The organism is Streptomyces sp. NPDC090994, from assembly GCF_044768905.1.
Taxonomy (GTDB): domain Bacteria; phylum Actinomycetota; class Actinomycetes; order Streptomycetales; family Streptomycetaceae; genus Streptomyces.
In genome coordinates, this window is record NZ_JBIVWS010000014.1 from 115,344 (window position 1) to 170,847 (window position 55,504).

Sequence of the window (55,504 nt, forward strand, 5' to 3'; positions counted from 1 at the left end):
CAGCGGGAGCTGGGTCAGCGGGGTGATCGCGAGCGCGGTCAGCATCATCGGCCCCGGCCCGCACCGGCGGGCCAACGCAGGTGCAGTGAGCGCTCCGGAGGCCGCGCCCAGCGCGCCGAGGCCCAGCACCACACCGAACGCGGTCGCGCTCATCGCCAGAGACCTCAACAGGTACAGCGCCCAGAGGGTGTTGAGCAACCCGAGGGCGAATGAGGTCGTGGCGTTGACCAGGGTCAGGGTCCACAGCCGGTCATCGCCGCGCACGTACCGCAGGCCCTCGCCAATCTCACCGCGCAGTCGGCGGGTCTCCGGGCGGGTGCGGGCGGGTTCGGCGGCCTGGATGCGGGCGGTGCACACGGCGCTGATCAGGTAGGAGGCGACGTCGCCGAGCAGGGCCCGAGCGGGCCCGAGCAGTGCGGTCAGCGCGGCGCCGAGGTTGCTTCCGGCGGTCGCGGCGACCGCGAACAGCGCGCCGACCCGGCTGTTGCTCCGCTGGATCAAGGACCGGTCCACGAGGCTGGGCAGCAGGCTGATGGCCGCCGCGTCGTGGAGCACGCTCGCCGCCCCCTGTACCACGGCGACGATCATGAGCTGCGTGAGGGTGAGGGTGCCCAGCGCGGCCGAGACCGGCACGGTGACGAGCACCGTCGCGCTGACCAGGTCACCGGTGATCATCTGTCGGCGCTTGGAGTGCCGGTCGGCGAGCGCGCCGGCGTGCAGGGCGAACAGGGCGGGAGGCAGCTGTCCGAGGAACATCAGCCAGGCGACCTGGGCGGTGCTCGCGTCCAGGTGGAGCACGGCCAGCACCGGCAGCGCCATCTGCGTGATCGAGCTGCCGGCCACGCTCGCGGCCTGGCCAGTCAAGTACCGGCGGAAGTCCCGGTGCCGCCACAGGGAAGTGCCGGCGGAGGAGAGGGGCTCAGTGCAAGGCGGCACGGGACCCCTCCCTCGGCTCCGCCAGGAGCCCTCGAAGTACGTACCTGAACTCGGTCTTGGCCCGCTGGCCGGGGCCGCCACCGGCGGGTGTGCTCACCCTGCTCACCAGCCCAGCTCGGAGTAGGGGCGGCCTTCGGCGATCGCGGTGATGGCCGTGCGGGTGTAGGAGACGATCGGGTCCGGCAGCTCGTCCCGCGGCCACCACTGCCAGGACAGGCACTTGTCGGACTCGCGCACCTTGGGGGTGCCGTCCCACCGGCGAGCTCGGAAGACGAGCTGCATCAGGGGCAGGCTGCCCGGGGTGTCGACGACGTGGACGACGTGCACGAGCTCCACGTCGGCGGGGTCGATGACCAGCCCTGCTTCCTCCCACGCCTCGCGGACCAGGCACGCGAGGGCGGGCTCCTGCTCGCACCTCCCGGCGAGGTAGTGCCATGTGTTTCCCGCGTACTTCGAGTCGGGGTGACGCAGGCCGAGCAGCACCCGGCCTTCGCCGTCTTCGAGGTGGAGGTGGACCCCGACGCCGTTCAGTACGGTCCGGCTGCCCCCGTCCCACACGGCCGGGGCCGCGGCCGGCTGGTTGTCCGGGGGGTTCTCTGCCGCGTGCCGGCGAATCAGGTCCCGGGTGGCGGGGCTCAGGCGCAACCGGTCCAGTTCCTCGGGCGTGAACCAGCGCAGCAGCACACCCTCATGCAACGCGAGCCGGTCGGGGTTGCCGTGCCACCGGCCAGCGAACACCTGCACCGGGACGCTGAGGCCGTCGATGCTGGTGGCAGTCTCCACGGCGAAGGGCTTCGCGTCCTCAAGGCGTAGGTCGGGAACCTCCTCGGACAGCTCCCGCACCAGGGTGCCCTCAAGGCTCTGGTCGTCGTGCGTGCGACCGCCGCCGAGAAGGGCGAATGCCCCCGACTCCCAGACGACGCCAGGCCTGTGGTCACGCAGATGAAGCAGGTACCGGCCAGACCCGTCGTGGATCAAGGCGGAAGCGTTCACCGGCTCCGGCACGCCGTCCAGGCCCGCCGCGAGGAGCTTCGCGCGCAGTGTCGGCGAGGTGACCTCCGGCTGCGGGAGCCACTGGGCGCCGGAGACCTCCTCGTCCTGCAGCGCGACCTCGGGCGGCTCCTCACCGGCGAGGTAGAAGACGTAGCGAACGTCGTAGTGGCGGTGAGCCGGCTCGTCCTTGGACGGGCCGGCGTCGATGTCGTGGACGTCGATGTCGATCGGAGAGCCGAGCAGCTGCCGGGTCAGGCACAGGGCGCTCGGCGCGATCCCGGCCTCCTCCGACACCTCCCGCAGCGCCGCGGCGAGCAGCGTGCGGTCCTCGGGCTCGATGTGGCCACCCGGGGCGAGCATGAGGCCGCCGGTGGCCCGATGCCGGATGTGCAGGACCCGGCTCTGCCGGTCGATGACAACGGCGCTGCACGTGATGTGCCCGGGCTGCGTCGTCCGGGCGGTCGCGTCGACGGGCCGGTCCAGCGCGGTGAGGAGCTCGGCCAGGGCGTCACGCTCGCCGGGGTGCCGACCGAGGTACGCCTCGACGGTCCTGCGGACCGCGGTGGAGCTGGGTGACATGGGCGTCGTCTCGCCTTCGAAGTCGTGAGAACGGGGTGGCGGGCAGGCTGAGGGGGAAAGGGGCGCTCGGGTGGATCAGCTCGCCGTCTCGTGGCCGGACGGCTGGGCGCCGCGGGGGCCGGGGACGCCGTCGGATGCCGCCGCGATCCCGTACTGCGCGGCTTGGGCGATGAACATCCCCCGGTACAGACCCCCCGTGCGGGACATCAGGTCCTCGTGGGTGCCGTCCTCGACGACGCTGCCCTGATCGAGGACGTAGATGTGGTCGGCGTGCATGGTCGCGGCGAGCCGGTGGGTGACGAGCACGACCGCGTGCCCTTCCTCGGCCAGGGACCACAGCCCCTCGAACGCGGCAATCTCCGCATGAGGGTCGAGGGCGCTGGTCGGCTCGTCGACCAGCAGGAACGGCGCCTGCCGGTACCTTGTTCGAGCGGACCCCAGCTTCTGCCACTGCCCGCCAGAGAGCTGGACACCGCGCTCGTACCCCTTGAACACGATCGAGTCCCAGCCGTGCGGCAGGCCCTCGACCAGCTCGAGCACGCCCGCGTCGTCGGCGGCCTTGCGAACGCGGTCCATGTCTCGGGGGCGGTCTCCGGCACCGATGGCCACGTTCGCGGCCGCCGTCATCTCCCATCGCGGGAAGTCCTGTGCCAGCACGCCGACTTCAGCGAAGATCTGGGCGCGGTCGGCCTCACGCAGCTCGACCCGCTCGCCCGACTCGCCCACCCACCACACGTCCCCCTCGGCAGGCAGCAGCAGTCCGGCCAGCACCTTCGTGAGGGTGGTCTTACCCGAGCCGTTCGCCCCCACCAGGGCCGTCACCTTCCCCCGCGGCACGCGCACGCTCACGCCCTTCAGGGAGGGGCCGTCGGCGCCCGGATAGGTGAACGAGACCGCCTCCGTCCTCACCTCCCGCACTGGTGCGGGCAGCGGGGCACCGTTGAGCGGGATCGCGTTCTCGCATGCCGCCTTGATGGCGTCCTCGGTGTCGGTGAGGAACAGCAGCTCCTCGTATAGCCGGTTGACCTGCTGCACCAGCGACGTGAGGCGCGCCGTCGACGTGCGGATGGCGATCACCGCGGTCCCGCCGACGGCGAGCGGCAGACCACCGGTCGACAGCAGCCACCACAGCAGCCCGTAGCAGGTCAGGGACGCCACACCGGCGAACCCGCCCGCGACCAGGTCCGTTGACGCCTGCGCCCGGGCCAGGCGCCGCTGCTCGGCCTCCGTCTGCTGCGACATCTCCTCGTAACTGGACAGCAGCTTCGCGCCAGCGGCGTGCACGCGGAGCTCACCGGCGGCGTGCGGGCGGGTCAGGTAGGCCAGCAGGGACGCGATCGCCCGCCGGTGGTCGACCCAGTTCATCCGAGAGAGGTAGTCACGGCGCGCGGAGCGGACCGCGCCCCACCCCTTGGGCAGCGCGATCGCCAGCAGCATCGGCAACAGCGCCCAGTGCAGCGCCGCGAGCACGACCGCGGCCGCCGCCATGCCGATCACCACGTTGCCGACCCCGACCGACAGCCGAAGCATGCTGCGGGCCGAGTCCGTGCCGAACTTCCCCGCCTCCAGGACCCGCTGGACCTCCGGCCGCTCGGTCGCCTCCACCTCCACACCCGTGACGGCCCTGTAGTAGCGGGCGGAGACCGCCCGCTCCACCTGCGGCTCCAGCCGCCCCGACATCGCCGTCGACCACGCCGACAGCACGGCGCCGGCCACCGCCGCGACCGCCAGCACCACCAGGGACGGCAGCGCGTCACGGAGCTTGTCGACAGTCGGACCGTCGGCGAACAGCTGCGCGAGGACGCCGTTGACCGCCACCAGGCCCCACGCGGCCGTCACGCCCTGCCCGAGCTCGGCCGCCACGACCCCCATCAGCGCGCGCCGGTCCGCCTCCCAGCCGGTGCGCAGCACCATGCCCACCATGTGCGGCAGCGCGGCTGCCATGTGCCCGAACTTCAGCCGCGTCAACGGGCCTTCGTGTCGGACGTAGGACTGGTCGTAGCGCAGCCGGCCCCCGTACAGCTCCCGCTCGGCGTCCGAGATGTTGTCCGTGACTCCGGCCTTCGGGCCGCTCGCGCTCTTGTCGCTGTCTGGTTCGACTGACGTCAATGTGTTCCCCCTCGTGGACGTAGTGGTGGCGTCGCGGTGTTCAACGACGCCGCATGATTTCGAGCACCTGTTCCTTTCGGACGCGTTGTGCGCCCTGTGATTCAGCGGTTTTCCGAGGGTGCGCAGTGCACCGACCCTTGCCGCGCAAGGGCCCACGGCTCGGGGGTGATTGGCCGAAACGCCGACGTTCGGTCGCTGCGGCGGTCGGCTGTCAGTCGGCGCCCGTCGCTGGGGCTTCGCGGTGTTCGCCCGGGGTGGACGGCAGGCCCAGGCGCAGCGTCATGACCGCGTGGTCGGTCAGCCCCGCTTCGCGGGCTTGCTGGTGGTAGTTGCAGGCCAGGACGCGGTCGGCGTGGGGTGTGGAGACGAAGAGGTGGTCGAAGCGGAAGCCGTTGCCCGTGAGTCCGAACCAGGAGTGGGTGACCTCGTCGGGGTGGAGACGGCGGAAGGCGTCGGTGAGGCCGGCGGCCTGGAACGAGTCATAGAAGGCGTACTCCCACTCGCCGAACACCTTGTGCGGGGGCTGATGCCCGCGCTCGACGACGTTGAGGTCCCCGGCCACGATGACGGGCATGTCCGGGAAGGCGGCGAGCAGCCTCGGCAGGCTCTCGGTGACCGCCTCCTGGAAGGCACGCTTGGCAACGTTGCGCTGTGCCTTCGGGCCACGGGAGGGCACATACAGGCCCAGCACTCCGATGTCGTGGCCGCCGACGGTGGCGCGGGCCGCCGGGGCGCGATGGGGTGTGACGGTGACCGGGCTGGGGACCGGCCGGACACCGCCGGTACGGCAGGCGATGACCGTGCGGTAGTCGGGCGTGGACGGCTGGGGAGCGATCACGGTGGCATACCCGCGCTCGGTGAGCGCGGTGACGAGGGCGTCGCCGCCCTGAGTGGAGGACACCTCGGTGAGGACGGCGATGTCGGCGTCCTCCTGGCTGGCGATCCATTCGGCCTGGCGGCGCGAGCGCTCCGGAGAGGCGTGCTGGGCGTTGAACAGCAGCAGCCGCACGGCGTCGGTGGCCGGCTGGTGGGCGCTTTCGTCGGTGGCGAGCAGGGACAACTGCTCTGCGGCGGGGGTCATCGGTCGGCTTCCTTCTCGTCGAGGAAGACCTCGCTGTACGCGTCCAGGGTCTTCTGGAGGCGGCCGAGGGTGGCGCGGACGAAGGCGAGTTCGTCGTCGGTCAGCGGGGTGCCGACGGCGGTCAGGTTCGCTTCGACCTGCTCGGGGCGGGTGAAGCCGACGAGGACGGCGGCGTTCTCGGCTCGCTGCAGGCACACCTGGAGGGCGACGCGGGTCAGCGCGGCCGGGCTGTCGCCGAAGCGCTCGCGGAGCGGCCGTATGCCGTCGGAGATGATCCGCAGTGCCTCGGGGGTGAACCAGGCCTTGCGCAGCCGGTGGTCGCCGGGGGCGAAGACGGGCGGGTGGTCGGGGTCGTACTTGCCGGTGAGCAGGCCTTGGGCCAACGGTTTGTTGATCAGCACGCTGGCGCCGAGGGAGGCGGCGAGGGCGAAGATGTCCGGCCGGCCGGCGGCGGGCGGCGGGGTCAGGGCGTTGAAGCGGGCCGCGAGGTAGTCGGGGCGGATCTGCTCGGCGAGGTGGGCGAACCGGGCGTACTTGTCGCCGCGCTGGTCCTTGGCGACGGTGACCCGCTCGGTGGCGTGGCGGTGGGGGCCGCGCATCCCCACGGCCGTGACCAGTCCCTGGCGCTGGAAGTCGAGCATCTGGGCGATGGCCGCCTCCAGGTAGCGGTCGTCGGGCCCGAAGTCGGCGTTGTGGAAGAAGTAGATGTCCAGACGGTCGGTGCGCAGGTTCTCCAGGCTCGTCTCGAGCTGGCGGCGCATGGCCGAGGGCAGGTAGGCGTGCCGGGCGGTGCCGCGGTGGTAGCCGACCTTGGAGGACAGCACCACGGTGTCGCGGGGGACGGTGGCGGTGAAGTCGCCGATGATCCGCTCGGAGTGCCCGTGCCCGTACACGTCGGCGGTGTCGATGAGGTTCGCGCCGAGCTCGTAGGCCCTCTCCAGGCCGCGGCGGGAGGCGGCGTCGTCGGCCGTGCCCCAGCCCATCGGCAGCCCGAGGTTGTTGTCGGCGCCGCCCACGGCCCAGGCGCCGATCCCGATCGGATGAACGGACAAGCCGCGGGCGAGTGTGCGGCGCGCGGGGGAAGTCGGAGCACTCACAGGAAGTACCTCTTACCTCTCAATTAGTAGCAAACACTGATGAATCGTGTGCGGGAGTGAGTATGGTGCCTCGCGTGACGACACAACCTCCCTTCACCGAACTTGACTTGAACGCGATCACTGAGCGGCGCTGGGTCGACCGCGGCGACTTCACCGACGCCGAGTTCGAGCGCGCCCGCGCCTTCTACGAGGAGATGCGCGTCCACGACGACCGCCTGGAGCGGGTGCGCGCCGATGCGGCCGCGCTGATCAGCGAGTGGACCGGGCACAAGCCGCGCGACGTCGGCTCCTTCGGCACCCGGCTGAACCTGGAGAGCTCCGACCTGGACCTGGGCATCGGCTACCCGGTCGAGGACCGCGACCGCCTGCGGGAGGTCCTGGCGCCCCACACCACGTTCCTGGGCGAGCGCAAGACCCGCTTCTCCACCTCGCGGCTGGTGTTCTCCTTCACCCTGAACGGCATCGAGATCGATCTGAGCGCGCTGACGGTCGAGGACTACGCCGTCGCCTGCCGGATGCTCGACCAGATCGACACCACCATGACCCAGGAGGAGCGCATCGCGCACACCTGGGTCAAGCACCTGCTGCGCAGCTCGGGCCGCACCGACGAGTACGCGGCCTGGAAGCTGACGACGTACGCCCGCTTCTGTCCGGAGTTCAACTGGGTGCCGATCCCGGAGAAGACCGGCGCCTGAGCACGGGGCGCCGGGCGCCCCGACCGCAACGCGGTGACGGGACGCCCGGGCCCTGGCCGGACGCTCACGCACAGGACTCGCCCGCGTTGATCAGCTCCCAGCTCGTCGCCGCCGCCCACCGGCCGTGCTCCCGGGCGAGGGTGGCCGCGTGCTCACCGGACAGGTGCCGGCCGACCTCCGCCGCGGTGACGGCCATCCGGTCCCGCAGCATCCCGGCCCGCGCCCCAAGCGCCGCCTCGATGTGTACGGACAGGGCCGCCTCCTGCTCGGGCCGCTCGAGGTCGTACTGCTCGATGGCACCGATCACGTCACCGAGGACCTCGTAGGCGGCGTCCTTCAGCACCACACGCGCCTGCCGGACGGCGTGCCTGGGCGGGCCGTCGAGGACCTTCTCCAGGCTCTTGAAGGTGTAGTCGAGGGCGAAGTGCCGGTCCACCCACCGCTGCGCCCACCCGCTGGCGACGCCAATGCGCCAGTCCCAGTAGCGGCAGGCGACGCGGCCCATAAGCGGCTCCGGCTGCCCGGTAAGCCCTTCGGCACTCGCCTGCCGGGTGTAGGCGGCGCCGATCAGGCACTCCATGCTGACGAGCATGTAGCTGATCCCGGTGTGCAGCGGCCGGCCGGTAGTGTGTGCGGCCACCCACTCCTCGTCGCGTACGCCGCGGACGATCTCGCGCGCCCCCAGGCCGGGCTCGTGGCGCAGCAACAGATCGGTGCGCCCCTGGAAGGCGTGGGTGGCCTTCAGCTCGCCCAGGCTCATGAGCGGGTCGAAGGTGATGTACGTGTACCGGGTGGGGACGCCGAGCGCGGACAGGGTCCGGATCGCCAGGGCGTTCTGCTCGGCGGTCGTCTCCTTGTTGAAGCGGGTCAGGATCGAGTCGACACCCGACTCCACGCCGAACAGCATCCGCCGAAGGCCCAGGTCGACCAGGGTGCACCACATGCGGGCCCGCTCGACGTGCCACGCCTCGTCCTGCTCGACGCGTACCGTCTGGTCGATGCGGCAGCTGGACTCCCAGGCGAACCCGGCCTCGTGCAGGGTGCGCGCGAGGTCCAGAACCCGGCTGACGGCGTCGTCGCCCGCGCCGATGATCTCCTCGTCGACCAGGTAGAGGGTGCGGGAGATGCCGGGGTGGCGGTCGAAGACCTGGCCCAGTTCGTCCAGGATCCACGGCAGCTGCCCGGGAGCGGCGCCCGCCCACAGGCCCTTGTGGCCGCGCGGACAGAAGGAGCAGGTGTTGGTGCAGCCGCGACTGGTCTCGAGCTGGGCCACACCGTGGTGGGCGAAGGTGGCCGGCAGCAGGTCGAGCTCGGGCAGGATGTCGCTGGCGGTGTCGCGGGCGACGGGCTTGGCGGTGCGGCGCCGGCCGATGGTCAGGCCGCCGCGGGCGGCACCGGTGTATCCGATGCCGGGTATCTCCTGGCGCGGGATGTCGCCGTGCCAGTGGGCCAGGACACCCTCGATGGTGGCCTCGCCGCCGCCTCGGGCGACGAGCAGGTCGGGGTAGCGCTCCAGCAGCAGCCGTTCGTTGCGGGCGGTGAGGCTTCCGCCGGCCACCACCAGCGGCGGTGCGGGCAGGGCGAAGGCCGCATCCAGGAGCTGGAGCATCAGGTCGTGCTGGCCGAACGTCGCCGAGATGCCGACGATGTCCGGCGCCTGGGTGGAGAGCTGCTTGAGCAGGTCCTCCAGCGTGACGCCTAACTGCATGTCGGACAGGGTGACCGTGCCCATCAGCGTGGAGCGGGCCGCGCGGGCCACGTCGCTGATCCCCAGAGGGAAGCGCGGCAGCGGAAAGAACTCCGGGTGGTACAGGGCCATCAGGTGCACGTCCGGCCGGGTCAGCCGGTACACGGCGGTCTCGGCCAGGTCGGCGTGCGACAGCCAGGAGTCCGGCGTGTCCAGCCGGATGTGCCCCTCGCTCCACCGCGGCCAGTGGCGCGAGGCGTGCTCGGCGCCGGACAGGTCGGCCGCGACCCACCCGCCGTTCGGGCGTTCCAGGAGCAGCAGGCGCCGGTCCAGGGTGCCGCTCACCCTCACCCGCCCCGGCGCGCCCTCCAGGTGCTCCTCCAGGCGGGCCCGCATGTCGTTGGGTGAAGTGAGTAGGGGGGCGAGGGCGGCCCTGTCGGTACCGGTCAGCGGGCGGCTGGCGGGGTGTGCGGTGGTGACGGCGCGAGCCAGCCGGTCCAGTGCCGCAGTGGTGGTGTCGGCCATGTGGAAGGTCCTTTTGGGTAGGGCCTGCCGTCCCCCGGGGTGTGTAGCGGTCCCCGGGGGAGGGCGGGCGGGCGGTGTTCGGGATGCGGTCAGGTGGTGGTGGACGGCTCCGGTGCGGTGGTGGGGCCGGCGGTCTGGGCCCGGCACCAGGTGGCCAGGTCGGCCGGGGTGCCCAGCAGCCGGGCAGGTTCGGCTCGGGTGAGGTCCTCACGGCTCGCATAGCCGTAGGCGACAGCGATCGCGGTCAGACCGGCGGCGTGGGCGTGCCGGACATCGCTGCCGGTGTCGCCGACGTACGCGCTCGCGCCCCACCGGGTGCGCAGATCGCGGAGTTTGTCGGTCTTGCTGCCCGGCTCGTCGCGGGAGAGCAGGATCCGGGGCATCGCCTCCGGGGTGAGGGTGCGGGCGAGCAGGGTGCGGACGGTGGTGTGGTGGCTTCCGGTGACCACCGCGTAGCCGGGCCCGGCGGCCAGGTCGGCCAGCGGTCCGGCCAACTCCGGGATGACGCCGTACGGTTCACCGGCGGCGGCCCGGGCGGTCAGCTCGGCGTGCCTCTTCCAGAACCGCTCGGCTATCTCGAAGTCGATCCAGCGGGTCAGCGAAGCACTCAGCACGCCCTGGTAGATGACCGGCAGATCGCCGGGCCCGGCCAGGTCAGGCAACGCCCACAGCTCCATCTCCTTGCGGGCGTCCTGGTAGCAGCGCCAGGCCCGGGCACGGGAGTCGTGCAGGACACCGTCAAAGTCGAACACCAGCATCAGCTCACCTCGCCCAGCGCCACGACCGGTACACCGCACCAGGCCAACAGTCCGGGGCGGGGCAGCAGCCGGGCGAGGTCCTCCAGCACGGCCTGGTCCCGGGACCACGCCGACGGCGCCTGGAGCGGGGCGAGTAGCAGCACGTCGCCTTCGCGCACGGCCTGAGCGCGGCCCTCGGCCCAGCTGGCGACGGCCTTCAGCGCCATCTGCGTCTCCTCGCCCGTCGGGCCGGGGCCGATCGGGCGGGCGGCGGTGCCGCCGAACGGCAACCGGGGCTGTACCAGAGCCCCGGGTGGCTCCTGCCACCGGTGCACGACGCCAGGCACGGCCGTCTCCGGGCCGCCGACCAGGTCACTCAGGACGCGCTGCAGGGCCTCAGCCGCCTGGGACATGCCGCGCTGAAGCCGGTACGCCTCCACGGCGGTCTCGGCCGCCCGCTGCGGGTTGTAGGTGCGCGGGAGCTGCGCGCCCCGTGCCGTCCCGTAGCACAGCAGCGCGACAGCGAGCGGTGCGTACCAAGTCCTGCTGCCGGGCAGGCGGCGGGCGAGACGGTCGGCGACGGTGTCCAGGCTGCTGCCGAACGCGACGGAGAGCGCGGCCAGATCGAGCAGCGGGGTGAGCAGCTCGTTGTCGCGACGGTAGGCGTGGGCGAGGTGCCCGGTCTTGCGCAGGCGTCCGGCGTCGTCGAGGAACCACTTCTCCGCCTCGCACCGGTTGTCCGGCAGCGCCGGGGCCAGCGCGGACAGCAGCTGCAGCATCCGCGCGGCGGCTGGCGCCGCCACCGCGGTGTCCGTTCCGGTCAGGGCCCGGGCCACCGTCTGCAGGACCGCGGGCATGGGCCCGCCGGGTACTGCGGAGTCCACCGGGAGCTGCCGGGCGCGGGTAAGGACGTAGTCCATTGCCTCCTCCAGCTTCCCGGGCGGCGGCTGGGGGCCGAGGGGAGCGGTGGTGGCGAGGTCCTCGCTGACCACCAGCGCGGGCGCCACGGCGAGCGTGGCCGGGACCACGGGGCTGCGCACCAAGGTGGCCGCGGCCCGGGCGGTGTCGCCGAAGATTCCGGGCGGCACCCATCCGGCGACCGCGTGCCGAATGCCCGCAGAGGTGGTCAGCCGGACGGCGGCCCGGGCCGGGGAGCGACGCCGTACGCCCGGCCACGGGGTCAGGGCTGAGTTCTCCCGCCCGGGCACGAGGCCGTCCACCGCCGGTGCCGGCCCGGCGTCCTGCCAGTCGGCGTGTGCGTTCAGGTAGGCGGACAGGGCGTCCGGCTGAAGGCGGCGGGTGGACTGCCACCGCTCGCGCGGCAGCACGGTGACCGCGATCCCCTCCTGGCGCAGTCCCTGCACGTCGGCGGCGTCGAAGACGGGCACCAGCACCTCGCCGCCGGCCGGACCCGGCACGCTCTGGGCGAGGCCGAGCAGGGTACGACCGGTCAGCGGCGGGTCGTCCACGAGTAGCACCCGCCGGTCCCGGACATCCAGGTCCTCGCCGGGCCGCACGCTCGTCACCCGCACATCCACGCCCGCGGCCTCCAGCCGGGCGGCTACCAACGGCGCCAGATAGGCCCCGCCGGTGCGCACCCCCGCGACGAGAACCGGCCCGGCGTCCCGCCGGACCGCCAGCCACGCTTCGGCAAGGGCGAGGGCGTCCTGCCACTCCACACCTTGGACGGCCAGGGACGCCGGCAGACGCACGAGGGAAGCGTCCCTGGTCAGCCGGTTGGGAATGCGGTCGAACTCGGGCGCGATGAGGGTGTCCTCGCCGGCCGCGACCCGCCGGGCGGCGCGCAACGTCATCTCCCGCAGCACTCGCGCGCCCGGCGTGCCGGTGTCGCAGCAGCTGATCCACAGCGCGGCAAGCGACTCGTAGCAGCGCAGCGCCTCCATCGGCTGCCCCGCCCGGGCCTCAAGGGCCCGGGCGAGGTGGGCGATGGTCAGCGGCCGGATGACCCCGCTGGTCATACGGTGGCCTCACGGCGGGCCACGGCATGCACCAGACGGCCCAGCTCCCGGTACGGGCTGCGGCTGGAGGCGGCCCACTCGGTCCCGAGCGCCGCCTGGTACTCCTCCTCGGCGGGCTTCCAGTCGGTGCGGTGGTCGTGGAAGATCCGCACGCCCTGCCATGGCAGGGGGGTGAGTCCGTTCGCGCGGGCGAGGTCGTCCAGGTGGTCGGGGGTGTCGCCGCGGGTGGTGATGCCGAGGTTGCCGACGCTCGCTGCCTGCCCGCTCTCGATCTGCGCCCGGGCCGACGCGTAGTCGCCGGACAGCGCCTCGCGCACGCCCACGGCGAGCCGGTTCTTCGTCAGGACGCTGAGGATGCCGCCGTCGGCGACGAGCCGGGCGAGGTGGGCGACGGGGGCGACGGAGTCGGCCAGGTACATCACGACGCCGTGGCAGACGACCGCGTCGAACGCGGCGTCGTCGAACGGCAGGGTGTAGATGTCGCCCTCGCTCAGGGTCACTCGCTCGGCGATCTCGGGAACGGCGGCGACCCGCTTGGCGGCGGCCTCGAGCATGCCGGGCGACTTCTCCACGCCGGACACCACGTGTCCGGCGGCCGCGAGGCGCAGCACCATCTCCCCGTCGCCGCATCCGACGTCCAGGACGCGGGCAGGCCGCTCACCGAGCTCGGCCAGCACGCGGCGTGCGGTGATGTCGTGGCGCAGACGGCCACGGCCGCCGCCGGAGTACGCGGCGTAACCGGAACCGACGGTCGCGAAGTCCGGGGCGGTGGAGGAGGAAGCAGCGGTCATGAGGTGAACTCCTTGTTGAGGGTGGGCCAGTGCTCGACGAGAAAGCGGAACGAGGGGTAACGGCCTCCGGCGGACAAGGCCTCTCCGGCCGCTCCGGAAGGGGTGAAGGTGCCGGTGCGGATGGCCTGGCGGATACGGACCAGGCGCGGGATCCGGGCGGCCAACTGCGGCACCCGGGCCTGGGCGTCCAGGGCCGGCAACCATGCGGTCAGCTGGTGCGGGCGCATCTCCTCCCACACCACGACGTCCGCGATCCCGCTGTCCAGGCGTACGGAGAGGAAGTGCGGAACAGCGGTTGTCCCGGGCGACGGCCCGCGGTGGCCAAGGGTGGTGACGGCTCCGGGGTAGCCGGTGCGCAGGGCAGTGAGGTGCTCGGCGAACACGGCACTGAGGTTGCAGGCCAGGCAGCCGCACACCGACCGGGCGCCGGTGAGGTCGTCGACGGTGAAGATCCGTTCAGCCACGTCCGCCTCCGGCGGCCGGGCCGTAGAGGCGGTAGTAGTCATCGACAATGCCCGCCTCGGCGAGGATCAGGTTGGTCGCGGCGACGTTGTGCCCGGGTCGCAGCCGCTCGTCGGCGCGAGCCAGGGCCACCGCGCCGACCGCGAGCCCGGCCAGGACCAGGTCGACGTAACGGTTGGACAGGGACTCGGCGTAGTGGAAGTTGATCGGCATGCCGTGCCCGAGGACGACGATCTCGGGGCCGCCGGCGAGCTGGTAGCCGGTGCCGAGCACGCCCCGGTCCATCACCGCCGTGCTCGCGGCGCGCAGCTCCTCCAGATCGAACTCGAAATTCCGGCTGGTGGTGCTGACCAGGAACGACCGCTCCGGCAGGAGCCGGGCCTCGCGCGCGCCGAAGCTGCGGCTGCCGACGCAGCCGATGACCAGCCTCGGCCGGTGCGTACGCACCAGCTGCTCCAGCGACTTACCGGTGAGGAACCCTTCCTCGTGCGCGGCGACCAGACGGGTGATGTCGGAGTCGAACACCGCGACCCGCATCCGCCGCATCTCCAGGACGCGGGCGACCTCGTGCCCGATGCGGCCGAAGCCGAGTACGAGCGCGGCCTGACCCTCCAGCTTCTCGTCCGGCAGCAGCCGCAGGGTGTTGCGGACGGCCGCGTCGGCGATGCCGTACGACTCGATCATGGACTTCATGTCGCTCTCGGCCACGCTGAACAGCGGCAGCGGCAGGTCGAGCCCTTCCACCTTGCGGATACCGGAGGTGGTCTGCTCCACCAGCCCGACGAAGTGGTCCGCCTGCCCGGGCAGTTCGCGAAGGACGGTGGGCATCACGTAGCCGCCGTCGTCCATGACCACGGTGCGCTTGCCTGCGGCCGCGACCCGGGCGGTGTGGTCCTCGATCCCCGCCCGCAGGTCCCGGTATCGCCACACGGCGATGCCGTGCCGCTGCACCAGGTGCGCGTCCACCCGGTGGGTGTGCGCGTAGGGGTACTCCTTGTCGATCACGGTCATGTGCCCCGGGTCCACGCCGAGGGCGAGCAGACTGTCGACCAGCACGAGGAAGTCGCGCATGTGGTGAATCGTCAGCAGCACACCGACGCCGGACAGCGGCTTGTCGGCCCACCGGTCGGCCAGGTGACTCGTCAGCGGCAGCTCGGACACGGCAGCGGCGACCTCGGTGGCGGTGAACGGCAGATGGCGTACGGCCGTGAAGAACGCCTCAGCCGCGGCCGGGGGGCCCTGTTCGAACGTCGCCACGATCCGGTGGGTGTGCGCGGCGGCCGCGGCCGGGTCCGCCGGGGCGGCCAGCGTCAATCGGCCGCGGCCGCCGTCGGCGAGCGTGCACTGCCACGATGCTGAGGTCTCGTCCCAGTCCATGCTCTGCACGCCGGTGGTGAGAGCGAGGCGGGCGGCGAGTTCACCGGCCAGATGCCGGGCCTCGTCCTGAGTGCCGATGATGTCGACCGCGTGGACGAGCGGCGGTTTCACGGATGTGGGCATGGACGCCCTCCTGTCAGGGGGTAGGGGATGCCCGGGGCTCAACGCTCGCCGGGAAGGGTGTAGGTGAGGCAGCGGCCGGTGACGCGCATGCCGCTGGCGGTGAAGTCGGCCGGGTCCTGCCGCGTCACCGCGCGCACGGTCGCAACCTGCCGCTCGGCGGCCAGGGCGTGCGCTTGGGCGATGAGCCGCCTGCGGACCCCCGCGTCGGCGGCCCACACCTCGGCCACCAGCAGCTCACTGCCGGTGGCGTTTCGCTGGACCAGGGCCAGCAGCAGCGACCCGGTCGGCGGGTCGAGCAGCAGCGTCTCGGCGCTGAAGCGTGCGTCGTCCCGCCACCGCGGCAGCGTCGACGCGGCGAACGACGACTCCAGACCGGCGAACCGGCGGCCGGCCGCGGCGACGTACGCCTCCAGCCCGGTGATGCCGACTGCGGTGACGGCACCGGGCCCGTCGGACGGGGTGCCGTGCAACACCGTGATGGTGTCCAGCACCTCCCACCCGGACCTGGTGAAGAACATGCCGGCGCCGTCCCGGTCCACGGGCACGTCCGTGGTCACCAGCGGATACTGCACCGCGTCCACCACCGTCTGCAGCAGCCTCAGACCGAGACTTGCTCGGCGAGCCGACGGCTCCACGACCGGACCCCACAGCCGCGCCCTCGCCTCACCGGGCTCCGGGCGCCGCACGGCACACCAGCCGGTCACCTCCTGCCCGTCGCGGGCCACCGCGAGGACGGGCCCCGCGCCGGTCAGCGCGTTCGTCAGCCGTGAGTGCACCAGGGAGGCGCTGACCGGCCGGTCGTCGCTGTACCCGCTAATGCATCGCTGAGCCAGAACCGCGAGCTCCTCACACACATCGCCATTGAGGTTCGAGAGCAGATCGATCTGCACGGAACGGGGGTCACTCATGCCGCAGTCCCTCCTGCGAGGTGGACATCGGTCATGCCGCCCGGGTGAGCGGGTGGTTGAGGATGTCGGTGAGGGTGCCCTGGTCCAGGCGCAGCACGACCGTGTGGTGGTCGGACAGGCCCTTCATGTCGATGACCTCGACCTCGCGGACGGCAGACAGGAGTTGCTTGCTGGCGTAGATCCGGTCGATGCGCGCACTGGGGCCGTGTGTGTCGCAGGCGTCGACCGTGGGCGCGACCGCGCTGGTGTCGCCCGTGGACGCGACGAGGTGGCGGGCGACGTCTTGGAGACCGGCGGTGCGCAAGGTGTCGTCCGGCCGGTCGTCCATCCGGCGAACGCCGTCCGCCCCGAGGTAGGAACGGTGAGCCCGGTGGGGCTCGTCGCGGATCTTTTCCAGGACGGGCAAGGCCGGGTCTCCCGGGGTGCCGACGACGGGGTAGCTGTTGTTGTCGCCGCCGAGCAGCGCGGGGTAGTGGACGTAGCAGTCGCCGTCCTTCACCCACTTGTCGTTCCACTTGGTCAGCCACTCGGCCTCCGCCAGACGCGTTGTGGTGGAGCAGTAGTTGAGGTGGTAGGAGCCCACGATCAGCGGGGTGGCGTCGGGGGCCGTTCCGGCGAGCTTGAAACTGCACACGGTCGGCGGGAGCGCCCACACGGGGCCGGTTTTCGGGTACTCGCTGACCGGGATGAAGAGGTCCGGGTCGTGGTAGAGGGCGGTGCAGCACTCCGGGCCGAGCAGGCTGGCCATGCCGAGCACGGCTTCGGCCGCGTCCGCGAGTTCGTTGCCGTTGTCCTGCGCGTTCCACACCTCCTGCCGCAGGAGCAGATGCAGGTCGAGCGAGGCCAGCCGGTCGTGCATCCGCTTCCACAGTGCGCGGTCGCCGCCGCCGTTGTTCTCGAAGTTGCAGATCGCCGCGTTGATGAGCATGGAGCTTTCCCCAGAGGTCGAAGTGTCAGCGGGCGGGTGTGAGGACCTGGCGGAGGACGTCGAGGTCGAAGTGAGCGACCAGTAGGGCGTGGTCGGACACCTCCCGCACCTCGTCGGTGGCCAGGACGTCGAAGGCGAGGAGGGCCGGGGCGAGGTCGGGGGTGCAGTACATGCGGTCGATGCGCTGGGCTGGACCCTGATCGTTGCGCTTCAGGCTCGCCGTCGCCGCAAGGGCGCCGGGCTGGCCGAGGATGGTGCCGGCGTGCAGGCCGAGGTCGGTGAAGACGGGGTTGCCGCCGGAGAGGATCTCGTCCGGCCGGGTGTCCGAGACACGCCGGCCGTCGCGCTCGATGGTGCGGTGCTGGAAGTGGATGCGGTCCTCGACTGTGCCCCAGTCCGGGAGCGCTACGGACTCCAGCGCTGTCTGGTGCGGGTAGCTGTTGGCGTCCATCCCCACCAGGGCGCTGCGGCCGTGGTCGGCGAGGGTGGTGAGCCGCCTTGCTTCGGTCGCGCGCAGGTCCGGGTCGTAGTGGCACAGGTGCGCCGAGGCGAGGTCGAGCGACTTGGAGCAGCCCTTGAGGCGGACGCGGGGGTTGCAGATCGGCTTCCACGGCAGGTCGTGCTCGAAGTAGCCGTCGATGAGGAACAGATTGGGGTCGACCATGACCCCGACCGGGTTCCTGCTGCGCCCTTCCCGCGGCGCGGGCATGAACGGGACAAGGCCGCCGAGGCGATTGGCCTCGGCGTACAGGTCGGCCTTCCCGCGGTCCCACGCACCGGTCAGTTCCTGGCGCAGCACGATGTGCGGTTCGATGGAGGCGAGGATGTCTCGGGCCAGGTCGCGGTGGTCTTCCCCTCCGCTCCGGCCGCGGCCGTTGTGCTCGATGTTCCAGCAGGTGATGCGCACTTGATTGGTCACAGACGGCAATCCCTGTTCGTGGTCTCGACAGTGGGCGGACGCGGCGGGGCTCACCCGGGCGGGGATGAGGATGCAGTGGAAGATCGCGTGGTCGAAGGGAGCCCGGGCCGGGGAGTGGTCGGAGACCTCGGCGACTGCGTCCTCGGCGAAGACCTCCAGGAACCGCAGGGCCGACGCGCGGGCAGGGACTGCCGGGACAGTCGTGCGCCCTCGTGCAGGGTGATGAACGGGACGGGCCGTGACGCCCCGACCGGGATCGGACTCAGCACGACGACATCAGGAGAGTCCGATCGTCTCCACGCCCGGCTGACCCGGCCGAAGCGCGTCCGCATGGGGCGCCACGTCTGGTCTGCCCAACCGGCAGTGAGGGCGGCACAAGTCCCAGGACGCCTGACGTGGATCATGCTGCCCCCGCCTGCGGCAGTTCGAGCGTGACGATGAACGGCAGGTGGTCGCTCAGGCCCCGGGCTTCCTCGGTATCGGGGACCTCGCACCCGGTCAGGGCGGGCGCGAGGCCCGGAGCGAGGAGGATGTGATCCGAGCGGTGGTCCCACCGCTCGGCGTCGCTCCAGTAGCCGGCCGTGCGTGGCACCGGGATGCCGAGCGCCGCGACAGGATCGGTGAAACCGGCGTGCACGAGCTTGGCCATCGCCAGACGGTCACTGCCGCCGTAGCTGCCGTCGTGCAGTTGCGACCGGTGGCGGGAGTGCAGTTCGGCCGGCATGACGCCCCAGTCCTCCAGCTCCTCGTCGACAAGGCCTTGGACGTTCAGGTCTCCGGCCAGGACGACGCGCCGGCCAGCGGCGCCGTACTCGGTCAGCCAGTCGGCTTCGCGGGCCCGGCTGCTGCCGTTGAACGGGGCCAAGTGGGTGTTGAGCACGGTGAGTGCGTGCCCGTCCACCGTGAGGTGGGCGCGCGAGACGGCATGGTGGAAGGTGCCTTCTGCGACATCGGGGTGGAACGCCGTACACCGCACGCGGGGCCACCGGTAGAGGGTGACCAGGTGGCAGTTGTGGCTGTTGGACGGAGCGAACTGGGCCTGCATCCCGAGAAGGTCGGCGAAGCCGAGCATGCGGGCGTAGCCGCCCTCGTCCCACCTTTTCGCCTCCTGCAGGCACAGGACGTCCAGGTTCTGCGCCCGTAGGAAGTCCGCCTGGGCGCGCCAGCGCTCACCGCCGCCGTTGAGCAGGTTGTACGTTCCCAGCCGAACGGTGATGGTCATGCCGCACCGCCGGAAGCGGCCTGGTGGTGGCCATGGACCGACGCGGTATGCCGGTTGTCGTGCGGCTGATACATCGCTGCGGGCCGGTGCAGGATGGTGCGCATCTGCGCGACGTCGAGCTCGGCCCGCAGGGGCAGGTGGTCGGACAGCCGGCGCAGTTCCGGGGTGTCGCAGACAGTGAAGCTGGTCAGGGCGGGGGCGAGTTCCGCGCTGAGGTATCCGCGGTCGATGCAGTACCTGGGGCCCTTTGGTCGCCCGGGGTGGTCGCGGTAGCCGGAGGAGGGGTTCAGCGCGCCCGGCTGGCCGAGGTGCTCGGCGGCGTGCCGGCCCATCTCGACGTATCCGGCGGCGAGCATCTCGCGGTCCGGGCGGTCGTCGGTGTGGCGGCGGCCGCCTTCGAAGTAGGTGCGGTTGGCTACGAAGGCGAGGTCGTCGTAGTCCTCCCACGGACCGCCCTCGTCGGCGCGGTAGCTGTTCCAGTCCCAGAAGTGGAGGGCGAGCCAGCCGGGCTTGGCCAGGGTGGAGCACCACTTCGCTTCGGTCAGCCGGTACTCGGCGGACCAGTAGCAGGCGTGCCCGCTGACGCAGCTGATCTGCCGCGGGCTGAAGGTGCCGTCGTCGTCGCGCAGTTTGACCGCGATGTTGGCCGGGGCGTGCCAGGGGGCCCAGCTCTGCTCGTACTCCTCGACGAAGGCGAGCGGGCCGCCGCGCTTGAGGAAGATGGCGTTGTCGTTGTTGCTGCCGGGCCGGTGGACGGCGATGTACCCGTCCATGCCCAGACGCTCGGCGAGGACGTCGAGCTGTCCGGGCTGGACCTCCTGCTGGAAGAAGATGTCCGGGTCCTGCTGCTGTACCCAGGTCGCAGCCTCCTCCCAGTTGATGCCCTTTTCGACGTTCCAGTTCAGCGCGGTGATCGTGCTTGCGTTCATGCCGCGTGCCTTTCCGGCAGAGGGGCGGCCTCCGTTGCAGCCGAGACGGATAAGGAGGCGATCGGCCCGTGCCGCTCGCGCAGACGGCGAGCCTGTTCGCTGTACGGCGGCAGGCCCGCGCCGGCCCGGCGGGTGTCGAGCTGCTCGGCGTCGGCGATCGGGTGGGGTTCGAGGAGCCCGTCGGGGCGGTACCAGTGCTGGGTTCCGTACACCTGGGCCTGCCCGGCGTTGACGAGGCAGCGATCGTGCAGGTGAGCGAGCTGGGCGCTGGTGGCGTCACCGGCTTCCACGGCCCTCCGGAGCAGACCAAGCAGCGTCCGCTGAAGCACCGGGTCGTGGTCGCTGTGCACCGCGATGTCCACGGCGGCCTGGCAGGCGTCCGCCCCCACGGTGCTGCGGCCTGGCCACTGCCCGAGCCGTTCGACGATCCGCTTCAGCCCGGCGGCGTTGTCGTGCTGGGTCTGGGCGAGGGCCGCGAGCGCGTGCGGTGACATGCCGAGGCGTTCGGCGCCGGGCGTGCGCCAGTGTTCCTTGGCCCGTTGCGCGCGGTCCAGCAGGTCCTCCGCGAGAGCGGGGTAACCCGGTTCGGACGGGCGGGGCTCGTTCACGAGCTCACCTGCTCTTCCGTGCCTGCGGTGCGGCGCCCGCACTTGGTGGCCCTGGCCTCGCTCAGGAGAGAGTGGATGGCGCCGTAGGACGGGTTCGTCGCCTTGCAGTTCTCCCGGATGGTGACGGTGCCGCCCGGGGTGCGGTAGGCGGCCACGTCCTTCTGCGCGAACTCCGCCCGCGCAGATCCGGTGAGCTTCTTACTTGTCTCGATGAAGGGCAGATCGAGGCGGCTGGGGGGAGGGTTCGTCTCCGGGCTCCGTGTCGTCACCTCCGCCGCGGGCGTTCTCGGTGAGGTCACAGGATGTTCTCCTCGCGCGCGAGGGCGAGTCCGGCGCCCAGGGTTCGGATGTGCTCGAGCATCGCCTCGTACTCCTTGTCGTCGTCGCTGATGTCGCCCCGAGAGGCGGCGAGGATGCCGTGGATCTCCTGGCGCCGGGCCGCGGCGAGCAGCCGGGCGAGCTGGGGTCGTGTGTCCGGGTCGGTCGGTCCCGTGACGTCGAAGGTGCGATCGGCGACCGTCCAGCCCAGGCGGGTCGCGAGGGCTTGCGCGGCGGCGAGACGGGGAGCGGGGTCCTGCCCGGAGCTGACCAGTACGTACAGAGCGATCCGCTTCTCGCCTGATTCACGTCGCAGGACCGTCTCCAGTTGCGCGCGTCGCAGCAAGCCCAGGCGAGACGCTGCGGCGTCACGGTGCAAAGCAGTCGTCACAGTGGTCATGCCAGGCCGCCAGCGACCGTGAACTCGGCGCACGGCCACACCGGTTGGGGCTGTACGGAGGTCGCGTGGAAGACGGCGTACTGCCCGGACGGGGCGAGCCCCGGAAGGGGAGCACGCACGGCGAGGAGAATGCCCGCCACCGCCACCGAGATACGCAAGCGCAGATCGCGCAGGGCAAGTGCCGACACCTCCCCACGGTGTTCAGCGCGCGGACGTTGTCGCGGAACGAAGGCCTGTTGCTGAGGGCCCAGGGGGATGCGGTCTGGTGGAATCGAGACCTTCACGAGGGGTTCCTTCAAGGCGGGGGCACAGGACGTGGGGAAGGCTTGTCGAGGGCTCTGCAGCCGCACGGGGGAAGAGGCGGCGTCGTACCGAGCGCGATCAGTGGACACGGTCTCCGCCTCCTTCCATCGGTCGACTGATCTGAGCGGACAGCGCTGTGGTGGCGCCGGGCATGACCTTCAGCTGGCGGACGGGCGAGGCCCACAGCAGCGCTACGGGGCTGAGGAGGAGCACCGTGCCGGTCAGCAGCGCGGCCCACACACCGACCACGGCAGCGACGGCGCCGGCGGCCAGGGTCGCCAGGAGCCGGGCCCCGGCAACCAGCCACACGGAGGTTTGCTGGACACGGGACTGAAGGTGAGATGGGCACAGTTGCTGGCGGAGCGACCGCTGTGTGGAGGCGGCCGCCGTGACCGCTACCGCCTTGACGGCGCTGGCGGCGACCAAGGTGATCAACCACCCGTGTCCGGAGCGGGCGAGAAGAAGCGGAATCCCGCATATGGGGTACGCGGCGAAGCCGACGAGCAGGACCATTCCGGTTCCCAGCCGGCGCACCATCCGGCTGGCGACCAAGGCGCCTACGAGGCTGCCGACCCCGACCGCGCCCAGCACCAGTCCGAGACCGATGTCGCCGTAGTCGAGTTCGGTCAGCAGGTAGTACGCGAAGTACGTCGTGACGATGGCCTCGGCGAACGCGTGGTAGGCCATCGTCAGGACCAGGGGCCGCTGGAGCGGATCTCGCAGTACGTGCGCCATGCCCTCACGGATCGACGTGATCATTCCGGTGCGCGGGACGGCTGAAGGCTGGGCTGCGTGGATGGTGGAGATGCGCGAGGCGCACCAGGCGCTGATCAGGTAGGACGCGGAGTCCAGGAGCAGGCAGCGGGCGGCGCCCAGCAGACTGACCGCGGCGGTCCCGACGTAGGTTCCGGCGGATCCGGCGACGGCGTAGGCCGCCATCGCCTGGGCGTTGGCATCGGGCAGGAGTTCGGGTTCCACCAGCTCGGGCACGATGGCGATCGCCGCGGCCTGGTGGAGCACCGTCAGCGCCCCCAGCAGGAGCGCCACGCAGTACAGGACCGGCATGGACAGCGTGCCGGTGGCCCAGCAGGCGGGGACCACTGTGACCACCGCGGCCGCCGCGAGGTCGGTGCCCACCATCAGATGCTTCTTGGAGAAGCGGTCGCCCGCGACGCCGGCGGGCAGCGCGAGGAGGAACGCGGGCGCCATCATGGCGGAGGCGAGCGTGGAAACCTGGCCCGGGGTGGCGTCGAGTTCCATCGCTGCGATCACCGGGAGCGCGACTGCGGAGACGGACGAGCCGGCCAGGGCTGTCGCCTCGCCCAGCCAGTAGGTCTGGAAGCTGCGGTGTCCGCGCAGGGAGGGCGCCGGTGTCGAGGAAGGGGCAACGGGAGCATCGACGCGTGCCGGCTGAGGGGGCAGAGGACTCACCGTGCCTCCCGGTCGGACATGGTCCACAGAAGGCCCGCGCGGGCGGCGTAGGCGACTGCTTCGGCCCGCTGGTGTACGCCCAGCCGAACGAAGAGGTTCTTGAGCGTGGACCGGACTTGCTCGGGGTCTCGGCCGAGCCGCCGGGCGATGCCCATACGCGTCAGCCCCTCAGCCACGAGGAGCAGGACGTCGACCTCCGAGGGCTTCAGGAGGATGCCGGGCTGCCCGAGCGTCTGCTGACGCGTCGGCTCGGCCGCGGCGGTCCGGATGCTGCTTCCGAGTCCAGGCGGGAGGCGGTGCCCGCCTTCGGCGGCCAGGGCCTTCACACGCTGGAGGAGGTCCGGGTCGTCGTGCAGCTCGGAGGTGCGCACCACCGCTGCCACGCCGTACGGCGCGACAGCGACGATGTCGTGGGCGCCGACGACGTCGGCCACCAGCACGACAGCGACGTCGGGATGGCGCTCGTAGTGGACCTTCATGGCGTCATGGCAGGTGCGGTCGACGCGGTCGGCGGTCACGACCACGACGTCCCTGGGGAATACGGCGCTGGCGCCGACGGGATCCGTGGCGGGAGCGTCGCCCCTTGGGGGTAAGCCCTCGGCGACAGCGTTCAGACTCATCGGGCGGCTCCCGCGAGCGCGGGCAGCGCAGCCCGCTGCTCAAGGCGTTCCAGCTCGAGGGCTACCTCCACGATGCCGATGTGGCTGAAGCCCTGGGGGAAGTTCCCGAGCTGCCGCTGCAGCTTCGAGTCCCATTCCTCGGCCAGCAGCCCGACGTCGTTGCTCAGGCCGAGAAGACGTTCGTACAGGGCGCGTGCCTCGTCGTGCCGGCCGATCAGGGCGAGGTCCTTGGCCAGCCAGAACGCGCAGACGAGGAAGTCGCCCTCATCACCCGGCAGCCCGTCCACACCGACGCCGTTGCCCCTGGTCAGGTAGCGCAGGACGAACCCGTCGGAGGTGGAAAGCTCCCTCTGGACGGCTTCGATGGTGCCGATGACCCGCTCGTCGTCCGCCGGCAGGAAGCCCACCTGAGGGATGAGCAGCAGCGCGGCGTCGAGTTCCTGCCCGCCGTAGTACTGGGTGAAGGTGTTGTGTTCGGCGTCGTATCCGTTGGTGCAGACGTCCTGGTGGATGGTCTCCCGCAGCTTCCTCCACTGCTCGACAGGACCGTCGGCATGGCCGTCCTCGACGAGTTTGACTGCCCGGTCGACCGCGACCCAGGCCATCACCTTGGAGTGCACGAAGTGCTGGCTGGGGCCGCGGCCTTCCCAGATGCCCGCGTCAGGCTCACGCCAGTGGGTCTCGACCGACTCCACGAGCTTGATCAGCAGGGTGTTGCTGGTCTCGTCGCGTTCGAGGCCGAACTGGGAGGCGAGGTGCAGGGTTCCGATCACTTCGCCGTACACGTCGAGCTGGCGCTGGCCGGCGGCGCCGTTGCCGATGCGCACCGGCGCCGACCCCTCGTAACCGACGAGCCAGTCCAGCGTGGTCTCCGGCATCTCGCGTTCCCCAGCGATGCCGTACATGATCTGCAGGTTCTCCGGGTCGCCCGCGACCGCGCGCAGCAGCCAGTCCCGCCAGGCGCGGGCTTCGTCGAGGTAGCCGGCCTGCATCAGGCTGGCCAGGATCTTCGCAGCGTCCCTGATCCAGACGTAGCGGTAGTCCCAGTTGCGGACGCCGCGGATCTCCTCCGGCAGCGAGGTGGTCGCAGCCGCGGCGATCCCTCCGGTCAGCAGGTTCGTCAGCGCCTTGAGCGTGATCAGCGAGCGGATGACCGCGGCCCGGTAGGGGCCGTTGTACTCGCAGTGCGAGACCCAGTCCGTCCAGAACTTCTCGGTGTCCTCGAAGGCCTGGTCGATGTCGAGCTTGTCGGGCGCGCCCTTGTAGGAGGGCTGCCAGCTCAAGGTGAAGGTGGTGCGCTCGCCCTCGGTGAGAGTGAGGTGAGAGCGGGTGGTCAGCGACTCACCGTGGGTTTCCGCATCGGTGTCCAGCCAGACCGAGTCGGGGCCCGCGACCGCGCAGGTGCGGTTGTCGGCGGTCTTCTGGACCCAGGGCACGACCTTGCCGTAGTCGAAGCGCAAGGACAGGGCGACGTCCACGTCGACCGTTCCGGTGACGGCCTCGGCGATCCGGACCAGGCGCGGTGTGTCGTCAGCGCCCATACGCGGCGGCATGAAGTCCGTGACGCGCAGCGTGCCGGTCGGGGTGTCCCACTCCATTTCCACGATGAGCGTGTCGCCGCGGTAGCAGCGGCGGTTGGCCGCAGGCCGCGAGTCGGCGGCCCCGGACACCGACGGGCCGATGTGCCAGTAACCGTTGTCGGGGGTGCCCAGCAGCCCGGCGAACACGGCCTCCGAGTCCAGCCGGGGCAGGCACAACCAGTCGATCGTCCCGTCGCGGCCGGTGAGCGCAGCCGTCTGGAGATCGCCGATGAGTGCGTAGTCCTCGATACGCCCAGCCATGGAAGTCCGTTCTGATCGATGGTCCTGCGGGGGACCGCGGTGGTTGTCATGTCGTGCGGGTCGACGCCCGCGGATCGCGGGCGCCACGGGTGCGATGACGCCGGCGGAGCAGATGACGCGAGGCTTCGCGTGCGGCGCGGATTACAGCGGGGTGGGCAGCTGTGCGGCGGTGATGATCACGGCGATGGCGATCACGAAGATGGCCAGCCGGGCGATGTCCTTGCCTCGCACAGCCGATTCACCCGCCCACAAGAGAGAGGAGAGAGGGTCGTTCCGGACGAGGCGGGTTGCCGAGCAGCCAGTCGGCCGCCTCAACCACGTCCTGCGCCAGGTGAGTGGGCTCCGGGTCGAAGTCGCGGCAGGTACGGCCGTTGGCGATCCACACAGTGCGCAGACCCGCACGCTGTCCACCGCCGATGTCGGCGATAAGACAGTCGCCGGTCATCACCCCGTGGGTGGGGTCGGCGACGCCCAGCTCGTCCAGTGCGACCTGGAACAGGGCCGCGTCCGGCTTCCGGATGCCGTACTCGCCGGAGATCACGACCGAGGCGAAGTAGTCAGTCAGGCGCGCGGTTTCGAGCTTGAGGCGTTGCGCGTCGGGCGACCCGTTCGTGATGACGCCCAGTTCCCAGCCGCTGTCGGCGAGTTGCTGGATGGCGGTGCAGATCTCGGGACGGTAGGGCACGAGCTCGGCGGAGCGTCGCCGGTAGTCGGCGTGCAGGGAGGCGATGGAGCGCCGGAGCCCGAAGGCGTTCTTGAGCTCGGCGAAGAACGCGTGGCGGGCGCCGGCATGGCACGTCTCGGCTCGCATTAGGGCGGACACCGGGATGCCGGTGGAAGCGGAGAATTCCTCCGCCCACGAGGCGAATGCCGTCGCGTGGTCGGTGAGGGTGCTGTCCAGGTCGAAGAGTGCCGCTCTGCGCATCGTGGTCACCCCCACACCGGGCCGGGGCCCGGCAGCGCGACCCCAGCCGGCACCGTCGTGGAAAAGCCCGCCGCCAGGGTGGTTTCGTCGAGCTCGGCATTGATCAGCTCGCGCATCAGCTGGCGGGCGACCACCCGGTGCAGGGCGACATCCCCGAAGCGGACGACCTGGTTGGCCAGCGGGGCCTCGGTGGGGGAGTACAGGGTGCCGCGCACGCCGATGACCGGGGCCTCGCGCACGCGCAGAGCGATGAACCCGCGCTGCAGCTCCTGGCACGCGCGCAGGGCGCGCCGGGCGCACGAGATGCAGACCGCCGGCGTGGCGGTCGTGACGCTGCCGAGGAAGGACACGAGCGCCTGGACGTTCTCATCGGCGTGCAGGAGCCAGAGCGTTCCGCGTTCGTCACGGTCCGGGTCGCCCTTGCAGACGCCGCACAAGGGTCGCCCGTCCATGACCTCGCGCTGGCGCGCGGGGTGATGCGCGGCCCAGTCCAGCTCGCCGGTCTGTGCCCCTTCCCACCGCTCCCAGAGCAGGCCGTCGACGTCGCGGTCCTCGGGCCGTTCGTCGGCGAAGTAGACGTGCCCGTTCTCGTCGAACAGCACGGTCACGTCGCCCGCGAACTCGCCCGCGAACGGGGCAATGTACAGGGGACTGCGCCGTACGGGGGGCGGGTTCGTGGACGGTGGAGCGCTTGGAGCTTGCACGGACGTCTCCTGGTCAGGCGGTGCCGGTCTCGGTCTTCTCGGTGCGCATGGCGGTGCCCGGCGCGACTCGGAGTCGGCTGGCCGCGGTCATGGCTGTTGCTGATGGGCGGCGGATGCGCGAATGGGCCCCTATGCGTCGGCGGCGACGGCTGTGAGGACGGGGTGGAGCAGGAGCGGCCGGCTGAGCAGGTTGCCGTCCTGGCTCACCCATCCGGAGGCGCCGGTCCACGCGTCCGGCCGGGCTCCGGCCGGGGGGAGGGTGAGGCTGGTGCCCGTCGTGAGGTAGGTCGTGTCCGCCGGCCAGGCGGGCTCGTCGGACTCCGGGGGGAGGAAGACCCCCCACTGACCGGCGTGCGCGAAGACCCAGCCCAGAGGGGCTGTCCGCGCGGGCCTTCCCGCGAGGGCGCTCGTCAGGAGCCGGCCGAGCCGCTCGGGCATGAGCAGGACCTCCCAGTCGGGCCCGACCCGGCGCGGCCGGCCGGCCACGGCGAGATCACTCGGCGGGTCCGGAGCGGTACGAGTCGCGAGGGTCGCGAGGGTCATGTCACGGGTCCTTGCTGGCACGCCTCGGCCGAGAGGGCCGGGGTGCCGGAGGCGGGCGGGCGGGGGGCGAGTTCGACGGCGAGCGGCGCGCTGCTGTAGCCGCGCAGGAGGTTGTTCAGGACGCGGACCGGCTCTCCGTCGAGCGTGAGGTGGGAGCAGCGAGCGGCCAGGGCGCGCAGGACGGATCGGGCCTGGAGCTCGGCGAGCGGGATGCCGGCGCACAGGTGCGGTCCGCCGCCGAAGGCCAGGTGCTGGTGGTTGCGCAGGCGCCTGATGTTGAATTCGTCGGCTTCGTCCCCCCAGTGGCGGGGGTCGCGGCCGGCGGAGCCGTACAGCAGCCACACATGGTCGCCCGCGGCCAGGCGGACGCCGCCGATGTCGGCGTCCTTGGTCAGCAGCCGCCCGAAGCCCTGTATCGGGGCTTCGAGTCTCAGCGCCTCGTGGAAGGCCGGCGTGGCCCAGCGGACGGGGTCGCGGCGGAGGGTCTGCCACTGCTGCGGATGCCGGGCGAGCTGGACGAGGCAGTCGGCGAGGCCGAGGACGGTGGTGTCGATGGCCGCGGCCGTGTACGCCGAGGCGAGCGGTATCGCGTCGCTTTCCTCGATCTGCCCCGCGTCGACGGCTTCAAAGATGGCCCCCATCCACGACTCGGGGGGCACGTTCTCGCGGATCAGCTTCTCGTGGAGCATCTCGACCATGCGGGACGCCAGCGGCAGCGCCTGCTGGTAGCGGTCACCGTTCGGGCCGAACACGTCGAACGTCGCCGCGGCACCGGACAGCAGTACCTCCCGGTCCGCGTCGGGCAGGCCCATCAGCTCCATCACCGTGTCGCAGACCATGTGCCGGGCCAGGGCGACGGCGTCGAACCGACCCGGCTTCGTGTACTGGTCCACCAGGCGTTCGGCGCGGTCGGTGATCCTGCGGGCCAGGGCCTTCATCGCGCGGGGAGCGAGCTGCTTGGACAGCACCCGGCGCAGCTTGGCGTGCCGCGTACCGTCGGAAGCGAGGACCGTGCCGGCGAGGATCTCCTGGTTCGCGAGGGTGGTGAGGGCTATCCCGCCCTCGGAGCCGAAGACGTCCGGGGCCTTGAGGATCGCGGCGAGATCGGCGTGCCGCGGTATGGCCCACACGCCGTACTCCTCCAGGCGCACGACGGCGCCGGTGCACCGCAGGGCGCCGTACGAGGGGTACGGGTCGGCCAGCACGCGGTCGTCGAACAGGCGGAGGGAGCTGGTGGGCGCGGTGCTGTTCTGCATGGGCTTCTCCCGGTCGAGGGCTGATCGGCAGTGGTCAGGAGATCGTGGCGGCGCGGGACCGGGAGATCGCCCGGTCGAGTACGACGAGCAGGGCATCGCGCACCGAGGTTCGCTCGCGGGCGTCGATCATGACGATGTCGTCCTGGTCGACGGTCTTGAGGGCCGCGGCGATCTGCCCGCGGGTGAAGTCCTGCTGCTTGTCGAAGCAGTTCACGGCGACGATGTACGGCACGCCCTTCTCCTCGAAGAAGTCGAGGGCGGGGAAGGACGCTTCGAGCCGGCGGGTGTCGACCAGGACGATCGCGCCCTTGGCGCCCTCGACGAGGTCCGGCCACATGAACCAGAACCGGTCCTGCCCCGGCGTGCCGAAGAGCATCAGCACGTCCGTGGCGAAGGTGATCCGGCCGAAGTCCATGGCGACGGTCGTCGTGTCCTTGGCCGGGGTGCCGGCCAGGTCGTCGACGCTGGTGCTGAGCTGGCTCAGGCGCTCCTCGGTGCGCAGCGGAGTGATCTCGCTGATGGCGCCGATCAGCGTGGTCTTGCCGACGCCGAAGCCTCCGGCGACGAGGATCTTCACGCTCTGCGCGGGCGGGTCGCGGCGATCAGAGGTTTTCAAGTCCGGTCCTGATTCTGAGGAGGAGTTCGGTGTCGGAGCCGTTGTCACCGACGAGGCCTTGGTGGGTGACGAGGGCGCGGTTCTCGAGTTCGGCGACGAGGGCCGCGGTGGGGGTGAGCTTGAGGCGGAGGTTGGCGGCGATCTCAGCGACGGCGATGCCGGTGGGCCGGTCGGCGAGGCGCAGGACCGTCTGCCACTTTTCCGGGACGCTGGCGAGCCGGTCCGGTGGTGCGGTCGTACGAATCAGGGTCTGCATGGTGATCCGCCTGCCGTCTTCCGCGCTCGGTGCGGCCAGGCGCGGGGCCGTCCAGGTGAAGGGACGGACCCCGCGGTGCGAGGCCACCGTGGTCAGCTCCCGGCCGCGCGGGGCGCGGTGTCCATCCGGGGCTTGAACGCGCCGGCGATGCGGACCGTCTCGCGCATGGCGTCACCGAGGCGGGCGTCGAGGGGGAGCACCACGACCAGCACGGATCCCTCACCACACGTCGTGGCGATTACGTGATTGCGCTCCAGCGTGAGGTTGACGTGCTTGAACTTGGACGTGGTGCCTTCCAGCGCCCTGGCCGTTCCGTTGGCGAGGCTGGCCAGGCCGGAGGCGGCAGCGGCGAGCGTGTCGTCCTGGCCGTCGGGCAGCCCGTAGGCGCACCGCGCCAGGCCGTCCGTGGACAGCAGCAGCATGCCGATGGCCATGGGCACGTTCGTCGCGAGCTGGTCGCGGAGGTTGTCGAACTGCTTCTCCTCGCCCGGCTTCTTCGGGGCCACGGTGTTCGGGGACTGCATGAGGCTCATCGCTGATCTCCTGGGTTGGTGTGCTTGATGTCGTCGAGGGCGTCGAACATGCCGCCGTCGTGGGCGGCGGAGGGCGGGGGCGTGGTGGGGGCCGGCGGGTTGGAGCGCTCCGGCGCGTCGGTGCGCAGCTGCGCGGCGAGGTGAGTGCCCGGGTGCCGCTCAGGCAGTTGTCCGTCCGCGCCGGCCGATGCTGGGCGCGGGGTGGGCAAGGCAGCCGTCTGGGGCGGGGACTGCGCCCCGCCCAGTGCCGTTGTGGGCTCCTGGGGCCGACGGAGCTGCAGGCCGCTTCTGGTGACGAGCTCGGACGCTGCGGGAGCGGGCTTGGTCTCCGGCTGGTCGGGAGCTTCGGCGTGCAGGGTCCAGGGCACCAGCACGATGGCCGTCACCCCGCCGTAGGGGGAGTCCCGCAGCGTCACCGTCAGGCCCATGCGCTGAGCGAGCTGGCCGACGACGAACAGCCCGAGCTGGTCCGTCTCCGTCAGCTCCCGGTACAGCGGGGTGTGCGCCAGACGGGCGGTGAGCTGTGCGAGGTGGCCCGGCCACATCGGCTGCCCGCGATCCTCGACCTCGATGGCGATGCCGGCGGAGGTACCCGTGACACGGATGACGACCTCGAACTCCTTCGGGGAGAACTTCACGGCGTTCTCGATGAGTTCGGCCAGCAGGTGGATCAGCTCGGGCGCCGCTGCGGCCTTGATCCATGCCTGGGCGCGCACGTCGTCTCGGGTCCGCCCCATGCCGGCGCTCTCGCTGATCGCGCTCATCACGATGTCCGCGATGTACAGGGGACGGTCGGAGTCCTCGTCCAGATACCCGCCGGAGAGGACCAGGAGGTTTTCCAGCAGGCGTCGCTCGCGGGTGGCGGTGTACTCCAGCGCGTAGAGATGGCCGACCAGTTCGCGATCGGAGTCGTAGCGCTGCTGCAGGGCGTCCAGGTCGGTGAGCAGGGTGCGGGAAAGGCCCGCGGCCCGGGTGGCGACCATGCCGCTGAACCGCTGGAACCCCTGGCGCTCCTGGTAGAGCGTGAGGGCCGCGTCGGCGGCCTGGTGAGCCAGGGAATGGACCGCACTCTCGATGCGCGTGAACTCATCTCCGACGTAGGCGGGTTCCCCCGGAAGAAGGGCAACGTCAGCAGCCTGGCCGTGCTGCAGGGCATCGACGATGGCTGGCAGGTGCTCCGTCGCCACGGCCGTCGCCTGGGCGCTGACCTGGCGGGAGCGCCGGATGACGGTCCGCAGGAGACCGACGATCAGCGCGGAGATGACGATGATGGCGAGCAGGCTGCCGCCCACCAGCCAGAGCACTTGTACCCGGATTTCGTCCGCCCGCTGGTAGCCGTGGGCGAGCAGTCCCTGAGTGCGGGCCAGGTTCAGTGCAGCGACCTTCTGGCTGACCCGGGCGTAGGTTCCGTCCCAGTCCTTGAGCGCGGCGATGTCCTGCAGGTCGGCGCCGTCGCCATCGCCGGGTGCGTTGATCACGGCCTGTTCGGCGCGCAGCAGCGTCTTCCAGTCCGCGCTGGCGACGATGGCGTCGTACTGCGCCTTCTCCGCCGCAGGGAGGTACGGGGCGATCCACCGCTCGTACATCACCTGCTGCGTGCCGAAGGCCGAGGCGAACGCGGTTCGGCGGGCGGGGGTCATCCGGCCGGACGGCACGGACGCGGCCAGCAGGGTGTCCTGCTGGGCGAGCGCGTCACTGGCCCAGAACAGGCCAACGAGCGGCCGGGTCTCCAGCGCGAGCGGCCCATCATCCATCGCCGACAGGGCCTGATAAAAGGCGATCATCCGCGCGATGAGGTCGGTGTAGTAGCCGGCGGCCTCGTCCGTGCTCTCCGTACGGGCGTCGACGCCCTGTCGGGTCTGCGGGAGCTTCTCCAGCCGTGTGTAGATGTCCTCGACGTACTCCCAGCGGCGCCGCTCGTCCGTCTTGAGCGTGGTGCCGGACAGCGTCTTGAAGCTCGCGATGCCCTGGTCGGTCAGCTGCCGCTGCTTGTCCAGCGCTTTCTTGTTCGCGGCCGTGGGATGCGCCAGGTACGCCGCGGTGAGCTTCCGTTCGCTCTGCGCACCCACGAAGAGCGGCAGGCTCGCTTCTCCTCCGAGGCGGCCGGTGGCCGAGTCGCGCCGCAAGCTGTCCTGCCGCTGCCAGTCCGGCCACGCATTCACCGCGACCGCGCCGATCAAGGCGGCGACCGTGATGACCGCGACCATCACCAACCGGGCGCGCACGGTCACGACGAGACGGCGCCTTCTGCGCCGCCTGGGCTGAGTGGGGGAGATGTCGGGGGTCATGAAGTCCTCGGACGAAGGGTCGGGGGAAACGGGTAAGGGTGTGGACCGGCTGCCGCGGGGGGTCTGGGAACCGCGGCAGCCGGGACGGCAGCACGGGGGATCTGCCACTCGCTTTCGGCTTCCGGGACCGGGCCGACGGTGTGCCGAGCGGTCCCCCAGAGTCGGAAGCCGAAAGCCCACGGGCGAGCACCGGCGACGGGCGGGGCGTGGTGTGTCGCCGGGCTCGGGTCTATGCGGGCGGTCCGCAATCCCCCGGCGAACCCGCCGCGGCACCGACCAACTCGGCCACACGACTCGACTGGTGCTGCGAAGGGGTTCGGGTGAGGCCGGATTGCGGCGTCCGGGCGAGCACGGGGAGGAGCATCGGCTCCGTCAGTTCCGGCTCGCCCGGGCTCTGGCGGCCGTCCACTGCCTGGCCACCGGAGGGCAGGGGGCCTTGTGTGTCCGTGCGACGCGGCAGGGCGTTCACGCGGAGAGCGTCGATCAGGGCCTGGGCGATCTCTGCGAGCCGGATGGTGAGGATCACCAGGGGCATGCGTCCATCCGGCACCGGCTCCCCACGGATGCGGCGTGCCTGGATGACCAGGGCCGGGGCCGTGTCCGTGCCTTCCAGGAGTTGTTCCAGGTGCGGGAGCTGCTGGCGCAACCCTACGAGGAGCAGCATGACGTCGTTGTCGCCGCGGGGCAGCGGCGACGTGCCCATCACTCGTTCCACCAGGTCCTCGACAGCGTGCACGGTGCCGAGAGGGTGGCGCCGCCCGATCTCGAAGGCGCGGGAAGCGGGGCGTCCACGCGAGTCGGGCTTCGGACGCAATGCCGAGAACACGTTGTCTCCGATCAAGGGGCGGGAAGAGGCCGGTCGGTCTTCCACGACCTGGTGGTCCAGTGCGGTGCCTGTGTCGGCACCGCTACGCCGAGGCCGGCCGAGGCGAAGCGGTGCCGCATCCTGCCGTCCCGCCGAACTGCCCTCGCGGACATCGGCAACGGGGCGGACGCCAAGAACCGACGCGATGAGAGTGATCACGGCAACCTTTCCGTGGACGGCGGGGCGAAGAAGCTGCGAATAGCGTTGCCGTTCCCCGGCATGCTCCGATAGCGAAATCGGACCCCACTTCTCCCCACTTCGAGTGCACGGAGGACGGCTGAAACCCCCCTTCAGCTCCCAGAGAGGCGCGGACAATAGTGCTCAATTCGGGCACGCAATCCGACGTTGATGCCCTTCTGCGTGACACCGCCGCTGGAGATCAGCTTCACCACCCCACTTCGCCCCACTTCCCTGGAAGCGGTTGACAGGATTTCCGAAGGTGAGGTAAAAGCGATCTGCGCGGCCCCTGAGATCCCCATCTTGGTATCTGCCCAGGTGAGGTGGCATCTGGTGCGAGAATGGGGCCCTCGCTGCTGGACGGGGAAATGAGCGGCAGCCTCTTACTGAAACGTCTCGACTCGTGCCAAGGGTACGAATATCGCCTATTTGTTCCCGCTTCCGTTCCCTTGGTGCGTCTCTGTGCGCGCCGGGAGGGCGATCAGTCGTCGGTGAAGTGGGGAGAAGTGGGGACGGGTTTCGCTATCACCCTCGCCGCGACATGCGCCACGGTATTCAGCAGGACGTCCCGTCCGTGCCCCGGGCATCGCGATTGCAGCGAGGAGTGATCCCACCGTGCTTGGTCCTACCAGCACTGTCTTGCCATGTGTCCATGGACGCGACGGCGGTCGCGAGGTGACGCACGCTGCGATTGACCTCTACGGCCTCGAAGCCCCGCAGAGCGCCGCCCGGCACATAGTTCGCACGACTCTCGCGGGGACGGCCGACAGCGAATACACGGACGACGTGGTCCTGGTGGCTGACGAGCTGGTGGGCAACGCCGTCGAGCACGCGGGAGCGGCGCTCGACATCTCCCTCGATGTGTATGCCTGGGGAGTGGCAATCCAGGTTCGGGATGACGGTGAAGACACCACCGCGGTGCCGGGGGCACCCCCGGCCGCCGATGAATACGACGAAGGCGGGAGAGGCCTGTTTCTGGTGGACGTACTGGCGAGCGCCTGGGGAGTCCAGCGCGACAAGAAGGGGAAGCGGGTCATCGCGATCTTCCTCTACCGGGCCGGAGACGCTGACCGATGACACTGAGCGATCTCGCGCCCCGCCGTTTGGCCCCAGACCTGACGGTGCGACCGCTGGGCATCAGCAGCGGAACCTCCCGTTGGGCCCCGAGCGCCCCTCACCCCCAGGACGCACGGCTACTCGACGGGCTGCGGCGCGCTCTGGAAGCCGGCGGCAAAGATGACGGAATGCAGTTGCTCGACACAGCCGACAGCCACCGGTGCGGCCACGCCGAGCGACTGGTCGGCAAAGTCCTCAAGGAGCACCCGGGCCACAGGGTCCAGGTCGCGAGCAAAGTCGGCCGGATACAGGGTTCTGCTCCGCACCCCTACGCCGGCCCGCGGGTCCGCCACCAACTCGAGCAGACCCTGGAGAACCTGTATCTGGACCAGTTGGCCCTCTACACCCTGGAGTCCTACGACTTCGGGCTTGGCGACCGGTACCTCGACCCTGTGATCGAGCAGATGCGGGCCCTACGCGATCTCGGCCAGATCCGAGCTATCGGGCTGCGAGGCCCAGGACCTCGCTCCTCAGAACGCTCGATAGGTCGCTTCCTGGACCTTTTCGACCGGGTCCGCCCCGACGTGCTCTGGACGCAGGCGAGCGCGTTGCTGCCGCTGGCCGATCTCGGAGAAGGTGAAGATCTCGGTGCCTTCGCTGTGCGCCACGGCGTCGGTCTGGTGATCGCCTCTCCGCTGGCACACGGGGTGCTCGCGGGCGGCTGCGTGGAGCGTGCTCGGGCCGCGTGGCCGGACACGGAGCCCGGCCATGGGGCGGTAGCTGCAGCAGTCACCCACGGTCTCGCACAGCTGGCCGCTCGGTTCGGCTCGTCTCCGCAGGATCTGACCCGGGTCGCTCTGCGGGCCATCCTTCAGCGTGTGCAGAACGCTGTGCTGATTCTCGGCATCGGCGACGAGCAGCACCGGCACGACCATGGTCTCCTCGGCCAACCCCTCACCGAGCAGGAACTCGCTTTTGCCGAAGAGGTATTCGCCCGCGTGCGGAGCGCGCTGTTCAAGCCCGACGAGCGCACTCCATCCGTGGAGGTCATCGTGTGATCCGAGCGGACGGGCTCCTTCAGAGAGCGACTCCATCGCGGAGGTAGCGCGGAACCCCGTCGTCCAGGACCTGGAGGGCGTTGACGGTCCGAGCTCGCTGGCGCTCTGGCAACAACGGCAGCGCTTCCGGGATCTCGAAGAAGCGGTGCTCGGAGATCTCCTCGTCGACCGGCTTGAGTCCGGCAACCTGCTCGGCTGACAGGACGCCGGCGTCGAAGACGAACCCGAGGAGGTCGTCCCACGGGCCGTGGGGCCCGACCCAGTCGACGACCAGGAACCGAAGATCGGCAACCGCAAGGTCGAGCTCCTCCCTGAGTTCGCGTCGAAGGGCGTCCTCGGGGGCCTCGTTGTCTTCGGCCATGCCGCCGGGCAGATCCCAGCCCGATTTGTAGGTCGGATTCACCAGAAGCAGCCTCCCGGCGTGATCCCGGATCAGCGCATCCGCAGCGGCACGCTTCCGGGCCTGCTGGGCATTGCCCTCGGCCAGGTAGGCCTCACGGCCGGGATCGCCTGGCATGGGTGCATCCTTCACTGCGGACCTTCCGGGAGCGCGAGACTGCCGAGCAGCAATCTACGGTGCTGTGCCGTGGCGGTCATCCGAGAGAGGAGCTCGCGGACCTCACGGACCTGTCGGAAAGGGTCGAAATCAGCCTGCAGCGCGTCGAGTTGTCGGCTGAGGCGCAGAGACGTCACCGACTGGCTGGCGTTCAGCAGCTCCATGCCGACCGAGCACGCGGTGTCGGGCTTCCCCTGCGCGAGGAGAACTCGCGCCAACGTGACCTGCCCGAACGCGCGGCTGCGGACCCGGCTCGCATCCCGCAGCGCCAAGGCGTGCTCCGCTTCCTTGGCTGCCGCTTTGAGCGCGCCGAGATCCAGGAGAACGGAGGCTGCCTCGCTGGCGAGTGCTGCCTCGTCGAACGGAGCCACCCATCTGGACGGCGGCGCCGTCCGCGCGAGGGCCAGGGCCTCGCGTGCCGAATCAAGCGCGCGCTGCGCCTCGGACTCGGCATTGAGCTGCGCCAGCGCCCGGGCCTCCATGGCGTGCAGGCGAGCCTTGAGGGTCGGCACCTGCGGGCCGGCCGCGAGGCGCGCGAGCCCGCTGCGGGCGAGATCTGCCGCGGCATCGACCTGACTGGTCTGCAGGGCCAGGTGGCTCATGCCGGCCATCACGTTCGCACCCGCCGTCACGTCGGTCAGACTCTGCGACAGCCGACGGGCACGATTGAAGTGGCCGGACGCCAGGTCGTCTCGGCCCGCATCGTGGGCCATCCAGGCTGCCATCTCGGTGAGGACAACCGCCGCGCCGAAAGCGGTCTCGCTGTCTTCGTCCCTGTCCGCTGCGCCGAAGAGGGCCGGCGCAACGACCGTGTTGAGGTAGTGCACCACAGACCGGTACACATGCCCCCCGCCGAGCTGGCGGTCAGCGAGGCGAAACGACTCCATGGCGGCCAGGTGAGGCGAGCTCAAGTCGTTCCCCGCCATGGGAGCCGCAGTCGTAACTTCGGGCTCCAGCGAACCGAAGAGCTGATCGGCCGGCTCGCCGAACAGATGCTCCAGAACACGGCACGTCGCCGGTCGCGGAAGGCCCTTGATGTCTCCGGCCATCCAGCGGTCCCAGGTGGACCGTGCGACGTACACGGAGGCAAGCGAGGCGTTGCCGTCGAGCTGGGCAACCTCCTTGGCCGCCTGCTTGAAGTGGACCGCGAACGTCTCGAAGATGCGCATGCGGTGGGCCTCCACCACCTCCGGGAATCGGATTGCCCTGCGCATCGTCACACTCCGCCTTCAGCTGCTCTTGCCGAAGCCGAGCAGGGGTACGTCGTACAGGTCCGCGCTGCGCCGGCGAGTCAGGGCCGGCCCGTCGTCGTCACCGACGACTTCGACGATGGGAATCTCGCAGATGAACTGCACCGTCGCGCCGAGCAGGTGCGACACCCGCCCTTCGGCGGACTTCGCCTTGAGGCCGGCCGCGACATGAATGTGTGGGGCCAGGCAGTCTTTCTCGGGGTCCCAGGCGAGCGTCCCACCGCCGAGCGCTTCAAGCGTTTCAACGTGTACTTCTTCCCACAAGGGGGCCTCGGGGTCGGCGAGGGGTTCACACGAGCCCACCAGCCGGGCCGCCCGGAGGCCGCCGACAAATGTCGGAATGTATCCGGCCCGGATGTCCTGGTCGGCGCAGAACTGCGTGAGGCCCCCCAGGAAGTCCTCCCCGTGGTCGAGAGCGAGCACGAACTGCCTGCCGGTGCGGACCCGGGCGAAGCGCATGGTGGGTGTCCTTGTGCTGGTCGATGGTGGTCAGGAGCGGTCGAGGAACGCCTTCGCGATCTCCGTGCGAGGCGTGTCGGCTGCCAACAGGGCGGCCAGGAGCAGCCGGGCCTTGTACGGGTCGAGGGTTCCCGCCCCGATCAGGCCACGGGCCAGCAAGTCGCGCTCGGAGCCGTCGAAGCCGTAAGTCGAGGTCAGGACGGGGCCGGCACCGATGCGAGTGGCGAGGACGACCGGCATGGCGGCCACCAGCTCCTCCAGCGGGCCGCACCAGCTCTCGGGGACGTGCCCAACGCCGAACGCGGCCACCACGAGGCCGGAAATCTCGTTCTCCAGGCCCTTCAGCAGCGTCCCGCTGCTACCCAGGGTTGCAGTGACGATCTCCACGTGCGGCAGGGGAGCGATGGGCAGCGGCAGGGGAGCAATCGGCTTCAGCAGCCGGTGCAACCGCACCATCCCTTCCACCACGTGGCCCAGCGGCCCTGTGTCCGGCGATGCGAATGCTCCCGGGCTAGTCGTGTGCGTCTTCCGGACGTGGCGGGCGGCATGGATCTCGTCACCCAGAACCACGAGGATCCCGGCGCCCCGAGCCTCTGAACTGCTTGCAGTCTGCACGGCGGCCAGGAGGTTCGCCGGACCGTCGGCTCCGGCCGACGCGGCATTGCGCATCGCGCCGGTGAAGACCACCGGCATCGCGCCCGGGTAGTAGAGGTCGGTGAGGTACGAGGTCTCCTCGAGGGTGTCGGTGCCCTGCGTCACCACCACCCCGTCGAAACCCTCTACTTCGGCCCTGCTGAGCCGTTCGGCGAGGCTGACGATATCGCCGGTCGTCAGGGAGGCCCCGGGCAACTGCCGGAAGTCCTCCACCGTGACCTCCGCAGTGCCCTGGAGGCCGGGAACGGCGCTCACCAGGTCGGAGCCGGTCAGCGTCGGTGTGACGCCGGGGGCCGCTGCGGTGCGCGTCATGGCGATGGTGCCGCCGAGGGTGAGCACCAGGACGGTGCGGTTCGGGGCAGGGTCTGCGGAGAACACGGAGGGCCTTTCGGACGGGGTGGCTGCGCGGACGGCAGTCATCGCGGGACTAGCCGAGCTTGCCGAGGAAGAGCAGGGTCTCATCCAGCGCTTCCACGGTGAGCAGACGACTGCGGGGCCGAACGAGGCCGGCCACGCCGTACTCGCCCAGAGCGTGGCAGCGGGCGGTCAACCAGCGCCAGTCCAGGCCCAGGTAGTCCGCGAGGGACCGTAGGCGGCTCGCCGGATCCTGGCCCACGAGCACGTCGGCTCCCTGCGCGTCGGCGAACACGGTGGCGTAGGAACGCAGATCTCCGCGGGATGCCGTACTGCGGGCCGCCCACAGTGCACCGCCCGGGGCCCGGACCCAGTTGGCCACGACGGCCCGTTGACCGGGCACCAGGGCTACTCCGTCCATCTCCGCGTACTCCGTCTTCGGCACCACCCGCACGCGGATCCCGCAGCGCTCCATTAGAGCGATCGCCAGCAGCAGCAAGATCCGCTCATACTTCTCCGAGCGCGCCACCTCGGCCTCGGGCAGACAGAACACCCGGACGGTCTGCGCTGTCGCGCTGTGGAATCGCTCAAGTGCTCGCAGGTACTCCAGCTTGTGTCGGAAGAACAGCCAGCAGGCTGCCTCTTCGCCGGTCTGCTCACGAGTCCAGAAGATCGGCACTTCGCTCGCGTCCGTCAGTTCCTGCTGGATGTGCCGGGCGCAGAACGCCGATCCCATCCAACTACTGCCGACGGTCGACAGGTCAACGAGCAGCTGGCTGGGCGCCGAGCGGGGCATGGACAGGTAGGTGTCGAGAAGGTTCTGTTCCGCATCGAGCGCCTGATCATCGGACAAAAGGCCGTCATCGAGCTGAGTGAGCGCCCAGAGAATGCCGTAGGAGAGGTCGTCCAAGAGGTACGCCGAGGGGATCGACATCGGACCGGTGTCAGGCGATCCGGGAAGAGTGGGCCTCCGAGCGCCCGCAGCGTCGCGGACGTACACGTTGACATCGTCCCGACTCTCCTCGACGCCGACAAGGAAACCACGGCGCGCCGGTCGTAAGAACCGCTCCAGGTCGCGTAGTCCGTTCTGGTCCAGCTCGTGCACGTTGGCTTCCCCGTCTCGTCTGATGACGGGAAGAAGATGGATGGCGGCGCTGGTTCCGTCCAGGCGCTGCTGTCCGGAGATCTCCCAGAGCCCAGCAGGCCCGCCGGCAGGGAGCAGCACCGTGGACGTGGGCCAGCGCGCGCCGATCCGCGCAGCCGCCGATTCCAACGGTGCCGTTGGCTCGCTCGCGTCGGGCGCCAGGTTGAACAGCTCCTCGACGGTGTGCCCGAGCATGCGCTCCAGAATTTGAGCAGCCTCGCCGCGAGGACGGCCGGACCATGTGCCCGACGACCAGCGGTCGAACGTGGTGCGCCCGACGCTGGCTGTGGCTAGCCGACGGTTGCCGGTTTCCCGCGCGAGATCACGACCAGTGGCCGCGAAATGGACGCAGAACGCCTCCCACCCAAGAAGGTCCCGGTCCTTCAGAAGGAGGCTGAACAGCGTCCGGCGCATCGCGGAAGCTCCTCCCTGGACGTATACGGGCAGCGGAGCGCCTCCACGCGTGGCGACGGGCGCTGCACACTTCGTGACCATGGCTAGGATGCTCCCTCGGGTGAGCCCTTAGCAATATGGTCGAGCAAATTGCTTAGCCATATTGCTTGTAGGTGTCGTGGAGAGCCGTCAGACTGGCCACCATGCCAGAAGCGAAGACGCCGTGGTCGTTGACCCTCAGCGAAGTCGGCCTGCGCCTTGAGGAGTTGCGCGAGCGGCGCGGCCTCACCCAAGGCGACGTCGCCGGCCATGAAGTGCTGGTCCGTCGCGGTATCAGGATCGACAAGAGCGGGCTGAGCAGGCTGGAGGGCGGACAGCGCCGCCGTGTCGCCCGCGACCTCGTCGAGGCGCTGCTCGAGGTCTACCAGGCCAGCGCCACGGAACAGTCAGAGATCCTGGCCCTTCTGAGTGCGGACACCACCCCCGCGGGCCGACCGCGCCCCGCCCTCTGGCGGCGTAACGCTCACCTCCTGGGCCCCATGCAATTCGAGGGCTTCTTGAAGATGGAGCGCCGGGCCACTGCCCTGTCGAACTTCGAGCGCGACATCTGGCCGGGCCTCTTCCAGATCGAGGACTACGCCTACAGTGTCATCGCTCAGATGAGACCCGATCTGCGCCCTTCCGAGGTCAAGGCGCTCGTCGACGTCCGTATGGACCGTCAACAGCAGGTACGAGAAGGCGCACTCTCAGAGTTCCGCGCCCTGGTAGACGAGCGAGTCCTAAGCTCATCCGTCGACGACCGAGCCGTGGCACGTCGACAACTGGAGCGCAGTCTGGAGGAGTCCGAGGACTCCCGCAACACCATCCGCATCCTGCCGGAGGCAGTCGGACTACACCCGGGGGCAGCAGGTCCGTTCGTTGTCATGGCCTTCCCCGAGGCTGCCCGACAGGTCGTGTGGGTGGAGACAATGGTCAGTTCGCTGTACTTCGACGGAGAAGAAGATGTGCAGCGCTACACAGCAGCTTTCACCAACCTGTGGGAGCGGGCGCTGGACCCCGACGAGACGCGCACGCGCCTCAAGAAAGAGATCAAGGAGCTAGAACAGTGACAGAAAAGCCGGCCCCGTCCTCATTCGACCTCGCATCGGTCGACTGGACGGTGTCCAAGTACAGCGGCGGCGGCGGAAACTGCGTGCGGGTCGCCGTCGTGGACGGGTACGTCCTGGTCGGTGACTCGCAGAACCCCGATCGACTGCCCCACGTCTACACCCCGGCCGAGGCCAAGGCGTGGCTGCTCGGCGCGAAGGACACGGACTTCGACTTCATCCTCGGTCTGTGACTCCGGCCTGAACCACCGCGCCACCGCACGACAACGGGCCGGCCCCATGGCAGATGGGGCCGGCCCGAACTGGTCAGGCGCCTTGTGCTCCGGCGTCGAGGGTTTCCGCCGCGCTGAGTGCCGCCAGGATCTGGGCCTGCCCGTCCGTCAAGGACAGGGCACCGGCGCGGATCGCCTCGACGATCCGCGCCGCGGCTCCAGCGTCATAGCCACGCTGGTCGGTTCCCGATGCGCGGTCAGCAACTCGTACCCGGCACGCAGCGCGGCCACGAGGTCGCCATCGTGGTCCTCGGGGCCGTTCGCGGTCAATGGCACTAGCCATCCGGCGGCATGGGATTGGACGATCTCGGCGTAGGGGCGGTAGTCGGTGACGGTTCCGCACCGCCCGCCAGCTCCTTCAGTGCTGCGCCGTCCGGTCCAGTTGTTCGCCAGCCATCGGTAGCGTCGGCAGACCTCCAGCCGGGAGTCCACCGACCGGTCGCGTGCGCGGGCGCGCCTTTCGATGACGACGGTTGACGGCGCGGTGCACGGGATGACCTGGCGAGGACGACACAGTGGTACCCCCTCCTCGGTTGCCTTGCCCGCTCGCAGCCGCATCTCCCGTCAAAGAAGCCAGCGGACGGTCACGAAAGATTGAGGCTTGGGGAGTGGCGCTCCCGGTTCGCCCCCGTACTGCTCAGGAACGCGAGAGGCATTGCGCTGTTCTCACTGTTCGTTTTTCGGGCGGGAGTAGAAGCGTCCTCGGCCTCTCAGATCTTTCTGGAGTAGCAATTTCTGAGACAACCCAGCTGGCAAGCTCGGGAATTCGTGTTGCCTTGCGTTCCAAGGCGTACGAAGTGTGTCCTCCGCGAGCCGACACCTGGCGGATGAGTTGGAAGTTCTGTTGCTGGTAGTACTCGGCGAGAGCAGGGGAGCTGCAGTCTCGACGTACACGGCTGATGCCTTCGCGTGCAGCACGGTCGACGACCCAGTGGGCGATGACTGCGCCGAGCTTGCGGTGGCGTTCGGCAGGGTCTGTGACGGTACCGTTGAGGTAGTAGGCGCTGTCGGCGGCTTCGGTCGCGGTCCAGGTCCAGGGCGCGGCGGTGCGAAGGATCGTGGTGCAGCCCAGGATGTGGTCGTCGTGTCCGGTGAGGACCCACATCTCGCTCGGGTGCCGTGTGCAGTTGCTGGCCAGCTCGTGGACATGCTTTCCCCAGCTATGCCAGTTCGGGAGCTGTTTGTCCTTCATCCAGTCGGAGCGGGCCTGGATCATCTCGGCGAGGCGGGGTTGGTCGTCTGGTGTGGCTGGTCGCATCGCGAGCATGCGGTCCGCTCCTGAGTGTGCTCGTCCACGAGCGGGTCAACAAGTTGGTGTGCTGGGCGGAACATTAGAGGCCTACTGGCTGGTAGCTACAACTTTCCCGCTGGAGCACTTCGAAACTCTGAATGAACCATGCCGGTACGTAGAGGGATGCCCGGAAAGCGGTCTCGGCCGGCGAAGTCGCCTGCCGCCGGGCTGGCCCGGCTGGCGTCGTTCAGGCCGTGGTGGGCACGGCTCGGCGCACTCCGTCGGCGAGGCACTGGGCGAGGAGGGCGGCCTGGAGGGCACCGGCCGACCCGGGAGAGGTCTCGATCGCATGGATGAATGCGGATCCGACGATGACCGCGTCGGCGTAGGAGCCGACGATCGCTGCCTGCTCCGGGGTGGAGACGCCGATGCCGACGCCGACGGGGAGGAGGGTGAGGGTGCGCAGGCGGTCGACGAAGGTGTTCAGGCCGGGGTGGAGGGGGCCTTGGCTGCCAGTGGTGCCGGCCGTTGCGGGGGCGTAGACCATGCCGCTGGCGGCGGCGCATACGCGGGTTAGGTGTTGGTCGGTGGCGCTCGAGGCGACCACGAACACGGTGTCCAGGCCGTGCTCTTAGGCCGCGCTCAAGACGGAATGCCGGGACGCCGGGTGGGGATGAGGTGGGTTTCGTGGTGCCCGTCCTGGGGTTCTTCCGCCCGGTCGGCGGTGGTCGGGCCCGGACGGTGGAGCCGGTGTCGGAGGCCGGCTGTGAGGTGGGAGGCAGGCTCCGGTTGCGGGTACGCCGACGGCGGCCCGGGGTCACAGTGGGCCGGGCCGCCATCGCGTCGTCCTGAGCCTGCACAAGGTGGCGGCTCAGGCGTGGGAGGGGCCGGCAGAGTTCGGGTCAGGTCATCTCTGCCGGCCGGGTGGAGAGGTCAGTCCAACTGCATGGGCACGTTGATGTACTGGGCGGCGACCCAGCCCTTCTTGCCCTTGTGGGCGCCGGATTTCACGGTGACGTAGCCCCAGGCACCGGGCTTGCCGTTGTCGCCCTTGTTGCACTGCCAGTACACGTCGGTACCCCGGGAGAGCTGGCCGGTGGCGGTGTAGCCGGTGCCGGGACCGGTGCGGAACTTCACTGTGGTGTACACGTCGGTGTTGAGCTTGATCTGGTGGGTGCAGGCTCCGCTGCCGACCGTCGCTGCGCTCGCGGTGGAGGCGGTGGCGACGGCGCCGCCGAGGATCAGCGCGCCGGTGGTGGCCACGGTCGCGACGCGGCGGGTGAGGGTATGCATGTGCGGCTCTTCCTGGTCTCGTCGGCCCGAGTACGCTCGTCGGACCTGCGCAGGGCCTCTCCGCCTCGGCACTGATGAGGTGCGGCTAAGGCGGGCGAAGAATGGTCCGGAACGCGATGTGTCTGTTTCCGGTTTCGATCTTCGTGCTGCGCAAGGAATTTGACCAGGCTCGGCTCATTGCGGAAAATCGCATGCCTGAATAGCGGGGTCAGGTGAGAGCCGTTCCGGTAATCGATGTCCAGGAACAGCAATTACAGGAAGCGGCACTTCCGGGAATTCAGGACGGGGGGCAGGCCGCGGCGACGGAGACGGCCAGGGCCCCGATGACCATGTAGGGGCCGAAGGAGACGTGCGTGCGGCGGGCGCGGCCGGCCACCATCCGCGCCACCTCCGAGACGGCGCCGACGACGAAGCCCGCAGCCGCTCCCCAGAAAAGGATCGTCCAGCTGCTCCAGCCCAGGAGCGCGCCGATGGCCGGCGCGAACTTGACGTCTCCGAGTCCCATCGCGCCGGTGAGCGCGATGAGGAGGAAGACGATGGTGAGCACGGCAGCGGCGGCCGCCGCGCGGCCCAGGCTTCCGGACTCGCCCGCTACCGCAGCAGCGGAAAGCAGGATGAGCGTTCCGCCGCAGGCGGGGAGGGTGAGGATGTCGGGGAGCCGCTGAACGGCGAGGTCGATCAGAGCCAGCGCGACGCCGCACGCGGCCACCCAGTACTGAGCGGCGGCGAACCAGCCGCTCGCCCCGCCCGCCGCTACGACGGCGAACGCGATCGCGGCCGCCGCTTCCGGCGCAAGCGGGCGCGGTCCGATCTTTTCTGAGCACGCCGGACAGCGACCGGAGAAGGGCAGGAACGGCAGCCGGCGGTCGAGGACGGCGCTGCCGCAGTGCGGACAGCTGCTGCGTGCGACCGTAGGCGCCGGCACGGACCGGGCGAAGACCACGGGGCGCGCGGCAGCACCGGCCAGGGCTCCGACGGCGGCGGTCAGGGCAACACTGAGGGCGGACAAGACGGACTCCTCGTTCACGGCCGGCCTTCCCGTGACGGGCCGGTCGGCTTCGACCCTACGACCCCTGCGCGACCGCCCCTCCTCCGCGCTGCCGGGACGGCGGCCGGGCCGTGGACATCGTGAGGCAGCAGGTCAGGCGCCTCGCGCTCCGGCATCGAGGGTTTCCGCCGCGCTGAGTGCCGCCAGGACCTGGGCCTGCCCGTCGGCCAGGGGCAGGCTGCCGGCGGTAACCGCCTCGGCGATCCTCGCCGCGTGTTCCAGCGCGATCGCCACGCCGGTCGGTTCCCGGTGCGCGGTCAGCAACTCGTGCCCCGCGCGTAGCGCGGCCGCAAGGTCACCGCCGTGGTCCTCGGGGCCGTTCGTGGTCAACGGCACCAGCCACAGGGCGGCGTGGGACTGCACGATCTGGGTGTAGGGGCGGTAGTCGGTGACCGTGCCGCACCGTCCGCCGGCCCCCTCGGCGCTGCGCCGTCCGGTCCAGTTGCTCGCCAGCCAGCGGTGGCGTCGGCAGACCTCCAGCCGGTAGTCCACCGACCGGTCGCGTGCGCGGACGCGGCGTTCGATGACGACGGTCGACGGCTCGGTGCACGTGGTGATCTGGCGCAGGACCGGCACAGCGGTACCCCCTCCTGGTCGCGGGTGAGGCTCTGATCATGACCAGTGGAGGGCAGGGCCAGCGTCCAGGATCGGACACTACGACTGTGACCCGACTCTCATCCGCCGACCGGGGCGTGAGGCTGCGCGTCGCTCCCCGTGCCGCCCGGAGAAGCCGGGTGCGCCTCGTCGGCGTTCACCCAGACTCCCTCGGCGACCTGGTAGGACCCCGTCAGCTCCTCTCCGTCGGGCAACCCGTTGGGGAAGATCCAGAACCCGCTCTCTCCCCGGTAGGCACCTGCGGCCTCGCGGGCCCGCTCGGTCTCGAAGGCCTGGCGGACGGTACTGCACAGCGTGCACGGGCATGCGGCCGGCCGCTCGGCTGCGACCCACGCTTCGTACAGCTCCTGCCCTCTGTCCGCGGGCAGCCCCCGAGCGATGGCGACCGCTTGGAGCATGGCGTCCCACCGGGCGGCCTCGGCCGCCGGCGGCTCGACGGTGCCGCAGAGGGTCCGGTGGCTGTGCTCCTGGTGAACGTGGCGGAAGACGCGTACGGACATGCCGCGAGTCTGGCCCGCCGGGGACCGGCGGAGCCAGGGGTTTGCGGATACTCGCGCGCAATGGGCTCCGCGGCGTCACGGCCGGCCGGGGGAGGGGGTCACGCCCGGACATCGCCGGGGGTCATGTCGTCCCGGATTCGCACATAGCGCACCGGGTGACGGTGCCGGCCCAGGTCGAGAGCGGTGTCGGCTTCGACCTCGGCGACGAGGTCGGGCGCCACGGGGTGGAAGGCCAACGGCTCCTTCACTCCCCACCCGGCCGAGAAGGTCCGGCCCCACCAGGGATGCTCCGCTCCCGCCGACCGCAGGGCGGCGCCCAGCTCGGCGGCCGCCTTGCGGGGCAGCGGCGTGGAGCGGGCGACCAGGCGCAGCCGGCCCGCCGCGTCGAGCCGGCCGAGCAGGAGACTCCGGGGCGCGGCCACGGCGCCGGTGACCGCGCCGATGATCCCTTCCGTCGTGAGGCGGGTCCGCAGCTTCATCCACCCGCGCTCTCCGGGCCGGTATCGCGAACCCGGGTCCTTGATCATGATCCCCTCGATCCCGGCCGTTCCCCAGGCCGGGTCCAGCCAGCCGAGGGCGACCTCCCGGTCCAAGGTCTGCGGGCACAGCGCCCACGGTGCTGTCAGCCGGCGTCCGGCGAAGAGGTCCTCCAAGGCGTCCCTGCGCCGCCACAGCGGCTCATTGAGGAGAACAGCACCGGACATCTCGAGCACGTCGAAGACGATCAGGTGGGCCGGCCGCTCCCGCGCCGCCCGCCTGGCGGTGGCACCCCGGCGCCGGGCTCGTTCCTGCAGCGCGGTGAAGTCGAGCCCATCCGCTCCCACCGTGACCAGCTCGGCGTCGAGGACCGCTTCGACGCCGAGCGCGGCCGCGGCCGCGACGAGTTCCGGGAACGCACCGCCCAGATCCGCGCCCCGCCTGGACTGGAGGAATGGCTTGGGGCCGGCGAACACCAGCGTCCGGAACCCGTCAGCTTTCTGCTCGAACAGCGCGGGCCTGGCCCCCGCAGGCGGCAGTGCAGTGACGGAGCGGGCGAGCATCGGTTCGATGGGCGGGGACAGGTGCACCCTCCACTCCTACGCCCCGCGCGTCCCGCTCGCCCGTCGTGTTCGGGCCGCCTGCTCGTCGGCACGGCGCTCCGGGGAGAACGGATCCTGCACTCTCGCCTCGGACGGCACACGATGCGGGGTCCCCGCCCGCACGCGTTTTGCTGACGGGGGGGGGCTGCCGGGCCGCGGCGTGCCTGCTCCCTCGGGGAACGACGGCTCCTTGGCCTGCGGCGAAGGGCCAGTCCTGACGCCACGGCTCCCGAGTGCCGCGCCGACTCGAAGAAGAATTCGAACACCTGATTGAATTGCGTCATGGAGCAGCAGATCTATCCCCCCGACCTCGTCCAGGCGCAGATCGCCTTTCTCCGCGCCTACCGGGCGCTCGCGGCCGACCCCCGCGCCTTCACCACCGTGCGGCGCCGTCAGCTGCTGCACCTGTCCGCCCGGGTCCTGTTCCACCCCTACTGGGCGGGAACCGTCGGCAGGGCCCGCCTTGAGGGCTTGCGGCGGCAGGCCTGGGCGCTGGAGCAGACCCCCGCCGCCTAGCCCGGTGAACGGCCGCCCCGGTCCTCTGCCTGCCCGGATCCTGCTCGTCCTACCCGACGAGCAGACCGTGGAGGTACGTCTGTACGAGAGGTTCAAGAGCGCCCAGGGGCACCCGTGGCGCTACCGCATCGGCGTGCCCTCGTGGGTGGCCACGCAGGACGGGGTCGAAGCTGCCGAGTACACGGTGTGGGTCACCGACCGGCAGCTGAGGCCGATCGACGGAGTCGACCTGTCGAACGTCCCGAACCACCGAGACCCCAGGACCATGCCTCCGCCCAGGCCGACCGGCTGGATCGTCCGGCCCGCCGGCCGCCGCGGCACGGTCGTCCACGACGCCGTCTGCCCGGCAGCAGCCGGAGGCGGACGCGAGATCGGCACCCTCGAAGCACTGGATGCTCTGATGCGGCCCGGAGCCAAGGCGTGCCATGACTGCCCGGCCGCCGAGATACTCATCCCCGCCCTGGAACTGGGCCAGGGCTACGGCTGAACCTCACCACCCCGAAAACGGTGCGCTACCGCCCCCCGATGAGGGGCCGGGTGACCTGCTCCTACCGCATCCGGCGCCCGGCCGGGCAGGGTCAGCACCCGTACTCGTCGAGCACCGCCCGGGTCGCCCGGTCGAGCGGGCGCAGCGGGTGCGTACCGCCGTCCTCGGCCGGTCCCAGGCGCAGCGTCGCGCCTCCCTCGACGGGGGTGACGGTCAGCACGCCGTCGTCGACCATGGCCCGGACGGCGTCGTGCCGGTAAGGGCTGGCGGCGAGGCATCCGTCCGCGTACTGGCGGTCGTAGCGGTCGTACGGGCCGGCGAAGTAGTAGTCGGCGACGGGCCCTTGGCCCTGCCACACCGTGAAGGCGACCACTGCCGCGACGATGCCGGGGAACAGGGCCTGGGGCCCGGGCGCGGTGATCAGCCTTGGGCCGTGCCGGTGGATCAGGGCCGTTCCGGTGCAGGCGATGAGGCCGGCCGCCAGGAACAGCAGCGTGTAGTGGGACAGCAGGTCGGCGCGCTGCCCGAAGGTGAGCGGCAGTCCGGTGCATGCGAGTACCAACCAGCCGAGTCCGGCCAGTGTCGCGCCTTGGTAGCCGTTGAGCTTGGCCGGCCACTTCGCCCGGTCCGGCACCAGCTGCTGCTCGCGCCCCGTCCAGCGGCCGGCACCGCGCAGCCGTCCCGGCTCCGGCGAGGCGCCTTCCGCGCGGTGCTCGACAAGGAGAGCGAGAACCGCGTCGCCGAAGGCGAGAGCCCTGGTGTGCACAGCAAACCGGTCGGTGCTCAGCTGGTTGAACTCGGCCTCCCGGCCGGGCTGGATCCGCGTGCCCGTGGCTCCGCTGCGGGGGAAGGCCCGGTTGAGGGGGTGCCCGGGGTCGGGGAACCCGGGCAGTGTGGGGGCCGTTCGCCCCGCGCCGAGCAGACCGGTGGCGCTGCCTGTCCGGTCAGGGATGTACGACTCGTACAGCCGGTCCACCCGCCGGTCGCCGCGGAGGCTGGCCTGCAGCGCCTCGGCCCGGTCGATGACGGCAATGAGGAGAGGATCGGACGCGGCGCTGCGCATCCGTGCCAGGACGGCGTCCCGGGGCACGGCCTGCCACACCCCGCCGAGCCGGTCCAGCACCCGGGCCTTCCACACATCGCGCAGGCACGGCCAGACGCGTGCGACCGGCAGCCGCCGGGGCGGACGCCGGTCGGTGAGGTGCGCTCGCAGCAGCGTGCTCGCGCTGCGCAGGTAGTCGGTCTCGGCCGCGTAGGAGATCGCGACGGCGGTCGTGCGCTGCCCGCTGGGAACATCCTGCACGCGTTGGGCGGCGGCCCGGGCCGCGTCCCCCTGGGCGCTCAGCTCGGCGATCGCCCGATGCCAGCGGCTGCTCACCGCCGCCCCCTATCTGTATCAGGTGTGGTGTCGCCCCTGAGGCTACCCGCACGGTCTGACACGGCATTCTCCCCCGGCTCGGTCTTACCGGCCGGGGGGAGACGGAAGCCGGGGCGGTCAGGCCGCTACGGGTTGGTGGGACCAGTTCAGGTCGACGTGCGTGGCGCCCTCGCGGACCACGATGGGGCCGTGCTCCTTCTCCAGCCGGCGGTACTCGTTGCCGCCGGAGTTCGGGTTCTTGTACCCGGCCCACCTGCCCAGGTCGGCCTGCAGCAGGGCTACGCCGGCGGCCTGGTGGGCGACGTAGATCCGCTCGGCCCGCTGCCGCTGGGTGAGGTTCTTCGGCAGCACGGAAAGGTCGATGTCGATGCTCAGCCGCTCCCGTGCCTCTTCGTCTTCTTCGTTGTCCGGCGGGTTGTTGTGCTCGGGGTCGGGCTCCTCGCCCTCGTGCTCTTCCTCCCTCTCCTCGTCGCCGAGGGCACCCTCGCCCGGCATCGGCTCCTCCTCATCGGACTGACCGGCCGCGGAGTCCTCTGCAGCGGGCTCGGCAGGCTCCCGCTCAGGTTCCGGGTCCTGCTCCGCCACCGGCTCGGGCTCGGCCGCCGGATCGGGCTTCGGCTCCGGTTCGGCAGCGGCCTGGGAGCGCGGCTCGCCCACCGCAGCGGGCTCCGGGACCTCCTGCGTGACCGGCTTCTTCTCATCCTGCGGCGGGAGCGGCGGCGCGGATGCCGGGGCGGCTGCTGGCACCGCCATGCTCGCCGGCGGCTCTTCGGCCTTCTCGGCGGTGGCCTGCGGGCCGCTGACCGGCAGCGCGTTGACCGGAGCCGCGCCGACCGCGGCGACCGCGGCGGGGTCCACGACGGGCGCCGGGTCGGCGCGTTCCACGGTCATCTCTGCCGCGGGGGCCGAGGGGCGAGGGCGCTGGGAGCCGATCACGCGGACGTTGTCGACGGTCGCCAGGAGCTCGGCCCGCCACGCCTTCCACATCCTGACCGGCGCGCCGATCGGCCAGGGCAACCACAGCAGCAGGCTGTAGGCGCGGTCCCGGTCGGCTTTGCGGCGCTTCTGCCGGCCCATGATGACCTGCTCGATCTTGTACAGCAGCATCTCGAGCAGGATCGCGTACACCAGCGGCGGAACCACCGCGAGGAACGCGCTGCCGGCTCCCGCCCCGGGGGCGTGGAGCAGGTTCATCGCCGCCGAGGCGGACACGAATCCCATCAGCAGGATCCGCGTGATCGCGGAGGAGCGCAGGGTCAGGGCCTCGAAGAAGCGGATGAGGGAGAGGCTGAGGGCGCCGGCGTCCAGGAGCAGCGCGAAACCGGTCGCCGCGTCCCAGTCGCCGCCATTGTGCGCGTGGGCGTACTCGCGCTGCGCTCCGAAGGAGAGCCAGGCGGCGATGCCCGCGAGGACGAACATCATCAGACAGCCGACGCCGAGCGCGATCACGGCGAGGCGGCGCTGCCAGGCGTTGCGGCGCTGGAGGGCGAGCTGGGCGCGCTCCTCGGCGGTGGCGTTCTGCTCGGCGGCTCTGCGCCGGTTGCCGAGCACCATAGCGACGGCGGCCGCAGCGCCGATCCCGGCCACGGCGAGGCCGGCGGGCAGCGCCCACTGGAAGGTGGTCATCGGCGGCCTCCTTCCCTGGTGAGGCCCGCCGGGGCGGTGGGCCCGGCGGGCGGGATGAAGGCGTGCTGCCGGCGGCGGCTCATGTGCGCGGTCTCCTTCGTCGGATGAACGGCCGAAGAGGCCCCTCGCTCTCTACAGGTGTGATCGAGCGGTGCGGTGTGACACCGGAGGTCAGTGAATCTGGGACGGATCATGAGGCCGCGGACCCCAAAGTGGGCTTGATCCTCTCGCCCTTGAGGAGCGTGCGGAGCAGGCCGACGGTCTCGGGCGAAGAATCAACGCCCTCTTCCATGTTGATCCGCGCCAGCTGGGCGGCCGCGCGCTCCAGGCCCTCGCGGTCGCCCATCTCGTGGCAGATGGTGAAGAGGTCCCGGTAGAGCAGCTCGCTCTGGGAGTCGACGAGCATGCCCTTGGTGACGGCCTGGGCCGCCGCCCGGTAGTCGCGGACCTGGCGGCGGCGCTCGGCGAGCTCGTGGGCAACATCGACGATGGCGCTGATCATCTCCTGGATGTCGGCCTCCGCCCAGCAGTACTTGGACGGGTCGACGTCCGCGAAGGGGCGGCCGCGCACGAGGGCCAGGGCATGGGCGAGGGCGACGTCGGCGTCCTGCCCGTCGTGGTGCATGCCCTGCTGGTACAGCTCCTTGAACCGGTCCCAGTCCGAGGTCACCGCGGGCCCGAGGCGGTAGACACCTTCGGTGACCGCGGGGAGGTAGGCGCCCTGGGGGTCGTCGGCGGGCATGTGGGGGTTGGGGCCGAGCCAGGAGCGCAGCCGCGAGATCGCGGTGTTGCGGGTGCTGGAGGTCTTGCGCAGCCCGGGCCAGATCGCGTTGTCGAGGTCCTGGCGGCCCAGGCCCGGGTGCAGCACGAGCCAGGCGGCGATCTCCAGAAGGTGGTTGTGCCGGTTGCTGCCCACCCGGCCCTGCGCGCCGGTCAGTGTCACCGGGCCGAGGACCTGGACCTGGGGGCCTTCGGGCTCGGCCGGCGGGGTGGCCAGCGCGGCCAGGACGGTGGAGGTCGCGGCGCTGGGGCGGGGGATGATCCGTGCTTCGGCCGCTGTCACGGCTGGCGCGGACACAGCGAGCGCGGCCGCGGTCAGGCCGGACTCGGCATCGTCCTCTTCGTCGGCCGGGACCGAGCCGTCTTCCGGTTCTTTTTCCTCGTCCGGGCCGTCGCCGAGCGCGGCGGCGGACAGGCCGGAGCTGGCCTCTTCGTCGTCGGGCGCCGCTGGGGAGTCGTCGTCCCGCTCGCCGAGCACTTCGCCGAGGACCGTTTCGAAGTCCTGCTCCGGCTCGGTGGTGTCCCACACCTCGGCACCCAGCGCGGACGCCTCCTCGGGGTCGCCGTCGTCCTCGGCAGGCTCGGGCACCTCCCAGCCGGTGGGCTCGCCCGCGGAGTTGCTGTCGGCGTCCTCGTCGGGCTGCTTGTCGAGGGCGGGGGAGCCCGCGACCGCGGGGGACAGAGCGCTGCCGTCCTGCTCTTCCTCCCAGCCATCACCGCTGCCGCTGTCGGCCGGGCCATCGTCGGGCGTCGGGGCGGAGGAGAAGGCGGTGAAGGCCGGCAGAGCGGTCGCCAGGCCGCTTCCCTGCGTGGCGACCGCGGTGGTCACTGCGGGGGCGGCGGCGGTCTCCGGAGCGAGCGCAGAGTCCTCCCCCACCGGGACGGTGGAGCGGGGGCCGTTGGTGTCGGCCGGTCCGGTGTGTCCCGTCCACGGCGGCGGGGGGACGTCGTCGGTGCGGCTGGAGGTGGCGATCAGCTGGACGAGCCGGTCGTAGGAGTCGGCATCCAGGTGCTGGAGCTTGACCGCGAGGTCCAGGTCGGGCAGTTCGACGAGGGTGCCGGGCTGGGCGGGCAGGGTCCAGGCGCCGGGCAGGTCGAGTTCGCCGCCCGCGGCGGTGACGACCGCGACCGAGGTGCGGGGCCGGGAGGCGAGGAGGTCCTCGAGTTCGGCGGCCGCCGGGCCGGTGGGCGGGGCGGTGGCGATGAGGATGCGGGGGATCCAGGTGTCGCCGCCGTCCTCACCCAGCCGGGCGGCCCGCAGGTGGTCGTGGCCGCCGTCGTCGAGGGCCTGGCGCTGGAAGGCGTCGTGCGCCTGGAGGTCGGTGGTGGCCGGGCCGAGGTCTGCGTGGTGCTCGATCTGGTCGGGGTAGAGGTGGTGCAGGTCGCTGCCGGCACCGGCGAGGACGATCTGCGTGTCGGGCGCCAGCCGGGAGGAGGCGAGTTCGACGGCCAGGGCGAGCATGACCGCGCGGACGTCGGCCGGGCTGCCGGCCAGGCGCAGCAGGCCGATGGCCTCCAGGTTGACCAGGACCGTGTCGCCGTCCTCGGTCTCGCCCAGGCTCACCAGGGCCGGGTAGGGCACGGTGATGTCGGCGGCCTCGTCCTCGTCGAGGAGAGCGCCGCGGGCGGGGCACACCCACACCGTCGGCTTGTTCTCGTGCTCGGTGAACGGCGCGACGGGCGGCGTGACGGCGGCCAGGTGGAGCTCGATGCCGCGCGCGGTGATGCGCATCGCCTCGACCTCGGGCAGAGGCTGGCCGGCCTGACGGCAGTTGGCGGCCAGGGTGCGCAGGGCGCGGTCGGCGAGCGCGGCGCCGGTGATGTCGGACGTCACGCGCAGCTGCTTCTCGAAGTCGGCGGTCGCACCGGAGGGCATCGGGATGCGCCGCTTGGGGCGCCGACGGCGCTGCTGGCGCGCGCGACGGGCCGCGACGACCGCGAGGACGGCCGCGGCCAGGATGCTGCCCGCCGCGGCGATCGTCTGCACGCTCTGGTCACCGCTGTCGGCGGCCTCCGCGGTGTCGTGCGCCTCAGGCACCTGGGTGGGCGTGCCGTGCTGCTCCCGCTCGCGGTCGGGAGCCGGGTCCTGCGCGGGCGGCTGCTCGCTCGGCTGCTCGGTCGGCTGTCCACCGTCCTGGCTGTCCTTGTCCGAGCCCTGGCCGGGGGTCTGGGCCGTCTCGCCCTTCTCCCCCTGGTCGGCGCCCGGGCCCGGCCTTTCCTGGGCGGGCGGCTGTGTCTGCTCGGCGCCGGGCCGCTCCTCGCCCGTGCCCTGGTCGGCGGGCTGCTCACGCGGAGGCTGCGCCTGGTCCGGCTTCGAGTCGCTTGGGTCGCTGCCGGCCGCGGCGGGGATCTTCAGCTCCCAGCCGGGGTAAATCTCGTCGGGGTCGCCGAGGGCGCGCCCGTCGTCCTGCTCCACGCCCTTGTTCGCCTCGACGATCCGGGGGTAGGCGTCGGCATCGCCGAGCTCGTCCTCGGCGATGCCGGTCAGCGTCTCGCCGGCGCGGACGGTGTGGGTCTCGGACGCGGCCTTGGAGCCGGCGGTCTGTGCCCGGGCTCCGCCCTGATCGGCGGACGGCGCGGGCGAAGCGTCGGCGGGCAGCCGCAGGATCCAGCCGGGCTGCAGGACGGTGGTGTCGGCGGTGACGAGGGAGCCGTCCGCCTGGCGTACGCCGTCGTTGGCGTCGATGATCCGGTGCCACTCGATTCCGGCGCCCAGGCGCTTCTCCGCGATGTCCCAGAGGGTGTCGCCGTCCTGGACCTGGTGGACCGGCCCGCGATAGGTCGACGAAGCCGGAGCCGGCGTCTCGGTCTGCGTGCCGGCGCTCACGGATGCCGTGGCCGCGGTGGCCGAAGCGGCAGGCGCCGCGGTGGCCGGGGTGGCCATGGCC

The 55,504-nt window shown here is 71.0% G+C and carries 54 protein-coding genes (2 of these 54 only partly in view); 7 read left to right on the plus strand and 47 right to left on the minus strand.

The annotated features are described in order from the left end of the window. The 5 genes from ACIQR3_RS25960 to ACIQR3_RS25980 form a co-directional block, all read right to left on the minus strand. On the minus strand, positions 1-936 hold the 5' portion of the coding sequence (locus ACIQR3_RS25960; protein WP_403542923.1) for an MFS transporter. It extends 432 nt beyond the left edge of the window; only the first 936 of its 1,368 coding nucleotides appear in the window; the start codon lies at positions 934-936; its stop codon lies beyond the left edge, outside the window. Between the two features lie 102 nt (positions 937-1,038). Then, on the minus strand, positions 1,039-2,508 hold the full coding sequence (locus tag ACIQR3_RS25965; RefSeq protein WP_403542925.1) for an NUDIX hydrolase: 1,470 nt from the start codon (positions 2,506-2,508) through the stop codon (positions 1,039-1,041). A gap of 75 nt (positions 2,509-2,583) precedes the next feature. Further along, the gene (locus ACIQR3_RS25970) at positions 2,584-4,617 is read right to left on the minus strand and encodes an ATP-binding cassette domain-containing protein (RefSeq protein WP_403542927.1); all 2,034 of its coding nucleotides are present in this window, start codon (positions 4,615-4,617) and stop codon (positions 2,584-2,586) included. A 211-nt stretch (positions 4,618-4,828) separates the two neighbouring features. After that, entirely contained in the window at positions 4,829-5,698 is an 870-nt protein-coding gene (locus ACIQR3_RS25975) for an endonuclease/exonuclease/phosphatase family protein (protein WP_403542929.1), read from the minus strand. Further along, a complete protein-coding gene (locus ACIQR3_RS25980; protein ID WP_403542931.1) occupies positions 5,695-6,750 on the minus strand; it encodes an aldo/keto reductase in 1,056 nt (351 codons plus the stop codon). The genes ACIQR3_RS25975 and ACIQR3_RS25980 overlap by 4 nt, the downstream gene beginning before the upstream one ends. A 152-nt stretch (positions 6,751-6,902) precedes the next feature. Here ACIQR3_RS25980 and ACIQR3_RS25985 point away from each other — a divergent pair, with 152 nt between their 5' ends. After that, positions 6,903-7,490 carry a hypothetical protein gene (locus ACIQR3_RS25985; RefSeq protein WP_403542933.1) on the plus strand — a complete coding sequence of 196 codons (588 nt, stop codon included), beginning with the start codon at positions 6,903-6,905 and terminating at the stop codon, positions 7,488-7,490. A 64-nt stretch (positions 7,491-7,554) separates the two neighbouring features. On the opposite strand, the gene ACIQR3_RS25990 is transcribed toward ACIQR3_RS25985, so the two are convergent. The 27 genes from ACIQR3_RS25990 to ACIQR3_RS26120 all read right to left on the minus strand — a co-directional run bounded on the left by ACIQR3_RS25990 (position 7,555) and on the right by ACIQR3_RS26120 (position 33,743). After that, the gene (locus ACIQR3_RS25990; RefSeq protein WP_403542935.1) at positions 7,555-9,702 is read right to left on the minus strand and encodes a B12-binding domain-containing radical SAM protein; all 2,148 of its coding nucleotides are present in this window, start codon (positions 9,700-9,702) and stop codon (positions 7,555-7,557) included. An 89-nt stretch (positions 9,703-9,791) separates the two neighbouring features. Then, positions 9,792-10,460, minus strand: coding sequence for an HAD family hydrolase (locus ACIQR3_RS25995; protein WP_403542937.1), 669 nt, complete (start codon positions 10,458-10,460; stop codon positions 9,792-9,794). Next, positions 10,460-12,418, minus strand: coding sequence for a hypothetical protein (locus ACIQR3_RS26000; protein WP_403542939.1), 1,959 nt, complete (start codon positions 12,416-12,418; stop codon positions 10,460-10,462). Before ACIQR3_RS26000 ends, ACIQR3_RS25995 begins: the two co-directional genes overlap by 1 nt. After that, on the minus strand, positions 12,415-13,209 hold the full coding sequence (locus tag ACIQR3_RS26005) for a class I SAM-dependent methyltransferase (RefSeq protein ID WP_403542941.1): 795 nt from the start codon (positions 13,207-13,209) through the stop codon (positions 12,415-12,417). The genes ACIQR3_RS26000 and ACIQR3_RS26005 overlap by 4 nt, the downstream gene beginning before the upstream one ends. Further along, entirely contained in the window at positions 13,206-13,673 is a 468-nt protein-coding gene (locus ACIQR3_RS26010) for a hypothetical protein (protein ID WP_403542943.1), read from the minus strand. Before ACIQR3_RS26010 ends, ACIQR3_RS26005 begins: the two co-directional genes overlap by 4 nt. Continuing rightward, positions 13,666-15,171: an NAD(P)-dependent oxidoreductase gene (locus ACIQR3_RS26015; RefSeq protein ID WP_403542945.1), complete on the minus strand. Its 1,506-nt coding sequence runs from the start codon at positions 15,169-15,171 to the stop codon at positions 13,666-13,668. Before ACIQR3_RS26015 ends, ACIQR3_RS26010 begins: the two co-directional genes overlap by 8 nt. A 38-nt stretch (positions 15,172-15,209) precedes the next feature. Further along, on the minus strand, positions 15,210-16,079 hold the full coding sequence (locus tag ACIQR3_RS26020; RefSeq protein WP_403542946.1) for a hypothetical protein: 870 nt from the start codon (positions 16,077-16,079) through the stop codon (positions 15,210-15,212). A 31-nt stretch (positions 16,080-16,110) separates the two neighbouring features. Continuing rightward, a complete protein-coding gene (locus ACIQR3_RS26025) occupies positions 16,111-17,007 on the minus strand; it encodes an endonuclease/exonuclease/phosphatase family protein (protein WP_403542948.1) in 897 nt (298 codons plus the stop codon). A gap of 25 nt (positions 17,008-17,032) precedes the next feature. Then, positions 17,033-17,926 carry an endonuclease/exonuclease/phosphatase family protein gene (locus tag ACIQR3_RS26030; RefSeq protein ID WP_403542950.1) on the minus strand — a complete coding sequence of 298 codons (894 nt, stop codon included), beginning with the start codon at positions 17,924-17,926 and terminating at the stop codon, positions 17,033-17,035. A gap of 400 nt (positions 17,927-18,326) precedes the next feature. Then, positions 18,327-19,148 carry an endonuclease/exonuclease/phosphatase family protein gene (locus ACIQR3_RS26035; RefSeq protein WP_403542951.1) on the minus strand — a complete coding sequence of 274 codons (822 nt, stop codon included), beginning with the start codon at positions 19,146-19,148 and terminating at the stop codon, positions 18,327-18,329. Continuing rightward, positions 19,145-20,077: a hypothetical protein gene (locus ACIQR3_RS26040; RefSeq protein WP_403542953.1), complete on the minus strand. Its 933-nt coding sequence runs from the start codon at positions 20,075-20,077 to the stop codon at positions 19,145-19,147. Before ACIQR3_RS26040 ends, ACIQR3_RS26035 begins: the two co-directional genes overlap by 4 nt. Further along, positions 20,074-20,685 carry a DUF6624 domain-containing protein gene (locus ACIQR3_RS26045; protein ID WP_403542955.1) on the minus strand — a complete coding sequence of 204 codons (612 nt, stop codon included), beginning with the start codon at positions 20,683-20,685 and terminating at the stop codon, positions 20,074-20,076. Before ACIQR3_RS26045 ends, ACIQR3_RS26040 begins: the two co-directional genes overlap by 4 nt. After that, a complete protein-coding gene (locus ACIQR3_RS26050; RefSeq protein ID WP_403542956.1) occupies positions 20,682-20,984 on the minus strand; it encodes a helix-turn-helix domain-containing protein in 303 nt (100 codons plus the stop codon). The genes ACIQR3_RS26045 and ACIQR3_RS26050 overlap by 4 nt, the downstream gene beginning before the upstream one ends. Next, positions 20,981-21,349 carry a recombinase family protein gene (locus ACIQR3_RS26055; RefSeq protein ID WP_403542958.1) on the minus strand — a complete coding sequence of 123 codons (369 nt, stop codon included), beginning with the start codon at positions 21,347-21,349 and terminating at the stop codon, positions 20,981-20,983. Before ACIQR3_RS26055 ends, ACIQR3_RS26050 begins: the two co-directional genes overlap by 4 nt. Positions 21,350-21,399: 50 nt before the next feature. After that, positions 21,400-21,591, minus strand: a complete 192-nt coding sequence (locus ACIQR3_RS26060) for a hypothetical protein (protein WP_403542959.1) — start codon at positions 21,589-21,591, stop codon at positions 21,400-21,402. Between the two features lie 193 nt (positions 21,592-21,784). Then, the gene (locus tag ACIQR3_RS26065; RefSeq protein WP_403542960.1) at positions 21,785-23,137 is read right to left on the minus strand and encodes an MFS transporter; all 1,353 of its coding nucleotides are present in this window, start codon (positions 23,135-23,137) and stop codon (positions 21,785-21,787) included. Next, on the minus strand, positions 23,134-23,655 hold the full coding sequence (locus ACIQR3_RS26070; RefSeq protein WP_403542962.1) for a LuxR C-terminal-related transcriptional regulator: 522 nt from the start codon (positions 23,653-23,655) through the stop codon (positions 23,134-23,136). The genes ACIQR3_RS26065 and ACIQR3_RS26070 overlap by 4 nt, the downstream gene beginning before the upstream one ends. Positions 23,656-23,753: 98 nt before the next feature. Continuing rightward, positions 23,754-25,598 carry a glycoside hydrolase family 15 protein gene (locus ACIQR3_RS26075; RefSeq protein WP_403542963.1) on the minus strand — a complete coding sequence of 615 codons (1,845 nt, stop codon included), beginning with the start codon at positions 25,596-25,598 and terminating at the stop codon, positions 23,754-23,756. 238 nt (positions 25,599-25,836) lie between these two features. Continuing rightward, complete coding sequence (locus tag ACIQR3_RS26080) at positions 25,837-26,523, minus strand: HAD family hydrolase (RefSeq protein WP_403543067.1); 687 nt, start codon at positions 26,521-26,523, stop codon at positions 25,837-25,839. A gap of 5 nt (positions 26,524-26,528) precedes the next feature. Continuing rightward, positions 26,529-27,131 (minus strand): hypothetical protein, encoded by a 603-nt coding sequence (locus ACIQR3_RS26085; protein ID WP_403542965.1) that lies wholly within the window; start codon positions 27,129-27,131, stop codon positions 26,529-26,531. 225 nt (positions 27,132-27,356) lie between these two features. After that, complete coding sequence (locus ACIQR3_RS26090) at positions 27,357-27,770, minus strand: hypothetical protein (protein WP_403542966.1); 414 nt, start codon at positions 27,768-27,770, stop codon at positions 27,357-27,359. Continuing rightward, entirely contained in the window at positions 27,767-29,026 is a 1,260-nt protein-coding gene (locus ACIQR3_RS26095; RefSeq protein WP_403542968.1) for a cytochrome P450, read from the minus strand. The genes ACIQR3_RS26090 and ACIQR3_RS26095 overlap by 4 nt, the downstream gene beginning before the upstream one ends. A 34-nt stretch (positions 29,027-29,060) precedes the next feature. Next, a complete protein-coding gene (locus tag ACIQR3_RS26100; protein WP_403542970.1) occupies positions 29,061-29,642 on the minus strand; it encodes a GTP-binding protein in 582 nt (193 codons plus the stop codon). Beyond that, positions 29,629-29,985 carry a DUF742 domain-containing protein gene (locus tag ACIQR3_RS26105; protein WP_403542971.1) on the minus strand — a complete coding sequence of 119 codons (357 nt, stop codon included), beginning with the start codon at positions 29,983-29,985 and terminating at the stop codon, positions 29,629-29,631. The genes ACIQR3_RS26100 and ACIQR3_RS26105 overlap by 14 nt, the downstream gene beginning before the upstream one ends. Before the next feature lie 5 nt (positions 29,986-29,990). Further along, positions 29,991-30,431, minus strand: a complete 441-nt coding sequence (locus tag ACIQR3_RS26110; protein ID WP_403542972.1) for a roadblock/LC7 domain-containing protein — start codon at positions 30,429-30,431, stop codon at positions 29,991-29,993. Next, entirely contained in the window at positions 30,428-32,719 is a 2,292-nt protein-coding gene (locus tag ACIQR3_RS26115) for a nitrate- and nitrite sensing domain-containing protein (RefSeq protein ID WP_403542974.1), read from the minus strand. The genes ACIQR3_RS26110 and ACIQR3_RS26115 overlap by 4 nt, the downstream gene beginning before the upstream one ends. Positions 32,720-32,948: 229 nt before the next feature. Continuing rightward, positions 32,949-33,743, minus strand: coding sequence for a hypothetical protein (locus ACIQR3_RS26120; protein ID WP_403542975.1), 795 nt, complete (start codon positions 33,741-33,743; stop codon positions 32,949-32,951). 693 nt (positions 33,744-34,436) lie between these two features. On the opposite strand from ACIQR3_RS26120, the gene ACIQR3_RS26125 reads away from it, so the two are divergent. Together ACIQR3_RS26125 and ACIQR3_RS26130 are read left to right on the plus strand one after the other, a co-directional pair. Further along, the gene (locus tag ACIQR3_RS26125) at positions 34,437-34,838 is read left to right on the plus strand and encodes an ATP-binding protein (protein ID WP_398015581.1); all 402 of its coding nucleotides are present in this window, start codon (positions 34,437-34,439) and stop codon (positions 34,836-34,838) included. Next, positions 34,835-35,875 carry an aldo/keto reductase gene (locus ACIQR3_RS26130; protein WP_403542977.1) on the plus strand — a complete coding sequence of 347 codons (1,041 nt, stop codon included), beginning with the start codon at positions 34,835-34,837 and terminating at the stop codon, positions 35,873-35,875. Before ACIQR3_RS26125 ends, ACIQR3_RS26130 begins: the two co-directional genes overlap by 4 nt. Positions 35,876-35,894: 19 nt before the next feature. Here the strand turns inward: ACIQR3_RS26130 and ACIQR3_RS26135 are convergent, their stop codons facing one another. From ACIQR3_RS26135 to ACIQR3_RS26155, 5 genes are read right to left on the minus strand one after another with little or no spacing between them, the layout of a single operon-like run. Next, positions 35,895-36,392: an NUDIX hydrolase gene (locus tag ACIQR3_RS26135; protein WP_047181588.1), complete on the minus strand. Its 498-nt coding sequence runs from the start codon at positions 36,390-36,392 to the stop codon at positions 35,895-35,897. An 11-nt stretch (positions 36,393-36,403) separates the two neighbouring features. Beyond that, complete coding sequence (locus ACIQR3_RS26140) at positions 36,404-37,600, minus strand: hypothetical protein (RefSeq protein WP_403542979.1); 1,197 nt, start codon at positions 37,598-37,600, stop codon at positions 36,404-36,406. Between the two features lie 60 nt (positions 37,601-37,660). Next, on the minus strand, positions 37,661-38,140 hold the full coding sequence (locus ACIQR3_RS26145) for a PPC domain-containing DNA-binding protein (protein ID WP_403542981.1): 480 nt from the start codon (positions 38,138-38,140) through the stop codon (positions 37,661-37,663). A gap of 30 nt (positions 38,141-38,170) precedes the next feature. After that, entirely contained in the window at positions 38,171-39,172 is a 1,002-nt protein-coding gene (locus tag ACIQR3_RS26150) for an asparaginase (RefSeq protein ID WP_403542982.1), read from the minus strand. 49 nt (positions 39,173-39,221) lie between these two features. Then, complete coding sequence (locus ACIQR3_RS26155; RefSeq protein ID WP_403542984.1) at positions 39,222-40,706, minus strand: hypothetical protein; 1,485 nt, start codon at positions 40,704-40,706, stop codon at positions 39,222-39,224. A gap of 182 nt (positions 40,707-40,888) precedes the next feature. Here ACIQR3_RS26155 and ACIQR3_RS26160 point away from each other — a divergent pair, with 182 nt between their 5' ends. Both ACIQR3_RS26160 and ACIQR3_RS26165 read left to right on the plus strand, forming a co-directional pair. Then, positions 40,889-41,794 (plus strand): DUF5753 domain-containing protein, encoded by a 906-nt coding sequence (locus ACIQR3_RS26160; RefSeq protein WP_047181592.1) that lies wholly within the window; start codon positions 40,889-40,891, stop codon positions 41,792-41,794. Then, the gene (locus ACIQR3_RS26165) at positions 41,791-42,024 is read left to right on the plus strand and encodes a DUF397 domain-containing protein (RefSeq protein WP_403542986.1); all 234 of its coding nucleotides are present in this window, start codon (positions 41,791-41,793) and stop codon (positions 42,022-42,024) included. The genes ACIQR3_RS26160 and ACIQR3_RS26165 overlap by 4 nt, the downstream gene beginning before the upstream one ends. 676 nt (positions 42,025-42,700) lie before the next feature. Here the strand turns inward: ACIQR3_RS26165 and ACIQR3_RS26170 are convergent. The 7 genes from ACIQR3_RS26170 to ACIQR3_RS26200 all read right to left on the minus strand — a co-directional run bounded on the left by ACIQR3_RS26170 (position 42,701) and on the right by ACIQR3_RS26200 (position 47,817). Beyond that, positions 42,701-43,330, minus strand: a complete 630-nt coding sequence (locus ACIQR3_RS26170) for a GNAT family N-acetyltransferase (protein ID WP_403542988.1) — start codon at positions 43,328-43,330, stop codon at positions 42,701-42,703. Positions 43,331-43,541: 211 nt separating this feature from the next. Then, complete coding sequence (locus tag ACIQR3_RS26175; protein WP_403543069.1) at positions 43,542-43,916, minus strand: tryptophan synthase subunit alpha; 375 nt, start codon at positions 43,914-43,916, stop codon at positions 43,542-43,544. Between the two features lie 311 nt (positions 43,917-44,227). Beyond that, on the minus strand, positions 44,228-44,587 hold the full coding sequence (locus ACIQR3_RS26180) for an SH3 domain-containing protein (protein ID WP_403542990.1): 360 nt from the start codon (positions 44,585-44,587) through the stop codon (positions 44,228-44,230). 277 nt (positions 44,588-44,864) lie between these two features. Further along, a complete protein-coding gene (locus ACIQR3_RS26185) occupies positions 44,865-45,596 on the minus strand; it encodes a prepilin peptidase (protein WP_403542992.1) in 732 nt (243 codons plus the stop codon). A 132-nt stretch (positions 45,597-45,728) separates the two neighbouring features. Then, positions 45,729-46,211, minus strand: coding sequence for a hypothetical protein (locus ACIQR3_RS26190; RefSeq protein WP_403542994.1), 483 nt, complete (start codon positions 46,209-46,211; stop codon positions 45,729-45,731). 98 nt (positions 46,212-46,309) lie between these two features. Beyond that, a complete protein-coding gene (locus ACIQR3_RS26195) occupies positions 46,310-46,750 on the minus strand; it encodes a hypothetical protein (RefSeq protein WP_403542996.1) in 441 nt (146 codons plus the stop codon). A gap of 98 nt (positions 46,751-46,848) precedes the next feature. Beyond that, on the minus strand, positions 46,849-47,817 hold the full coding sequence (locus ACIQR3_RS26200) for an ATP-dependent DNA ligase (protein ID WP_403542998.1): 969 nt from the start codon (positions 47,815-47,817) through the stop codon (positions 46,849-46,851). A 294-nt stretch (positions 47,818-48,111) separates the two neighbouring features. On the opposite strand from ACIQR3_RS26200, the gene ACIQR3_RS26205 reads away from it, so the two are divergent. Next, positions 48,112-48,345 (plus strand): hypothetical protein, encoded by a 234-nt coding sequence (locus ACIQR3_RS26205; RefSeq protein WP_403543000.1) that lies wholly within the window; start codon positions 48,112-48,114, stop codon positions 48,343-48,345. A 67-nt stretch (positions 48,346-48,412) separates the two neighbouring features. Continuing rightward, positions 48,413-48,832 (plus strand): DUF6233 domain-containing protein, encoded by a 420-nt coding sequence (locus ACIQR3_RS26210; protein ID WP_403543002.1) that lies wholly within the window; start codon positions 48,413-48,415, stop codon positions 48,830-48,832. A gap of 91 nt (positions 48,833-48,923) precedes the next feature. On the opposite strand, the gene ACIQR3_RS26215 is transcribed toward ACIQR3_RS26210, so the two are convergent. The 3 genes from ACIQR3_RS26215 to ACIQR3_RS26225 form a co-directional block, all read right to left on the minus strand. Further along, a complete protein-coding gene (locus tag ACIQR3_RS26215) occupies positions 48,924-50,210 on the minus strand; it encodes a hypothetical protein (protein WP_403543004.1) in 1,287 nt (428 codons plus the stop codon). A 117-nt stretch (positions 50,211-50,327) separates the two neighbouring features. After that, positions 50,328-51,836: a DUF2637 domain-containing protein gene (locus ACIQR3_RS26220; RefSeq protein ID WP_403543006.1), complete on the minus strand. Its 1,509-nt coding sequence runs from the start codon at positions 51,834-51,836 to the stop codon at positions 50,328-50,330. A gap of 190 nt (positions 51,837-52,026) precedes the next feature. Continuing rightward, positions 52,027-55,504, minus strand: the 3' portion of a protein-coding gene (locus tag ACIQR3_RS26225) for a LysM peptidoglycan-binding domain-containing protein (RefSeq protein WP_403543008.1). The gene runs 359 nt beyond the window's last position; only the last 3,478 of its 3,837 coding nucleotides appear in the window; the start codon falls outside the window, past its right edge — the gene reads right to left on this strand; it ends in the stop codon at positions 52,027-52,029.

What these genes read in the sequence shown, in the direction of transcription:
- ACIQR3_RS26035 (WP_403542951.1), bottom strand. Translation starts at nt 19,148, where the DNA reads ATGACCATCACCGTTCGGCTGGGAACGTACAACCTGCTCAACGGCGGC.
- ACIQR3_RS26075 (WP_403542963.1), bottom strand. Translation starts at nt 25,598, where the DNA reads ATGGCTGGGCGTATCGAGGACTACGCACTCATCGGCGATCTCCAGACG.
- ACIQR3_RS26015 (WP_403542945.1), bottom strand. Translation starts at nt 15,171, where the DNA reads ATGCCCACATCCGTGAAACCGCCGCTCGTCCACGCGGTCGACATCATC.
- ACIQR3_RS26140 (WP_403542979.1), bottom strand. Translation starts at nt 37,600, where the DNA reads ATGCGCATCTTCGAGACGTTCGCGGTCCACTTCAAGCAGGCGGCCAAG.
- ACIQR3_RS26095 (WP_403542968.1), bottom strand. Translation starts at nt 29,026, where the DNA reads ATGCAGAACAGCACCGCGCCCACCAGCTCCCTCCGCCTGTTCGACGAC.
- ACIQR3_RS26115 (WP_403542974.1), bottom strand. Translation starts at nt 32,719, where the DNA reads ATGACCCCCGACATCTCCCCCACTCAGCCCAGGCGGCGCAGAAGGCGC.
- ACIQR3_RS26220 (WP_403543006.1), bottom strand. Translation starts at nt 51,836, where the DNA reads ATGACCACCTTCCAGTGGGCGCTGCCCGCCGGCCTCGCCGTGGCCGGG.
- ACIQR3_RS26195 (WP_403542996.1), bottom strand. Translation starts at nt 46,750, where the DNA reads ATGTCCGTACGCGTCTTCCGCCACGTTCACCAGGAGCACAGCCACCGG.
- ACIQR3_RS26090 (WP_403542966.1), bottom strand. Translation starts at nt 27,770, where the DNA reads ATGACCCTCGCGACCCTCGCGACTCGTACCGCTCCGGACCCGCCGAGT.
- ACIQR3_RS26110 (WP_403542972.1), bottom strand. Translation starts at nt 30,431, where the DNA reads ATGAGCCTCATGCAGTCCCCGAACACCGTGGCCCCGAAGAAGCCGGGC.
- ACIQR3_RS26155 (WP_403542984.1), bottom strand. Translation starts at nt 40,706, where the DNA reads ATGCGCCGGACGCTGTTCAGCCTCCTTCTGAAGGACCGGGACCTTCTT.
- ACIQR3_RS26180 (WP_403542990.1), bottom strand. Translation starts at nt 44,587, where the DNA reads ATGCATACCCTCACCCGCCGCGTCGCGACCGTGGCCACCACCGGCGCG.
- ACIQR3_RS26080 (WP_403543067.1), bottom strand. Translation starts at nt 26,523, where the DNA reads ATGCGCAGAGCGGCACTCTTCGACCTGGACAGCACCCTCACCGACCAC.
- ACIQR3_RS26160 (WP_047181592.1), top strand. Translation starts at nt 40,889, where the DNA reads ATGCCAGAAGCGAAGACGCCGTGGTCGTTGACCCTCAGCGAAGTCGGC.
- ACIQR3_RS26145 (WP_403542981.1), bottom strand. Translation starts at nt 38,140, where the DNA reads ATGCGCTTCGCCCGGGTCCGCACCGGCAGGCAGTTCGTGCTCGCTCTC.
- ACIQR3_RS26025 (WP_403542948.1), bottom strand. Translation starts at nt 17,007, where the DNA reads ATGCTCATCAACGCGGCGATCTGCAACTTCGAGAACAACGGCGGCGGC.
- ACIQR3_RS26005 (WP_403542941.1), bottom strand. Translation starts at nt 13,209, where the DNA reads ATGACCGCTGCTTCCTCCTCCACCGCCCCGGACTTCGCGACCGTCGGT.
- ACIQR3_RS26020 (WP_403542946.1), bottom strand. Translation starts at nt 16,079, where the DNA reads ATGAGTGACCCCCGTTCCGTGCAGATCGATCTGCTCTCGAACCTCAAT.
- ACIQR3_RS26000 (WP_403542939.1), bottom strand. Translation starts at nt 12,418, where the DNA reads ATGACCAGCGGGGTCATCCGGCCGCTGACCATCGCCCACCTCGCCCGG.
- ACIQR3_RS26205 (WP_403543000.1), top strand. Translation starts at nt 48,112, where the DNA reads ATGGAGCAGCAGATCTATCCCCCCGACCTCGTCCAGGCGCAGATCGCC.
- ACIQR3_RS25965 (WP_403542925.1), bottom strand. Translation starts at nt 2,508, where the DNA reads ATGTCACCCAGCTCCACCGCGGTCCGCAGGACCGTCGAGGCGTACCTC.
- ACIQR3_RS25990 (WP_403542935.1), bottom strand. Translation starts at nt 9,702, where the DNA reads ATGGCCGACACCACCACTGCGGCACTGGACCGGCTGGCTCGCGCCGTC.
- ACIQR3_RS26135 (WP_047181588.1), bottom strand. Translation starts at nt 36,392, where the DNA reads ATGCCAGGCGATCCCGGCCGTGAGGCCTACCTGGCCGAGGGCAATGCC.
- ACIQR3_RS26170 (WP_403542988.1), bottom strand. Translation starts at nt 43,330, where the DNA reads ATGCTCGCGATGCGACCAGCCACACCAGACGACCAACCCCGCCTCGCC.
- ACIQR3_RS25975 (WP_403542929.1), bottom strand. Translation starts at nt 5,698, where the DNA reads ATGACCCCCGCCGCAGAGCAGTTGTCCCTGCTCGCCACCGACGAAAGC.
- ACIQR3_RS26130 (WP_403542977.1), top strand. Translation starts at nt 34,835, where the DNA reads ATGACACTGAGCGATCTCGCGCCCCGCCGTTTGGCCCCAGACCTGACG.
- ACIQR3_RS26040 (WP_403542953.1), bottom strand. Translation starts at nt 20,077, where the DNA reads ATGAACGCAAGCACGATCACCGCGCTGAACTGGAACGTCGAAAAGGGC.
- ACIQR3_RS25995 (WP_403542937.1), bottom strand. Translation starts at nt 10,460, where the DNA reads ATGCTGGTGTTCGACTTTGACGGTGTCCTGCACGACTCCCGTGCCCGG.